Source organism: Nocardioides zeicaulis, assembly GCF_042432345.1.
Classification (GTDB): Bacteria; Actinomycetota; Actinomycetes; order Propionibacteriales; family Nocardioidaceae; genus Nocardioides; species Nocardioides zeicaulis.
In genome coordinates, this window is the sequence record NZ_JBHLXH010000002.1 from 849,556 (window position 1) to 905,741 (window position 56,186).

Annotated in this window: 52 protein-coding genes (1 of these 52 running past the window's edge); 16 read left to right on the plus strand and 36 right to left on the minus strand. The window is 73.5% G+C overall.

The annotated features are described in order from the left end of the window. A partial coding sequence (locus tag ACFFJG_RS18660; protein WP_378520282.1) for an MMPL family transporter occupies positions 1-1,627 on the plus strand: 1,627 nt, incomplete at its 5' end. A gap of 19 nt (positions 1,628-1,646) precedes the next feature. On the opposite strand, the gene map is transcribed toward ACFFJG_RS18660, so the two are convergent. From map to ACFFJG_RS18685, 5 genes are all read right to left on the minus strand, one after another. Further along, the gene (map, locus tag ACFFJG_RS18665; RefSeq protein WP_378520283.1) at positions 1,647-2,420 is read right to left on the minus strand and encodes a type I methionyl aminopeptidase; all 774 of its coding nucleotides are present in this window, start codon (positions 2,418-2,420) and stop codon (positions 1,647-1,649) included. Beyond that, positions 2,417-3,088: a type 1 periplasmic-binding domain-containing protein gene (locus ACFFJG_RS18670; RefSeq protein ID WP_378520284.1), complete on the minus strand. Its 672-nt coding sequence runs from the start codon at positions 3,086-3,088 to the stop codon at positions 2,417-2,419. The genes map and ACFFJG_RS18670 overlap by 4 nt, the downstream gene beginning before the upstream one ends. A 25-nt stretch (positions 3,089-3,113) precedes the next feature. Beyond that, on the minus strand, positions 3,114-3,422 hold the full coding sequence (locus ACFFJG_RS18675; RefSeq protein ID WP_378520285.1) for a hypothetical protein: 309 nt from the start codon (positions 3,420-3,422) through the stop codon (positions 3,114-3,116). Between the two features lie 14 nt (positions 3,423-3,436). Continuing rightward, a complete protein-coding gene (locus ACFFJG_RS18680; protein ID WP_378520286.1) occupies positions 3,437-5,152 on the minus strand; it encodes a sodium:solute symporter family protein in 1,716 nt (571 codons plus the stop codon). Between the two features lie 113 nt (positions 5,153-5,265). After that, positions 5,266-5,649 (minus strand): VOC family protein, encoded by a 384-nt coding sequence (locus ACFFJG_RS18685; protein WP_378520287.1) that lies wholly within the window; start codon positions 5,647-5,649, stop codon positions 5,266-5,268. 348 nt (positions 5,650-5,997) lie between these two features. Between ACFFJG_RS18685 and ACFFJG_RS18690 the strand changes: the two genes are divergently transcribed. Together ACFFJG_RS18690 and ACFFJG_RS18695 are read left to right on the plus strand one after the other, a co-directional pair. After that, positions 5,998-7,458 (plus strand): HNH endonuclease signature motif containing protein, encoded by a 1,461-nt coding sequence (locus ACFFJG_RS18690; protein WP_378520288.1) that lies wholly within the window; start codon positions 5,998-6,000, stop codon positions 7,456-7,458. A 208-nt stretch (positions 7,459-7,666) separates the two neighbouring features. Beyond that, entirely contained in the window at positions 7,667-8,026 is a 360-nt protein-coding gene (locus ACFFJG_RS18695) for a hypothetical protein (RefSeq protein ID WP_378520289.1), read from the plus strand. A 21-nt stretch (positions 8,027-8,047) separates the two neighbouring features. Here ACFFJG_RS18695 and guaA read toward each other — a convergent pair whose 3' ends face one another. The 5 genes from guaA to ACFFJG_RS18720 all read right to left on the minus strand — a co-directional run bounded on the left by guaA (position 8,048) and on the right by ACFFJG_RS18720 (position 15,191). After that, positions 8,048-9,625, minus strand: a complete 1,578-nt coding sequence (gene guaA, locus ACFFJG_RS18700; protein WP_378520290.1) for a glutamine-hydrolyzing GMP synthase — start codon at positions 9,623-9,625, stop codon at positions 8,048-8,050. A 220-nt stretch (positions 9,626-9,845) separates the two neighbouring features. Continuing rightward, positions 9,846-11,555: a GMC oxidoreductase gene (locus ACFFJG_RS18705; protein WP_378520291.1), complete on the minus strand. Its 1,710-nt coding sequence runs from the start codon at positions 11,553-11,555 to the stop codon at positions 9,846-9,848. Beyond that, positions 11,555-13,183: a succinic semialdehyde dehydrogenase gene (locus ACFFJG_RS18710; RefSeq protein WP_378520292.1), complete on the minus strand. Its 1,629-nt coding sequence runs from the start codon at positions 13,181-13,183 to the stop codon at positions 11,555-11,557. Before ACFFJG_RS18710 ends, ACFFJG_RS18705 begins: the two co-directional genes overlap by 1 nt. Before the next feature lie 101 nt (positions 13,184-13,284). Beyond that, positions 13,285-14,394 carry a GuaB3 family IMP dehydrogenase-related protein gene (locus ACFFJG_RS18715; protein ID WP_378520293.1) on the minus strand — a complete coding sequence of 370 codons (1,110 nt, stop codon included), beginning with the start codon at positions 14,392-14,394 and terminating at the stop codon, positions 13,285-13,287. Between the two features lie 122 nt (positions 14,395-14,516). Beyond that, positions 14,517-15,191: a TetR/AcrR family transcriptional regulator gene (locus ACFFJG_RS18720; RefSeq protein ID WP_378520294.1), complete on the minus strand. Its 675-nt coding sequence runs from the start codon at positions 15,189-15,191 to the stop codon at positions 14,517-14,519. A gap of 152 nt (positions 15,192-15,343) precedes the next feature. Here ACFFJG_RS18720 and ACFFJG_RS18725 point away from each other — a divergent pair, with 152 nt between their 5' ends. Then, entirely contained in the window at positions 15,344-17,107 is a 1,764-nt protein-coding gene (locus tag ACFFJG_RS18725; RefSeq protein WP_378520295.1) for a CHAP domain-containing protein, read from the plus strand. 16 nt (positions 17,108-17,123) lie between these two features. Here ACFFJG_RS18725 and ACFFJG_RS18730 read toward each other — a convergent pair whose 3' ends face one another. The 3 genes from ACFFJG_RS18730 to ACFFJG_RS18740 all read right to left on the minus strand — a co-directional run bounded on the left by ACFFJG_RS18730 (position 17,124) and on the right by ACFFJG_RS18740 (position 21,607). Next, complete coding sequence (locus tag ACFFJG_RS18730; protein ID WP_378520296.1) at positions 17,124-19,124, minus strand: pre-peptidase C-terminal domain-containing protein; 2,001 nt, start codon at positions 19,122-19,124, stop codon at positions 17,124-17,126. 135 nt (positions 19,125-19,259) lie between these two features. Next, entirely contained in the window at positions 19,260-20,762 is a 1,503-nt protein-coding gene (gene guaB / locus ACFFJG_RS18735) for an IMP dehydrogenase (protein WP_378520297.1), read from the minus strand. Positions 20,763-20,785: 23 nt separating this feature from the next. Beyond that, positions 20,786-21,607: a patatin-like phospholipase family protein gene (locus ACFFJG_RS18740; protein WP_378520298.1), complete on the minus strand. Its 822-nt coding sequence runs from the start codon at positions 21,605-21,607 to the stop codon at positions 20,786-20,788. A 79-nt stretch (positions 21,608-21,686) separates the two neighbouring features. Between ACFFJG_RS18740 and ACFFJG_RS18745 the strand changes: the two genes are divergently transcribed. Genes ACFFJG_RS18745 through ACFFJG_RS18755 form a run of 3 tightly spaced genes read left to right on the plus strand, consistent with a single transcriptional unit; the run spans position 21,687 to position 25,162 of the window. Next, a complete protein-coding gene (locus ACFFJG_RS18745) occupies positions 21,687-23,219 on the plus strand; it encodes a hypothetical protein (RefSeq protein WP_378520299.1) in 1,533 nt (510 codons plus the stop codon). 60 nt (positions 23,220-23,279) lie between these two features. Continuing rightward, on the plus strand, positions 23,280-23,804 hold the full coding sequence (locus tag ACFFJG_RS18750; RefSeq protein ID WP_378520300.1) for a SigE family RNA polymerase sigma factor: 525 nt from the start codon (positions 23,280-23,282) through the stop codon (positions 23,802-23,804). Further along, positions 23,798-25,162, plus strand: coding sequence for a hypothetical protein (locus tag ACFFJG_RS18755; RefSeq protein ID WP_378520301.1), 1,365 nt, complete (start codon positions 23,798-23,800; stop codon positions 25,160-25,162). Before ACFFJG_RS18750 ends, ACFFJG_RS18755 begins: the two co-directional genes overlap by 7 nt. A 12-nt stretch (positions 25,163-25,174) precedes the next feature. Here ACFFJG_RS18755 and ACFFJG_RS18760 read toward each other — a convergent pair whose 3' ends face one another. From ACFFJG_RS18760 to groES, 3 genes are all read right to left on the minus strand, one after another. Beyond that, positions 25,175-26,089, minus strand: coding sequence for a GNAT family N-acetyltransferase (locus ACFFJG_RS18760; RefSeq protein ID WP_378520302.1), 915 nt, complete (start codon positions 26,087-26,089; stop codon positions 25,175-25,177). Between the two features lie 127 nt (positions 26,090-26,216). Continuing rightward, positions 26,217-27,836 carry a chaperonin GroEL gene (groL, locus tag ACFFJG_RS18765; RefSeq protein WP_378520303.1) on the minus strand — a complete coding sequence of 540 codons (1,620 nt, stop codon included), beginning with the start codon at positions 27,834-27,836 and terminating at the stop codon, positions 26,217-26,219. 84 nt (positions 27,837-27,920) lie between these two features. Next, the gene (gene groES / locus ACFFJG_RS18770; RefSeq protein WP_121139970.1) at positions 27,921-28,214 is read right to left on the minus strand and encodes a co-chaperone GroES; all 294 of its coding nucleotides are present in this window, start codon (positions 28,212-28,214) and stop codon (positions 27,921-27,923) included. Between the two features lie 216 nt (positions 28,215-28,430). On the opposite strand from groES, the gene ACFFJG_RS18775 reads away from it, so the two are divergent. Beyond that, entirely contained in the window at positions 28,431-29,621 is a 1,191-nt protein-coding gene (locus ACFFJG_RS18775) for a class I SAM-dependent methyltransferase (RefSeq protein WP_378520304.1), read from the plus strand. A gap of 16 nt (positions 29,622-29,637) precedes the next feature. Here ACFFJG_RS18775 and ACFFJG_RS18780 read toward each other — a convergent pair whose 3' ends face one another. Beyond that, entirely contained in the window at positions 29,638-31,491 is a 1,854-nt protein-coding gene (locus tag ACFFJG_RS18780; RefSeq protein ID WP_378520305.1) for a glycoside hydrolase family 3 protein, read from the minus strand. A gap of 25 nt (positions 31,492-31,516) precedes the next feature. Beyond that, entirely contained in the window at positions 31,517-31,972 is a 456-nt protein-coding gene (locus tag ACFFJG_RS18785; RefSeq protein ID WP_378520306.1) for a GNAT family N-acetyltransferase, read from the minus strand. A 321-nt stretch (positions 31,973-32,293) separates the two neighbouring features. Between ACFFJG_RS18785 and ACFFJG_RS18790 the strand changes: the two genes are divergently transcribed. Further along, positions 32,294-32,920: a helix-turn-helix domain-containing protein gene (locus ACFFJG_RS18790; protein ID WP_378520307.1), complete on the plus strand. Its 627-nt coding sequence runs from the start codon at positions 32,294-32,296 to the stop codon at positions 32,918-32,920. Positions 32,921-32,977: 57 nt separating this feature from the next. Here the strand turns inward: ACFFJG_RS18790 and ACFFJG_RS18795 are convergent, their stop codons facing one another. Together ACFFJG_RS18795 and ACFFJG_RS18800 are read right to left on the minus strand one after the other, a co-directional pair. Continuing rightward, positions 32,978-33,616: an MBL fold metallo-hydrolase gene (locus tag ACFFJG_RS18795; protein WP_378520308.1), complete on the minus strand. Its 639-nt coding sequence runs from the start codon at positions 33,614-33,616 to the stop codon at positions 32,978-32,980. Then, entirely contained in the window at positions 33,613-34,743 is a 1,131-nt protein-coding gene (locus ACFFJG_RS18800) for an S-(hydroxymethyl)mycothiol dehydrogenase (RefSeq protein ID WP_378520309.1), read from the minus strand. Before ACFFJG_RS18800 ends, ACFFJG_RS18795 begins: the two co-directional genes overlap by 4 nt. 149 nt (positions 34,744-34,892) lie before the next feature. Between ACFFJG_RS18800 and ACFFJG_RS18805 the strand changes: the two genes are divergently transcribed. Then, a complete protein-coding gene (locus ACFFJG_RS18805; protein WP_378520310.1) occupies positions 34,893-35,426 on the plus strand; it encodes a SigE family RNA polymerase sigma factor in 534 nt (177 codons plus the stop codon). After that, positions 35,423-36,610 (plus strand): TolB-like translocation protein, encoded by a 1,188-nt coding sequence (locus ACFFJG_RS18810; RefSeq protein WP_378520311.1) that lies wholly within the window; start codon positions 35,423-35,425, stop codon positions 36,608-36,610. Before ACFFJG_RS18805 ends, ACFFJG_RS18810 begins: the two co-directional genes overlap by 4 nt. A gap of 8 nt (positions 36,611-36,618) precedes the next feature. On the opposite strand, the gene ACFFJG_RS18815 is transcribed toward ACFFJG_RS18810, so the two are convergent. Next, positions 36,619-37,269 (minus strand): hypothetical protein, encoded by a 651-nt coding sequence (locus tag ACFFJG_RS18815; RefSeq protein ID WP_378520312.1) that lies wholly within the window; start codon positions 37,267-37,269, stop codon positions 36,619-36,621. 104 nt (positions 37,270-37,373) lie between these two features. On the opposite strand from ACFFJG_RS18815, the gene ACFFJG_RS18820 reads away from it, so the two are divergent. Further along, entirely contained in the window at positions 37,374-37,787 is a 414-nt protein-coding gene (locus ACFFJG_RS18820; protein WP_378520313.1) for a hypothetical protein, read from the plus strand. A gap of 3 nt (positions 37,788-37,790) precedes the next feature. Beyond that, a complete protein-coding gene (locus ACFFJG_RS18825; protein WP_378520314.1) occupies positions 37,791-39,227 on the plus strand; it encodes a hypothetical protein in 1,437 nt (478 codons plus the stop codon). 93 nt (positions 39,228-39,320) lie between these two features. Here ACFFJG_RS18825 and tsaD read toward each other — a convergent pair whose 3' ends face one another. The 9 genes from tsaD to glmS are packed head-to-tail and all read right to left on the minus strand — an operon-like array spanning position 39,321 to position 48,230. Further along, a complete protein-coding gene (gene tsaD, locus ACFFJG_RS18830; protein WP_378520315.1) occupies positions 39,321-40,367 on the minus strand; it encodes a tRNA (adenosine(37)-N6)-threonylcarbamoyltransferase complex transferase subunit TsaD in 1,047 nt (348 codons plus the stop codon). Next, a complete protein-coding gene (locus ACFFJG_RS18835; protein ID WP_378520316.1) occupies positions 40,360-40,815 on the minus strand; it encodes a GNAT family N-acetyltransferase in 456 nt (151 codons plus the stop codon). Before ACFFJG_RS18835 ends, tsaD begins: the two co-directional genes overlap by 8 nt. Next, complete coding sequence (gene tsaB, locus ACFFJG_RS18840) at positions 40,812-41,489, minus strand: tRNA (adenosine(37)-N6)-threonylcarbamoyltransferase complex dimerization subunit type 1 TsaB (protein ID WP_378520317.1); 678 nt, start codon at positions 41,487-41,489, stop codon at positions 40,812-40,814. The genes ACFFJG_RS18835 and tsaB overlap by 4 nt, the downstream gene beginning before the upstream one ends. A gap of 19 nt (positions 41,490-41,508) precedes the next feature. Then, positions 41,509-42,390 carry a tRNA (adenosine(37)-N6)-threonylcarbamoyltransferase complex ATPase subunit type 1 TsaE gene (gene tsaE, locus ACFFJG_RS18845; protein ID WP_378520319.1) on the minus strand — a complete coding sequence of 294 codons (882 nt, stop codon included), beginning with the start codon at positions 42,388-42,390 and terminating at the stop codon, positions 41,509-41,511. Then, positions 42,390-43,454: an alpha/beta fold hydrolase gene (locus ACFFJG_RS18850; RefSeq protein ID WP_378520320.1), complete on the minus strand. Its 1,065-nt coding sequence runs from the start codon at positions 43,452-43,454 to the stop codon at positions 42,390-42,392. Before ACFFJG_RS18850 ends, tsaE begins: the two co-directional genes overlap by 1 nt. Then, positions 43,451-44,614: an alanine racemase gene (alr, locus tag ACFFJG_RS18855; protein WP_378520321.1), complete on the minus strand. Its 1,164-nt coding sequence runs from the start codon at positions 44,612-44,614 to the stop codon at positions 43,451-43,453. The genes ACFFJG_RS18850 and alr overlap by 4 nt, the downstream gene beginning before the upstream one ends. A gap of 8 nt (positions 44,615-44,622) precedes the next feature. Then, complete coding sequence (locus ACFFJG_RS18860; RefSeq protein ID WP_378520322.1) at positions 44,623-46,014, minus strand: NAD(P)H-hydrate dehydratase; 1,392 nt, start codon at positions 46,012-46,014, stop codon at positions 44,623-44,625. A 10-nt stretch (positions 46,015-46,024) separates the two neighbouring features. After that, positions 46,025-46,378 (minus strand): holo-ACP synthase, encoded by a 354-nt coding sequence (locus ACFFJG_RS18865; RefSeq protein ID WP_378520323.1) that lies wholly within the window; start codon positions 46,376-46,378, stop codon positions 46,025-46,027. Positions 46,379-46,385: 7 nt separating this feature from the next. After that, positions 46,386-48,230: a glutamine--fructose-6-phosphate transaminase (isomerizing) gene (gene glmS, locus ACFFJG_RS18870; protein WP_378520324.1), complete on the minus strand. Its 1,845-nt coding sequence runs from the start codon at positions 48,228-48,230 to the stop codon at positions 46,386-46,388. 65 nt (positions 48,231-48,295) lie between these two features. Between glmS and coaA the strand changes: the two genes are divergently transcribed. Beyond that, the gene (gene coaA / locus ACFFJG_RS18875) at positions 48,296-49,276 is read left to right on the plus strand and encodes a type I pantothenate kinase (protein WP_378520325.1); all 981 of its coding nucleotides are present in this window, start codon (positions 48,296-48,298) and stop codon (positions 49,274-49,276) included. Between the two features lie 142 nt (positions 49,277-49,418). Here coaA and ACFFJG_RS18880 read toward each other — a convergent pair whose 3' ends face one another. Both ACFFJG_RS18880 and ACFFJG_RS18885 read right to left on the minus strand, forming a co-directional pair. Then, complete coding sequence (locus tag ACFFJG_RS18880; protein ID WP_378520326.1) at positions 49,419-50,282, minus strand: putative endonuclease domain-containing protein; 864 nt, start codon at positions 50,280-50,282, stop codon at positions 49,419-49,421. A gap of 346 nt (positions 50,283-50,628) precedes the next feature. Next, on the minus strand, positions 50,629-51,213 hold the full coding sequence (locus ACFFJG_RS18885) for an NAD(P)-dependent oxidoreductase (RefSeq protein WP_378520327.1): 585 nt from the start codon (positions 51,211-51,213) through the stop codon (positions 50,629-50,631). 99 nt (positions 51,214-51,312) lie between these two features. Between ACFFJG_RS18885 and ACFFJG_RS18890 the strand changes: the two genes are divergently transcribed. Further along, positions 51,313-51,681: a winged helix-turn-helix transcriptional regulator gene (locus ACFFJG_RS18890; RefSeq protein ID WP_378520357.1), complete on the plus strand. Its 369-nt coding sequence runs from the start codon at positions 51,313-51,315 to the stop codon at positions 51,679-51,681. A gap of 7 nt (positions 51,682-51,688) precedes the next feature. Here the strand turns inward: ACFFJG_RS18890 and ACFFJG_RS18895 are convergent, their stop codons facing one another. The 4 genes from ACFFJG_RS18895 to rplM all read right to left on the minus strand — a co-directional run bounded on the left by ACFFJG_RS18895 (position 51,689) and on the right by rplM (position 55,170). Beyond that, a complete protein-coding gene (locus ACFFJG_RS18895) occupies positions 51,689-52,687 on the minus strand; it encodes a GNAT family N-acetyltransferase (protein WP_378520328.1) in 999 nt (332 codons plus the stop codon). 59 nt (positions 52,688-52,746) lie between these two features. Beyond that, positions 52,747-54,093, minus strand: coding sequence for a phosphoglucosamine mutase (glmM, locus tag ACFFJG_RS18900; protein ID WP_378520329.1), 1,347 nt, complete (start codon positions 54,091-54,093; stop codon positions 52,747-52,749). Between the two features lie 115 nt (positions 54,094-54,208). Further along, complete coding sequence (gene rpsI / locus ACFFJG_RS18905) at positions 54,209-54,709, minus strand: 30S ribosomal protein S9 (RefSeq protein ID WP_378520330.1); 501 nt, start codon at positions 54,707-54,709, stop codon at positions 54,209-54,211. A gap of 17 nt (positions 54,710-54,726) precedes the next feature. Next, positions 54,727-55,170, minus strand: a complete 444-nt coding sequence (gene rplM, locus ACFFJG_RS18910; RefSeq protein WP_121139921.1) for a 50S ribosomal protein L13 — start codon at positions 55,168-55,170, stop codon at positions 54,727-54,729. 246 nt (positions 55,171-55,416) lie between these two features. On the opposite strand from rplM, the gene ACFFJG_RS18915 reads away from it, so the two are divergent. Next, positions 55,417-56,186, plus strand: partial view of an NAD(P)/FAD-dependent oxidoreductase gene (locus ACFFJG_RS18915; protein WP_378520331.1) — the 5' portion only. 556 nt of this gene lie beyond the right edge of the window; the window shows 770 of its 1,326 coding nt (coding positions 1-770); it begins with the start codon at positions 55,417-55,419; the stop codon falls past the right edge of the window.

Sequence of the window (56,186 nt, forward strand, 5' to 3'; positions counted from 1 at the left end):
CGGCCAGGCCGCCGACTCCGCGGAGGCGTTCGAGGGCATCGACACCAACCTGATCTTCGCCACGCTCGGCGTCGTGATCGTCATCCTGCTCTTCACCTACCGCAGCCCCGTGCTGTGGCTGCTCCCGATCCTGTGCGCGGTCTCGGCCAACTTCATCGCCACCGGTCTGGTCTACCTGCTCGCGAAGTACGCCGGGCTCACCGTCAACGGGCAGAGCCAGGCCATCCTCAGCATCCTGGTCATCGGCGCCGGCACCGACTACGCGTTGTTGCTGGTCGCGCGCTACCGCGAGGAGCTGCGCCGCCACGAGGACCGCCACGAGGCGATGGCGTTCGCGCTGCACCGGGCGGCGCCGGCGATCCTGGCCAGCGCCGCGACCGTCGCCATCGGCATGCTGTGCCTGTCGTTCGCCGAGCTCAACTCGACGGCGGGGCTGGGCCCGGTCCTCGCCATCGGCGTCGCGGTGACGGTGCTCGTGATGGTCACCCTGCTCCCCGCGCTCCTGGTGATCTGCGGCCGGTGGGTCTTCTGGCCCAAGCGGCCCGCGTTCGGCAGCGCCGAGCCGACGGCCGCAGGCCTGTGGGCCCGCGTCGGCCGCGCCATCAGCCCGCGTCCGCGCCGCGTGTGGGTGGTGACCACCGGGCTGCTGCTGCTGGCCTGCCTCGGCCTCTTCCGCCTCGACACCTCCGGGCTGTCGACCGAGGAGAGCTACACCAAGGAGTTCGACTCGATCAAGGGCCAGAAGCTGCTCACCGAGCACGGCCTCTCCGACAACTCCAACACCGTGCAGGTGACCACCGCGACCGACGAGGCCGCGGACGTGGAGTCGGCGTTGTCCGGCATCGACGGCCTCGGCGCCCCGGGCGAGGTGCGCGAGCTGTCCGGCGGGCGCTCGTGGTTCGAGGCGACGATCAACGCCGACGTCTCCTCCTCCGCGGCAGCCGACATCGTCGAGGCCTCCCGCGAGGCCGCCCACGCCGTCGACGGCGCGGACGCCCTGGTCGGGGGCGGGTCGGCGTTCTACCTCGACACCAAGATCGCGAGCGAGCGCGACAGCAAGGTGATCATGCCGCTGGTGCTCGGGGTGGTGCTGCTCATCCTCATCGGCCTGCTCCGGGCCCTCGTCGCGCCGCTCATCCTGATCGCGACGGTCGTGCTGTCCTTCGGGGCGGCGCTGGGCATCTCCGCGCTGCTCTTCGAGTACGTCTTCGGCTTCGCCGGCTCCGACCCCGGGTTCCCGCTCTTCGCCTTCGTGTTCCTCGTGGCGCTGGGCATCGACTACAACATCTTCCTGATGACGCGCGTCCGGGAGGAGACGATGGCCTACGGCACCCGCAAGGGCTCGCTGATCGGTCTCGCCTCGACCGGCGGCGTAATCACGTCGGCCGGCATCGTGCTGGCGGCGACGTTCCTCGTCCTGGGGTCGCTGCCGCTGGTGTTCCTCGCCGAGCTCGGCGTCGCCGTGGCGCTGGGCGTCATGCTCGACACGATGATCGTCCGGTCGGTGCTGGTCACCGCGCTCAACCTCGACCTCGGCGGGAAGATCTGGTGGCCGAGCAAGCTCGACGCCGAGGACCGCAGGCTCGACGCCGCCGAGGCGGAGCAGCCGCTCGAGACGGTGCACTGACCTCGCGGTCGGCGACCGGTCAGGACGTCGGGCGGGTGAGGACCTCGGCCCCGTCCTCGGTGATCGCGACCGTGTGCTCGCTGTGCGCGGTGCGGCAGCCGGTGACGCTGCGCAGCGTCCACCCGTCGTCGTCGGTGACGAGCACCGGGGTGTCGCTCATCACCCAGGGCTCGAGGGCGAGCAGCAGGCCCGGCCGGAGCTGGTAGCCGCGCCCGGCCCGCCCGTCGTTCGACACGTGCGGGTCCTGGTGCATCGTCGTGCCGATGCCGTGGCCGCCGAACTGCATGTTGATCGGGTAGCCGGCCTCGGTCAGCACGGCACCGATGGCGCTGGAGATGTCGCCGATCCGGGCGCCCGGGCCGGCGGCCGCGATCGCGGCGTCGAGGGCCCGCTCGGTGGTCTCGATCAGCCGCACGCTCTCCTCCGGGCGGCTCTCGCCGACGATGAAGCTCACCGCGGAGTCGGCGGCGATGCCGTCGAGACGCACGGCCAGGTCGAGGGTGACCAGGTCGCCGTCGGCCAGGCGCTGGTCGCGGGGTCGCCCGTGCAGCACCGCGTCGTTGACCGACGTGCAGACGTAGTGCCCGAACGGCCCCCGGCCGAACGACGGCGCGTAGTCGACGTAGCACGACTCCGCGCCCGCCTCGCGGATCATCTCCCCGGTCCAGCGGTCGAGGTCGAGCAGGTTGGTGCCGACCTCGCTGCGCTCGCGCAGCGTCTGGAGGATGTCGCCGACCAGCGCGCCGGTGCGGCGCGCCCGGTCGACCTGGACGGGCGTCAGGATCTCGATCATCTCAGTCCGAACCTCTCACAGCGCTTCTCGGTCTCGCCCGAGCACAGCTCGGCGAGGGTGACGACGCCCTGGGCGACCAGCACCGACGTCAGGGTGTCGACGGTGACCTGCTCGTCGGCGAAGAGCCAGGACGGCACCCCGTCGACGTCCTCTCCGTCGGTGCGGGGGGCGCCGGCCAGGAGGCCGACGGCGACGTCGGCGGCCTGGTCGCTCATCTCCCGCGTCGGCACGTAGGTCATCGACCTCTCCTCGCCGAGCAGGACCGCCCGGGCCTCGTCGAGGGTCGAGCCCGAGCCGGCCGGCGCCTGCCCCTCCTCCAGCCCGACGTGGGCGTCCGCACCGTCGACGTCGCCGCCGACGGAGACGAGCGGCAGGTCGTTGGTCGCGTCCGGCGTGCCGGCCACCGGCTCCACGACCAGGACGTCGGCGGAGTCGGCCTGCGCCTGCCGCACCTGGCTGCGCTGGGTGTCGGCGTCGCCGCCGGCGTCGTAGACCCGCACCCGGCACTCGTCGCACGTGGCGTCGACGCGTGCGGTGAACAGGTCGGCATCGACGGACTGCGACGAGCCATCGGCGACCAGCAGGGCGATGGTCGGCTCGTCGCCCAGGCACGCCGACAGGGCCGGCGTCGCGGCGAGCAGGACTACGGGCAGCAGGCGGCGGAGCATCCCGAGGAGGGTACCGGGCGCGCGCTCAGCCGGCGGAGGGGCGGCGACGCGTCGGCGCGGGGCGGGTCGGGTCGTCGTCGGGACGCTCGACGTCGGCCGGCACGACGATCGGCTTGAGCCGCGCCCATCCGATGAAGAACACCGCAACGGCGACCAGGGCCAGCCCGGTCCACAGGTTCGCGTTGACGTCGCCGGTCTTCTCCGGCGCGGTGTCGCCGAACAGGCCGGCCAGCGCCAGGATCACGCCGTACACGCCCATGAGGGCGCCGATGATGTTGCGGATGTCGAAGGCGCCGGCCTTGTGCGGGGCGTCGGTCTGCTTCTCGTCGGACATGGGAGGCCCCTCTCTCAGAAGGCGATGTTGAGGACGACGACCATGGCGAGCGCGACACCGGCCAGGGGCACGGTGCGCCGGTACCACGGGAGGGCGGCCTCGTCCGGGTCGACCAGGTCCTCCTTGGGCGTCTCGGAGTAGACCAGGCCCTTGAGCTCGGAGGCGGGCTTGGGCTTCGTCACGAGCGAGACGACCACGCTCAGCACGATGTCGACGACGAACGCGGTGGAGGCGGCGAGGAAGGCCGCGCCCTGCCCGGGCAGGTCGATCACCCCTGCGGCCGCGAGCCGGTCGACCGCGATCGCCGAGAGCGTGCCGGCGACCAGGCCGACCCATCCGGCGGTCGGGGTCATCCGCTTCCAGAACATGCCGAGGATGAACGTGGCGAACAGCGGCGCGTTGAAGAACCCGAACAGCGTCTGGAGGTAGTCCATGACGTTCGTGTAGCCCATGGCGATGCGGGCGGTGAAGATCGCGATCACGGTCGCGGCGACGGTCGCGAGCCGGCCGATGCGCAGGTAGTAGTCGTCCGTGTGGTCCTTGCGGATGTAGCGCTGCCACAGGTCGTAGGAGAAGACGGTGTTGAACGCCGAGATGTTGGCCGCCATGCCGGCCATGAAGGCGGCGAGCAGGCCCGCGATGGCCAGGCCGAGCAGGCCGTTGGGCAGCACGTCGCGCATGAGCAGCAGCAGGGCGTCGTTGTAGGCCACGCCGTCACCGGAGGCGCCGCCCGCGGGCGACCCGCCGTTCTTGAGGTCGACCATCTCCTTGACCAGGACCGCGGAGACCATGCCCGGGATGATCACGATGAAGGGGACGAACATCTTGGGGAAGGCGCCGATGATCGGCGTCTTGCGGGCCGCGGAGATGGAGTTCGAGGCCATCGCGCGCTGCACCTCGACGAAGTTGGTGGTCCAGTAGCCGAAGGACAGCACGAAGCCGAGGCCGAAGACGATGCCGATGACCGAGAGCAGCGAGGAGTCGAAGCCCGACAGGGCCTGGCCCGGCCAGGACTCGAGCTGCTGCGAGGCGGGAGCGACGCCGGCGTCGGCCGGGGCGCTGCTGGCGGCGGCGGTGATCTTGTCGGTGAGGCCGTCCCAGCCGCCCACGCGGTGCAGGCCGATGAGGGTCAGCGGCAGCAGCGAGGCGACGATCACGAAGAACTGCAGCACCTCGTTGTAGATCGCGGCGCTGAGCCCGCCGAGGGTGATGTAGGACAGCACGATCGCACCGGCGACGACCAGCGCCACCCAGATCGGCCAGCCGAGCAGGGCGTGCACGATGCCGGCGAGGAGCGCGAGGTTGACGCCCGCGATCAGCAGCTGGGCGACCGCGAAGCTGATCGCGTTGACCAGGTGGGCGCCGGTGCCGAAGCGGCGGTACATGAACTCGGGGACCGAGCGCACCTTCGAGCCGTAGTAGAACGGCATCATCACGACGCCGAGGAACAGCATCGCCGGGACCGCGCCGACCCAGAAGTAGTGCACCGTCGGCAGGCCGATCTCCGCGCCGTTGGCCGACATGCCCATGATCTCGACGGCACCGAGGTTGGCCGAGATGAACGCCAGGCCCGTGACCCAGGCCGGCAGCGAGCGGCCGGAGAGGAAGAAGTCGATCGAGTCCGACACCGAGCGCCGCGCCATCACGCCGATGCCGAGGACGAAGGCGAAGTAGATCGCCACCATCGCGTAGTCGAGCCAGGATGCGTCGATCAGGGTGTCGGACGACACGTGCCACCTCCGTTGTGCGGTTGGACCACCCGCCAACCTAGACCCGTCGACCGGGTAGGTGGCCTCACCCCTGCGGGCACATGATGATCCTCACCCCGCCAGCGCGCCACGGCTCACGGCTCGACGACGACCTCGACCTCGAACCCCTCCGAGCTCTCGAGGTAGAGCGCGAGGTGCGCCTCACCGCCCGCGTGCGGGTACCGGTCGGCGTACAGCTCGTGCCACCCGTGCTCGGTCGACTCCGCCCGTACGCGGTCGAGCCGGGCGCGGTCCTCCACGGTCAGCGCGAGGTGGTTGACGCCCGGACGCAGCCGGTCGTGGGTGCCGTGCTGGTCGGGCGAGTGCTCCATGAACACGTACGTCCCGTCGGGGTGCAGCCACGACCGCACCCCCTCTTCGCGCTGCCACCCGCACGCCGCGAGCAGCCACCCCCACTCCCCCTCCGCCCTCGCGACGTCGTCGACCCACAGGTCCAGGTGGTGCAGCGCGCGTGCCATCCCCCGACCCTAGGGCTCGCGCGGGCACGTGGGTCGCGCTCCTTGGTCGGCCTCGGTGCTTGCCTCCGCTGGTCGAGGAGGTCGCGCAGCGACCGTCTCGAGGCCTGGGCTCACTGACCGTCGACCGAGCAGGTCACGCCGAAACGGTCACGGTGCTCGCCCCGCCCACGCTGCCGTCGGTCGACGAGCTTGCGCACTGACCGTGACGAGTCCCCGTCCGCGCTGCCCGTTGGTCGACGAGGTTGGCCACCGACACTTATCGGACACCGTCGACACGACTTCCCGACTGTTCACAGCGAGGCCTCGGGCGGTCGACGACTGTCGGACCCTTCGCCTAGAATCGAACACATGATCGACACGCGAAGTGGATTCGGAGCGAGCGAGGTCACCGCCGACCTCACCGCCGCTGACCTGCTTGCGTCCCTCCGTTGCGAGCGCCGGGCAGAGGATGCCGCTGCTGCACGTCAGCTCGACCTCGCTGCCCGCTGGGCCGACCTGCACCCGCCCGAGTCGATCCACCACGCCGCCGCGTTCACCGTGCCGGGCTTGGACCACGAGGAGCCCATCGCCGGCGAGGGGTGTCCGCTGGTGACGGAGTTCTGCATCCCCGAGCTCGGCACCGTCCTCGGGATCTCGACCACCGCGGCAAAGAAGCTCATCGGCCACGCCCTCGAGCTGCGGCACCGCCTGCCTCGCCTGTGGGCGCAGGTGCACGCCGGCCGGGTCCCTGCGTGGCGGGCACGACTGGTCGCCGAGACCACCATTCACGCGGTGCCCGCGCTCACCCCCGAAGCAGCGGGGTGGATCGACACCCAGGTCGCAGCCGTCGCGGGGAAGGTCGGGACTGCGCAGCTCGACCGGCTCGTCGCGGAGGCGATCAAGCGGTACGACCTCAGCCTCGAGCCCCGGCCCGACTTCGCCGCGGGTGAGGACCACGAGGACTTCGAAGCCGACCAGTACCTCAACACCGACCGCCGTCACGTCACCTTCGACACCCGACACATCCACTACGACGGCCTCATGCGCATGGAGGCCGAGCTCGACCTCGCCGACGCCTACGACCTCGACGCCGCCATCCAGCACGGTGCCGCGACCTTGAAAGCGCTGGGCTCGACGGCCCCGCTCGGCGCCCGACGTGCCGCCGCGCTCGGTGACCTCGCCCGCACCCAGACCGCGCTCGACCTCCACACCCAGGGCACGCCCGCCCCGGCCTCGGCCGGTGACCACCTGCCGGCAGCGCGGGAGGTCGTGCTCCACGTCCACCTCGACGCCGCCGCCGCCGGTGAAGACACGGTCTTCGGGCCCACCGCACGGCTCGACAACGGCCAGCGCCTCGCGCTCCTCGACCAGGTCAAGGGCTGGTGCCGAGCGTCCCGCACCCAGGTCACCATCCGACCCGTCCTCGACCTCAACGCCGAGCTCACCACCGACACCTACGCGATCCCCGACCGGACCCGCGAACAGGTCGTCCTCCGTGACCGAACCTGCGTCTTCCCGTGGTGCACCCGCCCCGCCCGGGTCTGCGACCTCGACCACATCACGCCGTTCGACCACGACGCAGCAGCCGCCGGGCAGCCGCAGCCAGGCCCGACCGCGACCTCGAACCTCGCCCCGCTGTGCCGGTCTCACCACCGACTGAAGACCCACACCGCCTGGCGCTACGTCCATCTCCGGCCCGGCGTCTTCGAGTGGACCTCACCCCACGGCCACCACTACCTCCGCGACCGCGACGGCACCACCGCCCTCGACCCACCCGCACCACCCCAGACCACAGCGCCGCCCCGGGTCCCGCAGCCCCGCCGACCATGACCCCGCCCCACACCCCGCCACCCACCCGGTAGCGGGGCCACCGGCACGTCCTGGACAGCGAGCGGTCTCGCCGCACGAGCCGCATCGCCCTGCGCTGCCCACACCCCTGCTCGGGCACGCCGACGCGAGCGTCGACCGGAGCGGGGGTGCACAACATGCAGAGCCGGAAGCTCGTCGGCCCCCGAGAGCCGCATGGCAGGGTGGGCGGATGCCACGCACCTCCTCGGGCCGTGCGGTCGCGCTCCTCGTCGTCCTCGGGGTCGTCCTCGCGGCGGCGCCGACCCTGGCAGCCGGCTTCACGCTGTGCGGGGTCTCGGGCTGCACCGGCGGAGGGTTCGGCGTCTCGACCGATCCCGGCACGACCCGGGCATTACTGGTCGTCGCCGGCGTGGTCGCCGCGCTGCCGCTGGCGACGTACGCATGGCTCCGCCGCAGTGGGAAGCTCGCGGCGTGCGCAGGAGCGCTCGCCGTCGTCGTCATGCTGCTCGCCGGTGCCCTCATCGGCTCCGACGTCCGCGGCTGCCCGAGCAGCGTGGACGACGCCACCTGCCGCGGCAACGCCCGCTGACCGGCGGTCAGCGGAGCGCGTTCACTCCCACTCGATGGTGCCCGGGGGCTTGGAGGTGATGTCGACGGTGACGCGGTTGACCTCGGCGACCTCGTTGGTGATGCGCGTGGAGATCCGCTCCATGACGTCGTAGGGCAGGCGAGCCCAGTCGGCGGTCATCGCGTCCTCGGAGGTGACCGGGCGGATCACGACCGGGTGGCCGTAGGTGCGGCCGTCGCCCTGCACGCCGACCGAGCGCACGTCGGCGAGCAGCACGACGGGCATCTGCCAGATGTCGCGGTCGAGGCCGGCGCGGGTGAGCTCCTGCCGGGCGATGGCGTCGGCCCGGCGCAGGATGTCGAGGCGGTCGGCGGTGACCTCGCCGATGATGCGGATGCCGAGGCCCGGGCCCGGGAACGGCTGGCGCCACACCATCTCGGCCGGCAGCCCGAGCTGCTCGCCGACGAGGCGCACCTCGTCCTTGAACAGCGTGCGCAGCGGCTCGACGAGCGCGAACTCGAGGTCCTCGGGCAGGCCGCCGACGTTGTGGTGCGACTTGATGTTGGAGGTGCCGGCACCGCCGCCCGACTCGACGACGTCGGGGTAGAGCGTGCCCTGCACCAGGAAGCCGACCTTCTCGCCCTGCTCGGCGGCCTCGCCGAGCACCTCGACCTCGGCGGCCTCGAAGGCGCGGATGAACTCGCGGCCGATGATCTTGCGCTTCTCCTCCGGGTCGGTGACCCCGGCGAGCGCGGCGAGGAAGGTCTCGCGGGCGTCGTAGACGTGGAGGTTCACGCCCGTGGCGGCGACGAAGTCGCGCTCCACCTGCTCGGCCTCGCCCTCGCGGAGCAGGCCGTGGTCGACGAACACGCAGTGCAGCCGGTCGCCGATCGCGCGCTGCACGATGGCTGCTGCCACCGCGGAGTCGACGCCGCCGGACAGGCCGCAGATCGCGATGCCGCTGTCGCCGATCTGCTCGCGCACCCGCTCGATCTGCTCCTCGGCGATGTTGAGCATCGTCCAGGTCTGCCGGCAGCCGGCGATGTGGTGCAGGAAGTGCTCGAGCACCTTCTGGCCGTGCTCGGAGTGCAGCACCTCGGGGTGCCACTGCACGCCCGCGAGGCCGCGGCCGACGTCCTCGAAGGCCGCGACCGGGGTGTCGTTGGTGGAGGCGAGGACGGTGAAGCCCTCGGGCGCCTGCGCGACGGAGTCGCCGTGGGACATCCAGACCTTGTGCTCGACCGGGATGCCCTCGAGCAGGGTGCCCGGCTCGCTGACGACGACGGGCGTGCGGCCGTACTCCCGCGCGCCGGTGTGGGCGACCTCGCCGCCGAGTCCCTTGGCCATCAGCTGGAAGCCGTAGCACATGCCGAAGACCGGCACCCCGGAGGTGAACACGTCGGTGTCGATGCCGGGCGCACCCTCGGCGTACACGCTCGACGGTCCGCCGGACAGGATGATCGCCTTCGGCTGGCGCGCGAGCATCTCGGCCACCGGCATGGTGTGCGGGACGATCTCGGAGTAGACCCGCGCCTCGCGCACGCGCCGCGCGATCAGCTGGGCGTACTGCGCACCGAAGTCGACGACGAGGACCAGGTCGTGCTCTGCAGGCTGCGTCACGGGCGGAGTCTATCGAGGTGAGCGCACCAGGGCCCGGTCGGGGAGGGAGGATTGACCGGGCCCTGGTCCTTGCCTCCCGGCGACTGCAGGACAGCGCCGGGACGAGGAGCCCGACCCTTGGGAGGGAGCATCGCTGCCGGGCCCCTCACCCGGCCCAACGACTCCTCCCGGACACGGTTACGGCCCCGGAGGGGGAAAACGAGGAGGGTGCGCGCAGGCCTCAGCTGACGCCGACGATCGGCAGCCGCAGCGCCCCCGGCGCAGCCTCGGGGACCACCGGGTTCTTGGGCTCGACCGGCGCGAGGCGGGTGTACGCCGAGCCCAGCGCCGGACGCGGGTCGGCCTCGCCCTTGTTGGGCCAGAACGCCATCGCCCGCTCGGCCTGCGCGGTGATGGTCAGCGACGGGTTGACCCCGAGGTTCGCCGAGACCGCGGAGCCGTCGACGACGTGCAGCCCCTCGTGGCCGTAGAGCCGCTGCCACGGGTCGACCACCCCGGTCTGCGGCGAGTCGCCGATGGTGCAGCCACCGATGAAGTGGGCGGTCAGCGGCCGGCTGAACGGCTCGCCGACGTTGCCGCCCGCCGTGCCTCCCATGACCTCGGCCATCCGCCGCACGGCGTCGTAGGCCACCGGGATGTAGGTGGGGTTGGGCAGGCCGTGGCCCTGCTCGCTGGTCATCCGCCACCCGAAGCGGCCCTTGACCCCCTTGGTGGTGATGGAGTTGTCGAGCGTCTGCATCACCAGCGCCACGACCGAGCGCTCCGACCAGTGGCGGAAGTCGTAGAGGTCGAGTGCGGCCCGGCGCTGCGCCCACAGCTCGCGCAGCCAGGTGCGCACCCGCGACCTGCCGGGCACCTCGTCGGCCAGGACGGTCTGCATGAGCGCCATCGCGTTGGACCCGCGGCCGTAGCGGCAGGGCTCGACGTGGGTCACGTCGTCGGGGTGCCACGACGAGGTGATGGCCACGCCCTCGGTGTAGTCCACGCCGCTGTCGGCCGGGGCGATCGCGCCGAGGATCGCCTCGGAGTTGGTGCGGGTCAGCACGCCGAGGCGGTCGCTGATCCGCGGCAGGTCGCCCTCGCCCTTGAGCTGGTGGAGCAGCTTCTGGGTGCCGAGCGCGGCGGCGGAGAACACCACCTGGTCGGCGGTGAACGTCCTCGTGGCCGTGCGGCGCGACAGCTTGGCCTTGGTCCAGCGGGCGGTCACCTCGTAGCCGCCGCCGTCGCGGGGCCGCACGCGCGTCACCGTGGTGAGCGGGTGCACGACCGCGCCGGCCTGCTCGGCGAGGTGGAGGTAGTTCTTCACCAGCGTGTTCTTGGCGTTGTGGCGACAGCCCGTCATGCACTCGCCGCAGTTGAGGCAGGCGTTGCGGGCCGGTCCGGCACCGCCGAAGAACGGGTCGGCGACCTCGTCGCCGGCCCGGGCGTCCGGGCCGCCGAAGAACACCCCGACCGGGGTGGGGTGGAAGGTCTCGCCGACCCCCATGTCGTCGGCGACCCGCTTCATCACCTCGTCGGCCGGCGTGTGGCGCGGGTTCTGCACCACGCCGAGCATCCGCTTGGCCTGGTCGTAGTAGGGCGCCAGCTCGCTCTTCCAGTCAGTGATGTGCGCCCACGACGGGTCGCGGAAGAACGCGTCGAGCGGCTCGTAGAGGGTGTTGGCGTAGACCAGCGACCCGCCACCGACGCCCGCGCCGGCCAGGATCATGCAGTCCTTGACCATGTCGATGCGCTGGATGCCGTACATCCCCAGCGACGGCGCGAAGAGGAACCGCTTCGCGTCGAACGACGTCGCCGGGAAGTCGTCGTCCGTGAACCTGGCGCCGGCCTCGAGCACGCCGACGGAGTAGCCCTTCTCGGTCAGGCGCAGCGCGGTGACCGAGCCGCCGAACCCGGAGCCGACGACCAGGACGTCGTAGTGGGTCGCCATCAGGCGCGGCCCAGCCTGTTGAGCAGGCGCAGCGCCTGCGTCATCACCTTCGCGTGGGTCTGCTCCGACATGCCGAACATCGGCGCGATCGGCACCAGCCGCTGCGTGGCCACCGACTGCGTCTCGGTGTAGCGCAGCACGCCCTCGGCGCCCTGGCGGCGTCCCGTCCCGGACTCCCGCATCCCGCCCATCGGGGCGCCGAGCGAGCCGAACGTGGCGCCGTAGGCCTCGTTGACGTTGACCGTCCCGCACCTGATCCGTCGTGCGACGGCGCGACCGCGCGCGGTGTCGCGCGTCCAGACCGAGGCGTTGAGGCCGTAGTGCCCGTCGTTGGCGCGGGCGATCGCCTCGTCCTCGCTGTGGAAGCGGTAGAGCGAGACCACCGGGCCGAAGGTCTCGCGGGCGAAGCACTCCATGTCGACCGAGACGCCCTCGAGGATGGTCGGCTCGAACACGAAGGGCCCGAGGTCGGGCCGCGCGCGACCGCCGGCCAGCACCGTTGCGCCCTTGGCGACGGCGTCCTCGACGTGCGCGGTGACCGTGTCGAGCTGGGCCTGCGAGATCAGCGAGCCCATGTCGACGTTCCAGTCCTGGCTGGCCCCCAGCGTCATCGCCTGCGTGCGCGCGACGAACGCGTCGACGAACCGGTCGTAGACCTGGTCGGCCACGTAGAGGCGCTCCATCGACACGCACAGCTGGCCGGCGTTGGAGAAGACCGCGCGCACGGCGCCCTCCGCGGCGCGGTGCACGTCGGCGTCGCGGAGCACCATCATCGGGTTCTTGCCGCCGAGCTCCAGCGAGCACCCGACCAGCCGGTCGGCGCACTGCCGCGCGATCAGCCGGCCGGTGGCGGTGGACCCGGTGAAGCAGACGTAGTCGGCCGCCGCGACGACGGCACCGCCGACCTCGGGGCCGGTGCCGGAGACGACCTGCCACAGCTCGGGCGGGAACCCGGCCTCGTCGAGCAGCCGGGCGGCCAGGAGCGCGGTGAGCATGGTCTGCAGGTCGGGCTTGGCGACCACGGCGTTGCCGGCCAGCAGCGCCGGGATGCCGTCGCACAGCGCCATCGTCAGCGGGTAGTTCCAGGGCGAGATGATCCCGACGACGCCCTTTGGCACCCGGTGCACCTCGGCGCGGGTCAGCAGCGGGAACATGCCCCCGACGCGACGGCTGTCGAGGTGCTCGTGGGCGGTGCGCGCGTAGTAGCGGGCGGTGAGCGCGAGGTGCGCGACCTCGAGGTACGCGTCCTTGCGGGCCTTGCCGGACTCCCACACGACGAGGTCGATCAGCTCCTCCTGCCGCTCGAGCAGCAGGTCGTGCAGGCGCAGCAGCGCGGCGGCGCGCTCGTCGAGCGAGGTGCCGGCCCAGGCCGCCTGCGCGCGCCGGGCACGCCCGAACGCCTCGGCCACGTCGTCGGGCCCCGACTGCGGCAGGTGCGCGAGCGGGGCACCGCCGATCGGGGAGGACACCGGGTGGGTGGTCCCGGTCGTGCTGACCACGCGCGCGGTCAGGCCGGCGACGTAGGTGCGGTCGAGGGCGTACGCCGCGGTGGCGTCGTGCTCGGGGTCGGCCGGGCCGTCGACCACGGGACCGGTGTGCTCGCTGCCCGCAGGGCTCTGCTCACTCATCCTCGCAGCGTAGGACGACCCCGGGCGCGTTGCTACCGGTCGGTCACCTCCGTCCCAGCATTCGACATGTCAGGCGATTTTGTCCAACGATGCCGGAGGGCTCAGTGCTGGACGACGACCTCGATGCGCTGGAACTCCTTGACCTCGGTGTAGCCCGTCGTGGCCATCGCCCGGCGCAGCGCGCCGATGAGGTTCATCGTGCCGTCGGCCGTGCGGGACGGCCCGAACATGATCTCCTCCAGCGTGCCGACGGGGGCGAACTCCACCCGCTGGCCGCGCGGCAGGTCGGCGTGGGTGGCCTCGCTCCCCCAGTGGAACCCGCGGCCCGGGGCCTCGGTGGCGCGCGCGAGCGGCGAGCCGATCATGACCGCGTCGGCGCCGCAGGCGATCGCCTTGGCGATGTCGCCCGAGCTGCCGATCGACCCGTCGGCGATGACGTGGACGTAGCGTCCGCCCGACTCGTCGAGGTAGTCGCGCCGCGCGGCGGCGACGTCGGCCACCGCGCTCGCCATCGGCACCGCGACGCCGAGGACGGTGCGCGTGGTGTGCGCGGCACCGCCGCCGAAGCCGACGAGCACGCCCGCGGCGCCGGTGCGCATCAGGTGGAGGGCGGCCTGGTAGGTCGCGCAGCCACCGACGATGACCGGGACGTCGAGCTCGTAGATGAACTCCTTGAGGTTGAGCGGCTCGGCCTGGCTGCTCACGTGCTCCGCGCTGACCGTGGTGCCGCGGATGACGAACATGTCGACGCCCGCGTCGACGACGGCCTTGACGTGCTCCTTGGTGCGCTGCGGCGACAGCGAGCCCGCGACCGTCACGCCGGCCGCGCGCACCTCCTCGAGCCGGGCGGTGATCAGCTCGGGCTTGATCGGCTCGGTGTAGATCTCCTGCAGCCGCCGGGTCGCCTCGGCGCCCTGCAGCCCGGCCACCTCCTGGAGGAGGCTCGTCGGGTCGTCGTAGCGGGTCCACAGGCCCTCGAGGTCGAGCACCCCGAGGCCGCCCATCTGACCGAGGGCGATCGCGGTCGACGGTGACATCACCGAGTCCATCGGGGCCGCCACCACGGGGATGTCGAAGCGGTAGGCGTCGATCTGCCAGGCCGTGCTGACCTCCTCGGGGTCGCGGGTGCGCCGCGAGGGCACGATCGCGATGTCGTCGAAGGAGTACGCACGGCGGCCGCGCTTGGCGCGGCCGATCTCGATGTCGCTCACGCCCGCAGCCTATCGGCGGCCCGGCGTCGGCGGCGCCCCGGCAGGTCCGGCCGGGCCCCCGCCCGACCGGACCTTCTGGGCCGGAGACCCAACCCCCACGATTGGATCCGGTGCCATGGTACTCAAAGCCCGGTGGGCGCCGGGGGGTTTTCCGCAACCCGGTACCCGGGAGGGTGCCCGAGGGCGGCGAGGATCGACCGGCGCAGCCACACCGCGTAGCGCTCGGCCGTCCAGCCGCGGTGCTGGGCGAGGGTGGCGTAGGTCTCCGACAGGGTCAGGAGGTAGACCTCGTCGACCGCGTCGGGGGGCGGCTCGCCGGCCGAGAGCAGGCGCACCAGGTCCGCGCACAGCACCGCGTGCCCCTGCTGGGCGGCCCGCACCAGCTGGGCCAGCGCCGGGTCCTGCTCGGCGCCGTTGACCAGCACGCCCACCAGCGGACCCATCGGCTCGACGATGCTGCAGGCGAACTCGACGAAGCGGTCGAGCCGCACGTCGAGGTCGGGCTCCTCGTCAAGGCGCAGCTGGGAGTACGCCTCCTGGAGCCCGCCCCGGCTCCCGAAGCCGGCGGCGCGGAAGGCGGCCATGAAGACACCCGCCTTGCTGCCGAACGTCTTGGTCACCAGCTCGACCGAGACCCCCGACTCGGCGGCCACCATCGCCAGCGTCGTGCCGTGCCACCCGTGCTCGGCGAACAGGGCGCCGGCCACCTCGGCCACGCGTTCGCGGCGGCGCTCGGCCGCCGCGCGGCGGCCGCTGGCGTCGTACGGCCGGCGCGCCGGCGCGGCGTCGTGCTCCACGTCGTCGAGCCTAGGACACGCCGACCGCATGGCCCGTCCGGGCCAGGCGGGTGGCCCGATCGGACCAGCTCGCCGTCGCGGTGTGACGCACGTCCGACCCGAGGTTCGCCAAAGCACCTCCGGGGCCGCTCCGGCGTCCCTACCGTTCCGGCGTGGGGATCTTCAAGGGGACGCGCCGACAGGGACGCCGAGGAGTGGCGCACGCGCTCGTGACCGCCGCCGCGGCAGGCGGGCTGCTCGTCGTGGCCGCGCCCGCCGCCCAGGCGTCCGACGACTACCCGTGGGCGTGGCAGGGCCAGTGCCCCATCGTGCCCCAGGAGCCGATCGAGGAGCCGACCCCGACCGCTCCCCCGACGCCGACCCCCGGACCCGCGACCCCTGGACCGGCCACGCCCGGACCCGGCCCCGGCACGCCGGGTGCGCCGGCGACGCCCGCCGTCGAGCCGCCCCCGCCCCCGCCGCCCGTCCTCGACCCGGTCACCGGCCACCTCTACGACCCGCGCGGCCCGAAGCCGACGTGCGCGCGCCGCGTGTGGTCCATCGGCGGCTCGATCGGCGACCCGTGGGGCTTCGTGCTGCGCAACTGCACGAGCTTCGTGGCCTGGCGCCTGCACGAGCGCAACCACCTCACCGGGTTCTCCAACTCCTTCCGCGGCCGCCACTGGGGCAACGCCGCGAACTGGGACGACGTCGCCCGCTCCCTGGGCTACCGCGTCGACTCCGTCCCGGCGATCGGCGCGGTCGCCCAGACCGACTCCGGCCGCGTGGGCCACGTCGCGTGGGTGAGCGCGATCGGCCCCGGCACGGTGACGGTCGAGGAGTACAACCACGCCCTGCCCGGCGGCTACGGCACGCGCACGGTGCCGGTCTCCGACTTCCGCTACCTCCACCTCGACGACGTCGCGCCCTCTCCCTACGTCGGCTCCGACCGCCCGCTGGTCGCGGTGCCCGACGGCCTCGGCGAGTCGTGGACCGCCCGGGTCGACGACGCCGGCACCCTGCGGGTCGCCCGCCCCGGCCGCGAGGCGCGCGTGGTGGGCCGTCCCGGAGGCTTCTCCCGCCTCGCCGCGCCCGCACTGGCGGTCGACGCCCACCGGCGCCCGTGGCTCGCCGCGACGACCGCCGACGGGCGCGTGCTGGCCGGCACGCTGCGCGGCACCCGCTTCGTGCTGCGCCCCGTCGCCGGTGCCGCCGCGACGTCCAGCCCGGCGGTCGCGCTGTCGCGCACCGGCCGGCCGGTGGTGGCGGCCACCTCTGCCGACGGCACCCTGACCACCCGCCGCCTGACCCGCGCAGGACGGTGGAGCCGCCCCGAGCGGGTCGGTCGCCCCGGCTCGTGGTCGACCCACGCCGCCCCGGTGCTGGGCCACGACGTCGCGGGCCGGACCTGGCTCGTCGCCGTCACCGTCGGCGGCACCACGTGGGCCCGCGGCCTCGAGCGCGGCCGGCTGGTCCGGCTCCCCGGCGCCACCGCGTCGGCCACGTCCACGCCCGCGCTGAGCCTCGCCCAGGACGGGACGGCCTACCTGCACCAGGTGGGCGCCGACGGGCGCCTCCTCGTGCGCACGCTGCACGCCGGTCGCTGGGGGCGCCCCGAGGCCCTGCCCGGTCGCTGGTCGGTCTACGGCTCGCCCGCGGTGAGGGTCGTCGGCGGCCAGCTGGTCGTCGCCGCCACCGACGCCGGCGGTGCCGTCCAGGTGCGCTCGGCCGTGCCGGGACGACGTACGCACTTCACCGCCCGGGTCCGCTCCACCGGCGACCCGACCGCCTCGCCCGCCGTCGTGACCCGCGCCCGCTCCGGCGTGTTCGTGGTCGTCGGCGAGGGTCCACGGACCGGCCGGGCCAGGTTGCTGACCCGACCGGCCGCGGCGCTGGTGCGCGACTCCTCGCCGACGCGGGCCGGCTTCACGTCCTGACCCGCGCCGGCAGCCGTCAGCGGCCGGAGTAGGCCCAGGCGCTGACGTTGAGCGTGTCCTCCAGGCCGGTGAAGCCCTCCACCGGCGCGTAGGTGTCGGTGACGAACCGGACGTTGTCGTCGTCGGCGGTGCCGCCGATGCCGTCCGGACCGACGCCGTAGAGGTTGGTGGCGAAGTTCGAGCCACCGCTGTCCATCATGTTGCCGACCTCGTCGGCGTTGTCGGTGTGGTAGTTGCCGATCGTGTGGCCGACCTCGTGGGCGACCACGTTGCCCACGGCCTCGGAGACGAACTTCACGCGGTCGCTCGAGGCGTTCATGAACGTGTTGAGCGACGACGCCGGGCCGGCCGCCGCGCTGAGCACGTCGAGCAGCACGATCGCCTCGTCCTGGTGGCCGTAGTTGCCCGGGTCGATGTACTGGGCGATGCCGATCGTGGAGATGCCGGTCTCGGCGATGGTGCCCGCGACGTAGATCCGCGACACGTTCTCCTGCCCGATGAGCTCGGGGCTGGTGCGGGCGTTGAGCACCTCGACGTTCACGTCGGGGTTGAGCCCACCCGCCTGCAGCTCGGCCTGGAGGTTGCGGCGCACGACGTTGACCACGCGGTTCTCGACCTTGCGCCCGTCGGCGCGGGCGATGCCCCACTGCGGGACGAACGCCGAGAACGGCGACACGGTGCGCACCCCGGGTCCGCCCCAGGTGCCGGCGTTGACGCGACCGGGCGCGAAGTCCAGCAGCACGGTCTGGGTGCGGCCGCGGTCGCCCTGGGCGCCGGGCCGGTAGCCCTCGAGGGTGACGTCGTACGCCCCGGTGCCACCGCTGACCTGCAGCGAGTACCAGCCCGCCTCCTCGGCGACGTAGGCGATGGTGGTGTTGCCGCCACCGGGCAGCGGGGAGGTCGGCGGGTAGAGCGAGGAGGCGTCGGTGCCGATGCCGCCCACGCGCTGCTCGCCCGACGGCGTGCGGACAGTCAGGCCCGTCGCGGAGCCCTCGGACGTCGACCCGATGACGTCGCCCGGGCGCAGCCGCACGGAGTAGTAGTCGGCGTCGAGGCGCTGGCTGGCGACGGTGAGCTTGTAGTCGCCCGTGTCGGCGCCGCCGGCCCCGCTGCCGGAGTCGGTCGGGTCGGCCGGCAGCGGGTCGAGGGCGTAGCCGCCGACCATCACGTAGTAGGTGCCGGCCTCCGGGGGCGCGTAGCTGAGGCTGCTGAGCGTGCCGGTGCCGCTGTCGTCGTCGGCGACCAGCGGCGTCCCGTCGGCGGCGTAGACGACCAGGATCGTGTCGGTGGTCGTCGGGCTGCCCTCGGTGTCGGCGGTGAGGGTCTGGCCCGCCGCGACGTCGACGGCGTAGAAGTCGAAGTCGTTGGTGCCGTCACCGGTCGTGCCGTGCGGGCCGTCGCCGAGCACCGAGGTCACGCTCGCGCTGCCGGAGCCGGTGATCCCGGTGGGGGTGGCGAGCGGGATCGAGCCCTGGTCCTCCGTCGTGGTCACGGCGCGCGGCGTGCTGGCGGCCGGGGCGGCCAGGTCGCCGAGGATCCGCACCGCCGGCAGCCGGGTCGCGGCGGTGCCGAACTCCGCGATCGGCTCCGCGTTGGCGTGGGTGTCGTTGGAGCCGGCCGTGCCGGCGGGCTCCTCCTCGTCGTGGACGAAGGGCGTGAGCGCCTTCTTCCGCGGCAGGGCCCCCTTCTCGGTCACGCCGAGCTCGGCGCGGCGGTTGGCCGCCAGCTTCGCCGAGCCGGCCCGCTGCTCGGCCTGCTCGTGCATGAGCTTGTTCCACGCGAAGTAGTTCGCGTCGTCGAGCGACGGCAGGTTGGCGAGGTAGGGGTTGGGGTTGGCCTGTGCCGTCAGCGCGGCGGCGTCGGTCTCCTTGGGTGCGACCTGGAGGCCCAGGTCGAGCGCTTCCTGCTGCTGCGGCGTGACGGTGTCCTGCCCCGTCGGTGCCGCGAAGGACAGTGCCGGTATGGCGATGGCGACGAGGCCGGCGGTGCCGGTCGCTGCCCAGATGCGTGCGCGCACGTGCGCTCCTCCCGAGATGATTCCCGGGACCGAGACCCGCGTGCTGCTGCCCTGGTCGTGCGACGGCCAGGGTCCCGATCCCCTGACCCAGCCAACCTAGGCGCGCTCCCGACGGCGCGGAAGCCGTCCTTTGGTCTACATCCCGGAGTAGTTGGGCGCCTCGACGGTCATCTGCACGCCGTGCGGGTGGCTCTCCTTGAGCGAGGCGCTGGTGATCCGCACGAAGCGGCCCTTCTCCTGCAGCTCTGCGATGGTGCGGGCGCCGACGTAGAACATCGACTGGTTGAGGCCGCCGACCAGCTGGTGGGCCACGGCCGACAGCGGGCCGCGGTAGGCGACCTGGCCCTCGATGCCCTCGGGGACGATCTTGTCGTCGCTGGCGACCTCGGCCTGGAAGTAGCGGTCCTTGGAGTACGACTTCTTGCCGCGGCTGCTCATCGCCGCGAGCGAGCCCATGCCGCGGTAGGACTTGAACTGCTTGCCGTTGACGAAGACGACGTCGCCGGGCGACTCCTCGCAGCCGGCGAGCATCGAGCCCACCATCACCGCGTCGGCGCCGGCCACGAGGGCCTTGGCGATCTCGCCGGAGTGCTTCATGCCGCCGTCGGCGATCAGCGGGACACCGGCCGGCTTCGTGGCCAGCGACGCCTCGTAGACCGCCGTCACCTGCGGCACGCCGACCCCGGTCACGACGCGGGTGGTGCAGATCGAGCCGGGTCCGACGCCGACCTTGACCGCGTCGGCTCCCGCGTCGACGAACGCCTGCGCGCCCTCGCGGGTGGCGACGTTGCCGCCGATGACCTGCACGTGGCGGGTCGCGGGGTCGGTCTTGAGCCGCTTGACCATGTCGAGCAGCAGGTGCACGTGGCCGTGGGCGGTGTCGGCGACCAGCACGTCGACACCCGCCTCGACGAGGGTGGTGGCGCGCTCCCACGCGTCGCCGAAGTAGCCGATGGCGGCGCCGACCAGCAGCCGCCCGTCGGCGTCGTAGGACGCGTGCGGGAACTGCTCGCCCTTGACGAAGTCCTTGACCGTGATCAGGCCGCTGAGGCGGCCCTCGTCGTCGACGAGCGGCAGCCGCTCGCGCTTGTGCGCCCGCAGCAGCGCGGTGGCCTCGTCGCGGCTGATGCCGGGACGGCCGGTGATGAGGCCCTCGCTGGTCATCACCTCGGTCACCTTGGTGGTGGCCCACTCGGCGACGGGCGTGAAGCGCAGGTCGCGGTTGGTGATGATGCCGAGCAGCCGGTTGTCGAGGTCGACGACCGGGAGGCCGGAGACGCGGTACTCGCCGCAGAGGCGGTCGAGGTCCTCGAGCGTCGCGTCGGGACCGATGGTGACCGGGTTGGAGATGATGCCGGTCTGGGTGCGCTTGACCAGGTCGACCTGGCGCGCCTGGTCCTCGATGGAGAGGTTGCGGTGCAGGACGCCGATGCCGCCCTCGCGGGCCATCGCGATCGCCATCCGCGCCTCGGTGACCGTGTCCATCGCGGCGCTGACCAGCGGCACGCGGATCGAGATCTCACGGGTCAGGCGCGTGGTGGTGTCGATGTCGCTGGGAGCCAGGTCCGACTCCCCCGGCAGCAGCAGCACGTCGTCGTAGGTGAGGCCCAGGGCGGCGAACTTCTCGGGGATCTCCACACCCCGATCCTACGGCGGTCGGCTCAGGCACTCACGTCCGCGTCGAGGAGCGCGCCGACGGCCGCGGCCTCACCCAGCCGGAACAGCGTCCCGGTGTGGGTGAAGTCGAGCATCGTGCCGCAGTGGAAGCTGCGGTCGAGCACGCAGCCGATGACCTGCACCCCGGGGTCGAACGCGCCGCTGGTGCGGTGGTGGATCGAGATGGCGAGCGACCCGATGAGCACGTCCAGCGGCGAGCGCAGCGACCGCGCGGCGGGCGGCTTGGTGACGTCGAGGGCGAAGACGCGGTCGCCCGGGCGGGCGATCGCGGCGGCGGCCGACAGCGGCAGGTTCTCCGAGATGCCGGCGTCGACGTGCGGGGCCGGACCGTCGCCGTCGTCGAGCACGACCGGCGGGAAGACCGCCGGGATCGCGGCGGACGCGGCCAGGAGGTCCCCGATCGCGCCCTGCACGTGGTGGTGGGCGCGGCCGGTGACCAGATTGGTCGTCGCGACGACGGCGGGGACGGCGAGGTCCTCGAGCCGCTGCTCCGGGATCCACGACGCGACCAGGTGGCGGAGCCGGTCGGAGGAGAACAGGTAGGGACGCAGCCGCACCAGGTTGCCCGGGACCGACGCGCGCGACCCGGTGAGGTCCCGCGCGCGCATCGACATCCAGCGGTCCGCGAGCTGCTCGACGCGCTCGGGGGTCGGGTCGTGGGCGAGCGAGCAGGCGTTGATGGCGCCCACCGACGCGCCGACCACGACGTCCGGGCGGATGCCGGCGCCGAGGAGGGCCCGCAGCATCCCGACCTGCGCGGCTCCGCGCGAGCCGCCGCCGGAGAGGACGAAGATGTTCCTGGTCATGCCTTGACTTCGGCACGCCGGCCCGCCACGTGAGGCAAACCGGGCGGATCCGCGGGGGCCCGGGTGAGAGGGTGTCGCCATGGTGCGGGGGCGGACGGTCTGGCTCGCCGCCCTCGCGGCGTTCGTCCTGCGCTTCCCCGGCCTGCTGTGGCCGCTGCGCCCCGACGAGGCGGGCTTCCTCCTCGTCGCCGAGAGCTGGCAGCCCGAGCCCGGCTCGCTCTACGGCCACTACTGGGTCGACCGGCCGCCCCCGGTGATCTGGCTGATGCAGGCCTGCGACGCGATCGGCGGTCCGTACCTCCACCGTCTGGTCGGGGCGGTCGGCTGCGCGCTCCTGGTGCTCGCCGCGGCCGCGGCGACGCGCGAGCTGGCCCGCCGCGCCGGGGTCGTCGACCCGCGTGCCGTACGACGCCTGTCCGGCTGGGTCGCGATCGGCACCGCCGCGATGGTCGGCAACGCCGAGATCGACCCCGTCGCCGCCAAGGGCGAGCTGTTCGGCATCCCGCTCGTGCTCGCCTCGTGCTGGCTCTCCCTGCGCGCGGTGCGGCGCTCGTCGGCCGTCGACGCGGCCTGGGCGGGCGCCCTCGCCGTCTGCGCGATCGGCTTCAAGCAGAGCATCCTCGGCGGTGTCGTGTTCGGCGGCGTGCTCCTCGTGGGCTCCGCGCTCGCACGCCACCTCCCGCCCCGCGCGGCCCTGCGCTGCGCCGCCGCTGCCGTCGCCGGCGGGCTCGTGCCGGTGGGGGTCGTGGTCGGCTGGGCGCTCGCCGAGGGCGTGCGGCTGCGCACCCTCTGGTACGCCACGGTCACCTTCCGCTCCGACGCGAGCCGGGTGATCGCCACCCAGGACAGCTCGGGGGCGCAGGCCCGGGTGTGGGCCCTGGTCGGGGTGTTCGTGGGCGCCGGGATGCTCTTCGTGGTGGTGGCCCTGCTCGCCCGGCTGCCCTCGCTGCTGCGCCACGACGCCGTCGTCGCGGTGGCCGTGACGGTGAGCGTCGGGGTCGACCTGGTGGGGGTCGCGGTGAGCGGGAGCTACTGGACGCCGTACCTCTTCGTCCCGGTGCCCTCCCTGGCCCTCGCGCTGGCGCTGGTGGTGACCGAGGAGCACCTGCACCGGCGGCGGGTCCCGCTGGCGCTGCCGACGCTGGCCTTCGCGGTGGGCTCCTGCCTGCTCGCCATCAGCACGTGGACCGTGACCTGGGTGCACGGGCGGGTGCCGACGGAGCTGCGCACGGGCGAGGCGATCGCCGCCGCCGCCCGGCCCGGCGACCGCGTGCTGGTCTACGGCGGTCGCGCCGACATCCAGTGGGCCAGCCGCGCGTCGTCGCCGTACCCCTACCTCTGGTCGCTGCCGATGCGCACCCTCGACCCCGGCCTGGCGGACCTCAGCGACGTGCTGACCGGCACCGACCCGCCGACGTGGTTCGTCGAGGCCAGCTACATCAACACCTGGAGCGAGCTCGGCACGATGCCGGTCGAGCAGTCGCTCATCAAGAAGTACGAGTTCGTCCGCACCGCGTGCGACCGCTACCGCGTCTACCACCTCAACTCCGTCGACGACATCGACATCGACGTGGACTGCTCGACCCCCTTCCGCACCATCTGGGGCAAGTGATCGGCCTCGGCGTGCAACCCGGCGGTGGGCTCACCCCGTTCAGGAGGTCATGGAGCAGAAGTGAGGCGTGACGAGGCGGCGTTCGTCGAGTTCGCCACGTCCGCGCGCGACCGGCTGCGCCGCACGGCGTACCTGCTGTGCGGCGACTGGGACCGCGCCTCCGACCTGGTGCAGGAGGGGCTGGTCCGGGTCTACGTCCGCTGGCCCCGGCTGGTGCGCCACGGCGGCGAGATGTCCTACGCCCGCAAGGCCGTGGTCAGCGCCTACCTCGACCACGTGCGGCGGCGCTCGAGCACCGAGCGCCCGCAGGAGGCCGACCACACCGTGGCGAGCGGCGAGGACGTGGCCACGACGGTCGCCACCCGGCGGGCGCTGATGGCAGCGCTCGAGCAGCTGCCACCACGCCAGCGCGCGTGCGTGGTGCTGCGCTACTTCGAGGACCTGTCGGTCGAGCAGACCGCCGCGCTCCTCGGGTGCACCGAGGGCACGGTCAAGAGCCAGACCTCGCGCGGCCTCTTCGCGCTGCGGTCCATGTTCGAGGACTCGCCGTTCGGCGAGCTGGTCGAGGGAGCGGTGTCATGGTGAACGAGCTGCGCGCACTGATGCGGGACGCGACCGACCGGCCGCCCCACGACCCGGGCGACCTCCGCGCCGTCCTGGGCGCCGGGCGACGCCGCGTACGGGTCCGCCGGGCGGTGACGGCCGGCGCCACCGCGCTCGCGGTCGGCGCGATCGGCCTCGGGGCGGACGCCTGGGTCAGTCCCTCCCCCGCCGACCTCGCGGCCGCCGGGGTGCCGCGGGCGGAGGGCCCCGTGGTCCGGCTCGGCGACGCGCGTCCCGCGGTCGAGGGGCAGGACTACCGCGAGGTCACGTCGGTGACCAACGAGGACCTCGACTCCGACAACGGTCACTACGTCGACGGCGTGACCGACGACGGGCTGGTCCTGTTCCGCGACGGCCCCCGGTCCGACCAGCTCTACCCCCGCTACGCGCTCATGGACCCCGCGACCGGCGCGAAGGACTGGCTGCCCGGGACCCGCGGGCTCGGCCAGTCCCAGGTGGTCGCGGTCGAGCTGGGCGTGCAGCGCCTCGTGCTGGTCGGCCCCGACGAGCAGTCGGGCGACGGCTCGTCGATGTCGCTGGTCGCGCGGGTCTACGACCGCGCGAGCGGCGCCTGGCGCACCGTGCGGTGGCCCGGCCTGCCCGCGGCGGACGGGCCGTGGGGCTCACGCGTCGGACCCGACGGGCGGCTCTACGTCCGCGTCCCCGCGACCCGCGGCGAGGTGCCGGAGGGCGGGTGGCCGCAGGGCCCGGACGGCGAGGCCGAGGACGCCGACGCCCAGGGCGACACCTTCGAGCTGTGGTCGGCCTCGCTCGCCGACCCCTCCGACGTGCGCGACGAGGGCCTGCGCGTCGGCCTGTTCGGCTTCACCGACGACGCGCTGGTCTGGTCGGACTCGAGCAACGGCGACGCCGGCCAGCTCCACGTCCGCGACCTCGCGACCGGTGAGGAGACGTCGTTCGACCCACGGCTGGGCGCGCGGTGCAACCTGCTCGGGCTCGACGTCGCCGGCGACCGGATCGCCATGTCGCAGTACTGCGGGACCTACACGGGCGGGGTGCGCGACGACCGCGTGCAGGTCGTGACGACCGACGGCGAGCCGGTCGTCACGGTGCAGGACAGCGGCGTGGACGGCGGCGACCTGGTCGGCGGCGGCGACTACCTCACGGTGGTGGCGTACACCCGCGCGACCGGAGGCACCTACCTCTACGACATCGCCGCCGGCACCCTGGAGCAGCTGAGCGACTCCCCCTCGTCGTGGAACGTCGGCCAGGGCCCGACCCCGGGCGACCAGTTCCTGTGGAGCGAGGGCGCGGGTACCCTCAGCGGGCTGTTCGGCCGCTCGGGCGCCACCGCCCACCTCAGCGAGGTGCTGCGCTAGCGCACCGCGGGGTCAGACGCGCTCGGGCGCAGGCTGGCGGACCGGGATCCTGACGGTCAGGTCGTCCGCACCCATCCGGATCCGGCCGCGCAGGCCGCTGCCGAGCACCAGCGGCAGGACCGCGGGGTTGTCGGCGGAGGTCCGCACGACCAGCTCGGTGGCACCGCCCGACCGGGCGGCTCGGGTCGCCTCGAGCAGCAGCCGCGAGCCGAGGCCGCGCCGGCGCCAGGCGGGCTCGACGGCGAGCTCGAGGTGCCAGGCCCCCTCCTCGCCGACCAGCCAGGTCGCGGTGCCGACGACGGCGCTCGCGACCAGCGCCCGCACCGACGAGCCGCTCGTCTCGAACCGGGGCCCCTCGTCCGGGGCCGCGTCCGGGGCCGGGGCCTGGTGGGTGGCCTGGTGCGCGGCCGCGGCGAGGACGTCGGTGACGAGCTCGGCCAGGGCGGTGCCACGGGCGTGCTCGGCCGCGGTGAAGGGCGCCGAGCGCCGCAGCTGCACCTGGACGTCGCCGATCTCGAGGTCCATCCCGTGGCCGATGGCCAGGGTGTCGGTGCCGGCGTCGGTGCCGGTGTCGGTGCCGGCGTCGGCCTCGGCGTCGAAGAGACGGGCCACCACGTCGGGGAAGCCGGCCGGGTGGGCCAGGATCGCGCGGGCGGCGAGGACGTACCGGGTGGGCTGGTCGCCCAGCGCGGCGTCGGTGCACGGCAGCACGCTCACCCGGCTGCCGCCCGCGCCCTCGACCAGCGCGGCGAGGTCGGCCAGGTCCCAGTCGTCGGGCGTGCGGAGCACCAGCTCGTCGGTCACCCGGTCCACGCCCGGGAACACCTGCAGCCCCAGGATGTTGACGCCCGCCTCACCGCAGCGCGTGGCCAGCCCGGCCAGCGCCCCGGGGCGGTCCTCCAGCGTCGTGCGCACTCTCCACAGCATGGGTCCGATCCTCGCGCAGCGATGTTTCGTCCGGCGTCGGCTCACGTAACACCGGTGTCACGACGACGGCCCGCCCCTCCCCACCGTGGAGGTGGGGCGGGACGGGCCGTGCGCGTGGGACGAGGGATCAGTGGCCGTGGCCGTGACCGTGGCCGGCGGCGGCCGGCTCCTCCTCCTCGGGCTTGTCGACGACCAGGGTCTCGGTCGTCAGCAGCATCGCGGCGATGGAGGTCGCGTTGACCAGCGCCGAGCGGGTGACCTTGACCGGGTCCAGGACACCCTGGGCGACCAGGTCGCCGTACTCGCCGGTGGCGGCGTTGTAGCCGTTGCCGACGCCGAGCTCGCGCACCTTGGCGGTCACGACGTAGCCGTTCTCGCCACCGTTCTCGGCGATCCAGCGCAGCGGCTCGTCGGCGGCCTTGCGGACCACGCGGACGCCGGCGGCCTCGTCACCGGTGAGGCCGAGGTTGTCGTCCAGCACCGAGACGGCGTGGATGATCGCCGAGCCACCGCCGGGGACGATGCCCTCCTCGATCGCGGCGCGCGTCGCGGAGACGGCGTCCTCGATGCGGTGCTTCTTCTCCTTCAGCTCCACCTCGGTGGCGGCGCCGACCTTGATCACGCACACGCCGCCGGCGAGCTTGGCGAGACGCTCCTGGAGCTTCTCGCGGTCCCAGTCGGAGTCGGTGTTCTCGATCTCGGCCTTGATCTGGTTGACGCGACCCTCGACGGCGTCGCGGTCGCCCGCGCCGTCGACGATGGTGGTGTTGTCCTTGGTGATGACCACGCGACGGGCCTGGCCCAGCACCTCGAGGCCCACCTGGTCGAGCTTGAGGCCGACCTCGGGGGCGACGACCTGGCCGCCGGTGAGGACGGCGATGTCCTGCATCATCGCCTTGCGGCGGTCACCGAAGGCGGGGCTCTTGACCGCGGCGACGTTGAAGGTGCCGCGGATCTTGTTGACCACCAGGGTCGAGAGCGCCTCGCCCTCGACGTCCTCGGCGAGGATGAAGAGCGGCTTGCCGGTGGCGATGACCTTCTCCAGCACCGGGAGGAGCTCCTGGATCGAGGAGATCTTGCCCTGGTGGAGCAGGATGTAGGGGTCGTCGAGGACGGCCTCCATCGACTCCGGGTCGTTGACGAAGTAGGCCGAGATGTAGCCCTTGTCGAACTGCATGCCCTCGGTGAACTCGAGCTCGGTGCCCATGGTGTTGGACTCCTCGACCGTGATCACGCCGTCCTTGCCGACCTTGTCGAAGGCCTCGGCGAGCAGGTCGCCGATGTGGCTGTCGCGGCTCGAGATCGTGGCGACGGAGGCCATGTCCTCGCGGGACTCGACCTCGCGGGCCGCCTCTCGCAGCGCGTCGCCGACGGCCTCGGCCGCCGCGTCCATGCCGCGCTTGAGACCCATCGGGTTGGCGCCGGCGGCCACGGCACGCAGGCCCTCGTGGACCATCGCCTGGGCCAGCACGGTGGCGGTGGTGGTGCCGTCACCCGCGACGTCGTTGGTCTTGGTGGCCACCTCCTTGGTGAGCTGGGCACCGAGGTTCTCGAACGGGTCGTCGAGCTCGATCTCACGCGCGACGGTCACACCGTCGTTGGTGATCGTGGGGGCTCCCCACTTCTTGTCGAGGACGACGTAGCGGCCCTTGGGGCCGAGCGTGACCTTGACGGCGTTGGCGAGGGCGTCGACGCCGCGCTCGAGCGCGCGTCGGGCGTTCTCGTCGAACTCCAGGATCTTGGGCATCTGTGTGCTCCTAGGACGAAATGATCAGGGCCTGACGTGCAACGGGTCCCGGCCGGCACGGGGCCGGCCGGGACACCGGGTGCGTCAGGAGACGACGGCGAGGACGTCGCGGGCGGAGAGGATCAGGTACTCCTCGCCGGCGTACTTGACCTCGGTGCCGCCGTACTTGCTGTAGATGACCTTGTCACCCACCGCGACGTCGACCGGGACGCGGTTGCCGTTGTCGTCGACACGGCCGGGGCCGATCGCGAGGACCTCGCCCTCCTGGGGCTTCTCCTTCGCGGTGTCCGGGATGACCAGGCCGGAGGCGGTGGTCTGCTCGGCGTCGAGCGGGCGGACGACGATGCGGTCCTCGAGGGGCTTGATGTTGACCGACACTTCGGATCAACCTCCACTTTCTCTGGCGCGTGTTTCTTCAGGACGTGGTCCCGTGGAGGCCTCGGCACGCCGTCGCGGGGATCGAGCCGGGGACACGGGGATTGGCATTCTCGGGGCGAGAGTGCCAAGGCTGACGCTAGCACTCTCCCCAACCGAGTGCTAGCAGAGGTTCTTCCCGGCCTGTGGTCGGCGGCGCACGGCTGGCAGGATGCGGCCGTGGAGCTCGAGACCCTGGCCTGGCTGCAGACCCCCGAGGGCGCCGGCCTGCTGGAGGTCGCGAGCGGCGCGTGGGCCGAGCACCCGGGCGATCCCGTGCGGGTCGCGGGCGTCGTACGCCGTGCCGACCCGGACCCCGAGCGCGCGGCGGCTGCCACCACGCAGGCGCAGCTGCGCGAGCGCGGCGTGGCCAAGCTGGGCGAGGCCGCACGCCTGATGTTCTTCACCCCCGACGCCCTCGAGCAGTCGACCCGTGCCCGCGTCGCGGCGCACCGCGCCGCCCGGCTGGCCGCCGCGATCCCCGGTGGCAGCGTCATCGACCTCGGCTGCGGCATCGGCGGCGACCTGCTGGCGTTCGCGCGCGCCGCGCTGGTCGACGCCGGCGTCGAGCTCGACCCGCTCCGGGCCGCGATCGCCCAGGCGAACCTGCGCGCCCTCGGCCTGCCGGGCGCGGTCCACGCGGGTGACGCGACGGCGCTCGACCCGCGCGGCTTCGACGCCGCCTTCGCCGACCCCGCCCGCCGCACGGGGCGGGGCCGGGTCTTCGACGTGAAGGGGTGGACGCCTCCGTGGCCGTGGGTCCTCGACCTGCTCGCCCGTCGCGCGCTGGTCAAGGTCGCCCCGGGCATCGGTCACGACCTGCTCCCGGCCGGCGTCGAGGCGGAGTGGGTGAGCGACGGCGGCGAGGTCAAGGAGGCCGTGCTGTGGTCGCCCGACCTGGCGACCACCGGCCGGCGTGCCACGGTGATCGGCGCCGGCGGCCTGGCCACCCTCACCGACGAGGACGCCCCCGCCCCGGGCGAGGACGGCACCCAGGTGCGCGAGGTGGGCGCGTTCCTCTACGAGCCCGACGGCGCCGTCATCCGCGCCGGGCTCGTCACCGCGGTCGCGGCGGGCGTCTCCGGGGGCCTGGTCGACGAGCACATCGCCTACGTGACCGGCGACGAGGCGTTCCGCACGCCGTTCGCCCGCAGCTACCGGGTCCTCGAGGAGCTCCCCTACCGCGAGAAACAGCTCCGCGCGGCGCTCCAGGCGCGCGGGATCGGCCGTCTGGCGATCAAGAAGCGCGGCGTCCAGGTCGTGCCGGAGGAGCTGCGCAAGCGGCTCGCGCTCGCCGGCGACCAGGAGGGGACGCTGGTGCTGACGCGTGTCGCGGGCCAGGGGACGGCGCTGCTCGTCGAGCCGTTCTGAGCCCGACCGGACGCCGTCAGCAGCCGCGGCGCTGGACGCCGGCGACCCTGACCGGGAGCCGCCCGGGCGCGGGTGCCTCGCCCCGCAGCACCTCGACCAGCACGTCCATGGCAGCAGGGGTGTCGCCGTAGGTCGCGACCCGGGTCGGGGCGCCGACCCGGCCCAGCACCCACGGGCTGTCGGTGGCGACGGCGACGTCCCCGTCGACCGGGACGTCGTGGTAGCCGGTGAAGCCGACGGACGTGCCGGCCGCGAGCCGAGCGTCCTCGCGGGCGCTCCACCGGGCGAGCCGCTGCTCGCGACGGGCCTCGACCCGTTTCCAGTCGCGGACCCGTTGCCTGAAGTGCCGCCGCCCCTCGTGCCGACGTCGCTCGGGCCGCGGCCGGGACTCGGTCAGCCCCGACGGCGCGGCCCGGCGCTGCAGGACCACCAGGCCGGCCCGGGCAGCAGCTGCGTCGAAGGTCGCGACAGCAGCCGGGTCGCCGTGCGGGTAGACGCTCGCCCCGACCAGCGGGCCCGAGCACGGGCCGTCGGTCACGGTGATCGCCGCTGCGGACAGGGCACGCGAGGCCGCGGCAGGTGAGGCAGCGTCCACAGCACCGCCTGCAGGCTGTCCGGCGGAGCTGGTGTCGCGCAGGTGCGTGAGGAGGGCGACCTGGCGCGCGGCCGCCTGCTCGAGCCGGCGTCGCGGCAGGTCGCCGCTGCGGACGGCCCGGACGAGCGCGGCCCGCGCCGCCGCCGGCGACGGCGGCATCAGCAGGACGTCGGCCCCGGCGCGCACGGCCTGGACCGCGTTGCGGCCCGGGTCGCGACCGCGCGTGACGCCGGCCATGTCGAGGGCGTCGGTGACCACGAGGCCGCCGAACCCGAGCTCGTCGCGCAACAGCCCCGTCACCACCCGCCGCGACAGCGACGCCGGCACCCGAGGGTCGACCGCCCGCACGTCGAGGTGGCCGACCATCACCGCCGGCAGCCCGGCCTCCACGGCCGTGCGGAACGGCACGAGGTCGGTGGCCTCGAGCTGCTCGAGCGACTTCGTCTGCACCGGCAGGGTGAGGTGGCTGTCGGCCGGCACGGAACCGTGGCCGGGGAAGTGCTTGATGACGGGCAGGACGCGCGACCCCTCGAAGCCCCGCGCGGCGGCTACCACCTGCTCCCCCACCCGGGCGGGGTCGGAGGAGGCCGAGCGCGAGCCGATGGTCGGGTCGTCCGGACCGGAGGTCACGTCGGCGTCGGGCGCGAAGTCGACGGTGAAGCCCAGTCGGCGCAGCTCGCGCCCGCTGGCGGCGTACGTCCGCTCCGTGAGGTCGGTGTCCCGGGCGGCGCCGGCGCTCATGAACGCCGGGAACCGGGTCGCCGCCCGGCGCAACCGTTCGACCACCCCGCCCTCCTGGTCCACGCCGAGGAACAGGGGCCACCCCCGGCGGCCGGCCTGCCGGGTCAGCGCCCGGTTGACGGCGCTGATCTGGGCCGCGGACGTGACGTTGGGGTCGAAGGCGATCACCCCGCCGAGGTGGAGGTCGCGCACCATCGGCACCGGGGCCTGCGTGCCGTCCCAGGACGCGACGATCACTTGTCCGGCCAGATCCGGCAGCCGGAGCCTGCCCACCTGTCTCGCCGCCCGGTCGAGCTCGGCGCGGTCGGGCCCCCAGCCCTCGTCGAGGCCGAGCCGCTCCGACGGGCTGCGCGGGACGTCGGCGGCACCCGCGCCGGCGCCCGTCCCCGGGGCGGGACGCGCCTCCTGCCCGCCACCCCCACTGTCACCGCCGCCGTCGCAGGCAGCGGTCGAGCCGAGGAGGGCCACCGCGGTCAGCAGGGCCGCGCCACGCGCGCGCCTCGACCTCGACCTGCTCGGACCGCCCCACACCATCGGGTCATCGTGGCACGGACCGTGGTCAGCGACCGTGCCGGTCCGGGTGCGACCACGGCCACGCCTCGTCGAGCCAGCGCGCGACGGCGTCGGCCAGCGGCCCGTCGAGCGACGCCCGGTCGGCGCGTACCCACGACTGCACCTGCACGTCGTGCTCCGGCTCGCGCGTCGGGTAGACGTACACGCACCCGATCACCTCCCGCGACTCCGGGTCGAGCACCGTGAACGTGAAGCCCCTGCCCGCCTCGAAGTCCGCCGCGTGCCGGGTGAGGTCGGCGAGGTTCTCCTCCGCCGACATCCCGCCCTCCGGCGGCCACCGCCCGTCGGGGTACCCGGGCGTGGCGCGGATGTGGTCGATGCTCGAGCTCCACGCCACCAGGTCGGACTCGTTGTGCTGCGGTCCCAGCGGCTCCAGCACGAAGTCCTCGGTCACCAGCGAGCGCGGCGCCACGTACCCGGCCGGGACGAAGTCGGACGTCATCAGCCGACCGTAGGCCCCGCCCTCCGCCCCGCGCCTCCCCCTCTCCCCTCCGCCCGCCCCGCATCCGGGCAGCGCCCTCGCGACCCTCGGACCTGAGTCGCTGACCGACTCAGTGCCGAAGGCGCGCGCCCGCGCGACCGTCCGCCCTGCTCCCGACTGAGTCGATGAGCGACTCAGGTGCCAGTACGCCCGGCGTGGTGCGCGGCTGCAAGCGGGTGCAGGGCTGTGGAGAGCCGGGGGCTGTGGAGGACGCGCTGCGGGCTGTCGGTGACCGTCGGTGGGATGGGTCCACGGCACACCCCGACGACACGGAGGCGGAAGATGGGGCAGACGAGCAGGACGATCGGGACGAGGACGGACGACGAGTGGGACCCGGCGGTCGGCTGGAGCCCCGAGGAGGTCGAGCACTACCTCAGCGGGCCGTTCGCGGGCGGGGTGCCGGGGTTCGTACGCCGCATCAGGCGGATACTCGACGTGTCACAGCGGGGGCTCGCGGCGCTCGTCGGGGTGTCGCAGTCCGCCGTCGCACGGTGGGAGACCGGGCGTACGAGCCCGCGGGTCAGCATGGTGCAGCAGCTGATGCGGCTCGCCGGGCTCCGCGCCACGGTGCAGGACGCCGAGACCGGCGAGGAGGTCGAGCCGATGCGCGACGACGGTCACCGTGACCGGGCCGGCCGGCGATTCCCGGCCCACGTGGACCTCGAGGTCACCGGGTGGTGGGCCCCGCGCGGGCTCGACTGCACGCTCGACCTCGAGAGGTGGCGGCGCCGCTCCCGCGAGCAGCAGGAGCCGAGGGTCCTGCACCACACCTCTCCGCACCTCCGCCACCGGCTGCGCCGGGCCTGGGGCACGCCCGCCGACCACCCGGCCTGGCGGCAGCTCGTCGCGGAGGCCGTGCACCTCGACGAGCGTCGCGAGGAGCGGATGCGCCGGCACCGGGTCGCGTAGCGCACACGCGACCCAGTGCCGTGCACCCCGTGGGCTGGCAGGGCCGGAGAGGCTGGTTCAGCCCTCGCCGGCAGCGTCGAGGTTGGCCTTCTCCGCACCGATCGTGGTGTCCGGGCCGTGGCCCGTGTGCACCACCGTGTCGTCCGGGAGGTCGAAGAGCCGGCCGCGGATGGACGCCTCGATCACGTCGGCGTCGGAGTACGAGCGGCCGGTCGCGCCCGGGCCACCCTGGAAGAGCGTGTCGCCGGTGAAGACGCAGCCCAGGTCGTGGACGTAGAGGCACACCGCCCCGGGCGCGTGGCCGGGCGTGTGGATCACCTGCACCGCGGCACCACCGACCGTCAGCGTCATCCCGTCGGACAGGTCGACGTCCCACAGCTCGGCGCCCGGCTCGTCACCGCCGTGGGTCAGCTCCCACAGCGGGCGGTCGTCGGGGTGGAGCAGGATCGGCGCGCCCGTCGCGACCCGCAGCGCCGGGGCGACGCGGACGTGGTCGTCGTGGGCGTGGGTGCACACGATCGCCTTGACCGAGCGGCCGCCGACGACCCGCAGGATCGCGTCGACGTCGTGGGGGGCGTCGATGACCAGGCACTGCTCGTCGTCACCGATGACCCACACGTTGTTGTCGACCTGGTGGGTCTCGCCGTCGAGGCTGAAGGTGCCGGACACGACCGCGTGGTCGACCCGCGCGGTCACAGGACCACCACCGAGCGGAGGACGCTCGGCCCATCGCCGCCACCGTGCATCTTGTCGAACGCCGCCTCGACGTCCTCGATGCCGATCTCCTCGGTCACGAACGCGTCGAGGTCGAGCCGGCCCTGCTGGTAGAGGTCGACGAGCATCGGAAAGTCGCGCGAGGGCAGGCAGTCGCCGTACCACGACGACTTCAGCGACCCGCCGCGCCCGAAGACGTCGATCAACGGGATCTCGGGGACCTTCATGTCCGGCGTGGGGACGCCGACGAGGACCACCGTGCCGGCGAGGTCACGGGCGTAGAACGCCTGCTTCCAGGTCTCCGGGCGTCCGACGGCGTCGATCACGACGTCCGCGCCACCCTCGTGGCCCGTGCCGTCCGGCGGCGGCGTCAGCGACCGGATCGCCTCGACCGCATCGGTCTCCTTCGAGTTCACCGTGTGCGTCGCGCCCAGCTTCTTCGCCGTCTCCAGCTTCCGGTCGTCGATGTCGACGGCGATGATCTTCGCGGCACCGGCGAGCGCGGCGCCAGCGATCGCGGCGGCACCCACGCCGCCGCACCCGATCACGGCGACGGTCGAGCCGCGCCCGACGTTGCCGGTGTTGATCGCGGCACCCAGCCCGGCCATCACGCCGCAGCCGAGCAGGCCGACCGCTGCGGCACGCGCCGACGGGTCGACCTTCGTGCACTGACCGGCCGCGACCAGCGTCTTCTCCGCTAAGGCACCGATCCCCAGCGCCGGCGACAGCTCGGTCCCGGCGAGCTCACCCTCGGCGAGCGTCATCTTCTGCGTGGCGTTGTGGGTGGCGAAGCAGTACCACGGCTCGCCGCGGTCGCAGGCGCGGCAGTTGCCGCAGACCGCGCGCCAGTTGAGGACCACGAAGTCACCGGGCGCCACCGAGGTGACGTCCGGGCCGACCGCCTCGACCACGCCCGCAGCCTCGTGGCCGAGCAGGAACGGGAAGTCGTCGTTGATCCCTCCCTCGCGGTAGTGCAGGTCGGTGTGGCAGACCCCGCAGGCCTGCACCTTCACGACCGCCTCGCCCGGACCCGGGTCGGGGACGTTGATCGTGGTGAGCTGGACCGGTTCGCCCTTGGCCAGCGCGACCACGGCCTTGACCTGCTGCATCTGTGTGCCTCCTCGCACGTCGGTGTCTGCGCAGAGCCTCGCAACGTGGTCCAAGCCGATGCAACCCTCCGGCGGGCTGTTGCGTCCTCACCCCGACACGCCACACGAACGACGAACGGGGGTGCGTGGTGAGCACGACACTCGTGGACATGGGTGTGCAGGACCCACGCGGGACGAAGGACGCCGAGTTCTCGGCGTACATGGCCGCGCGCCAGGCCGCGCTCTACCGCACCGCCTACCTCCTGGCCGGCGACCACGCCACCGCCGAGGACCTGCTGCAGAACGCCTTCGCCAAGCTCTACCTGTCCTGGGACCGCGTCCGCGACCGCGAGGCGCTCGACGGCTACGTGCGGCGGGTGATGGTCAACGACCACAGCTCGCTGTGGCGCCGCGCGTGGAAGCGCCGCGAGCGCTCGACCGACCGGATGCCCGAGTCCGGCGTCGCCGACACCTACGACGACGGAGTCGGCGGGGCGCTGTGGGACTTCGTCCAGACCCTGCCGCCGAAGCAGCGCGCGGTGGTCGTGCTCCGCTACTACGAGCAGCTCAGCGAGGCCGAGATCGCCGACGTGCTCGGCATCTCCCCCGGCACCGTCAAGTCGCAGGCGAGCCGGGCGCTCGCCGCCCTGCGCGCACGCGCACCCCAGTCACTCAACCCCCACGAGTCCGGAGACGACCGATGAACACTCCCCTCGAGGACCAGGTCCACGACGCGCTCGCCCGCCGGGTCGAGCCGCTGCACCACTCCCCGCTCGGCCTGGACGGCGTACGCACCCGCGCCCGCCGCATCCAGCGCCGCCGCCGCGCCGTCGCGGGGGCCGCCGTCGCCGCCGTGCTGGCCGTGGCGATCCCCTTCGGCCTGTCGGCCACCGGACCCGCCCAGCGCAGCGACGTCGGCCCGGTCACGGACCCGTCGCCGACGGTCGTCCAGGACACGGTGCTGGTCGACCCCGACACGGCCGACACCCTCGACTCCCCTCCGGTCCCCCTCCTCGACGTCGACGGCCCGAGCCTGGTCACCGCCGCGGGCGCCGTCCCGCTGCCCGACGTCCTCGACGTGATGACTCCCTATGCCGACGGGTGGGTCGCCGCCGCGGTCTACGAGGGCGCGAAGACGCTGGAGTTCCTCGACGCCGACCTGCGGGTCACCGGTGACCCTGTCCCGACCGGCGGTCTCGTCACGAGCCCCGACGGCACGCGTGTCGCCTGGACGGAGTACACCGACGGCCACTGGCAGGCCGTGAGCGCCGAGGTCTCCGGTGACGCCGAGTGGACCTACGCGACACTCCCCGACGGGCCGCAGCCCCCCTCGGTGGAGCCCGTCGGCTTCGTCGCCGACGGCGTCGTCGTGCGCCAGAACGACGGCGCCGGCAACATCACCACCTGGGTGGCCTCCCCCGAGGGCCGCGTGCGGGTGCCGGGCCTGACGCGGGCCGAGTCGGCGTCGCCGGTCACCGGGGCCGTCGCCGGCCTCGCCACGTCGGGCGACGGGACCTGCTCGGCGATGGTCGACGCCACCTCCGGCAGCACGTTGTGGAGCACCTGCGACTACCGCCTGGCCGACCTCAGCCCCGACGGCGCGTACGTCGTCGGCGAGGCCCCGGTGGGCGAGTACGGCTCCCCCACCCTCGCCGTCCTCGACGCCCGCACCGGCACGCGCATCGTCGACTTCGAGGTGGTCCTGCCGCGCCGCACGGTCGGCGGCTTCGAGTCCCGCATGGTCTGGGAGGACGACCACACCCTCGTCACGCGCGTCGCGCGCGGTGAGGACTACCCGATCGTCCGGCTCGGGATCGACGGCACGGTGCAGCGCGTCGACGTCGACAGCGCCGGGATCTCGGGCCTGACCGTCGCCGAGGTGCGCTGAGCCCGTCCTCAGTCCAGGTCGGTCTTGAAGCTCGCGAGCAGCCGGCCGATGACCTCCTGCTGCTCCTCCTCCGTCAGCGGCTCCGGGAAGCCCTCGTCGTAGGTCTTGATCGAGATCAGCCACGCGGACTCGAGGAAGAGGATGCCGAAGGTGTGGACCTGCTCGTCGGGGTCGCTGGTGGAGTCGAGGACGTGCCAGGCGCGGTACTTCCCGCCGGCGACCCCGTCCTCCTGCTTGACCTGGACGTCGTAGCCGCCGTGGCGCCTGACCCAGTTGCGCTCCATCGCCTCGAGCGACTTCGCCCGGTTGACCTCCGGCACGAACGTCACCGAGCTCTGGCCGTCGCCCCAGCCCTGGACGATGCCGAAGTCGCTGATGTGGTGGTAGCTCCGCAGCGCGTGCATGCTCGCGCCCGGGACCTTGATCAGCGGGCCGTCGGCGGCCGGGTAGGTCGTCGGCAGGCCGGGCACGGGGGTGGGTGAGTCCGACCCCGACGAGGACTCGGACGAGGACTCGGACGAGGGCCCCGACGCCGACGTCGAGGAGCCCGACCCACCCTCCGCGGATTCCGCGTCGGAGGAGCCGCAGCCCGAGACCAGGACGGACACGACGACGGCTGCCGCGGCGAGCGCGCGCGGGCGGGATCCCCGAGTGAGCATGCCGCGACCCTATCCTCGGGCGCCTCCCGGCCATGATGCTGCGGGCACGGAATCCGCGACCTAGAGTGTGTTTCGGCTGTGCGAACCGGGGGAAAGGACAGACCATGCTGCCGCTCGAGGACAGGGAACTGCTCAACCAGACGATGGTGGGGCTCAACATCGACCCTGACACCATCGCGTCCCTGATGACGTCGTTCGACAACGCCGCCACCGGCGTGGAGTCCGACAAGGTCACCCCGGTGCAGAGCGCCGCGTTCGGCGACTCCTTCACCGGCGGCTACCGCCTCGGCACCAACGTCGAGATGGCCCACCAGGCCGTCGCGGAGGAGCTCAAGAAGATGGCCGCCGGCCTGCGCGGCATGAGCGCCTCGGTCGAGGAGTTCAGCAAGGACATGGAGAAGACGACCGAGCAGACGGCCTCCACGATGAACCTCCTCAACGCCTCGACGGAGTGCGTCGCCTCCCCGACGTTCAGCCCGAGCAACGTGTGCACCCTGCCGACCGGGAACGAGGACTGAGACGTGACCAAGGGACCCCACCGCCTCGTCCTCGACCAGTACCTCGACTCCGCCGCCGAGGGCGCGATCAAGAACGCCGGTCAGGACTGGAAGAACAAGGCCGACGACCTCCAGACGCTCGCCGACGCCCTCAAGAAGGCGGCCGGCCAGGCCGAGCTCCGCATCGGTGAGCAGACCCTCACCGGCCCGGCGCTGCGCGCGGGCATGGAGAAGACGTCGGAGTCGATGGTCCACAAGTCCGAGCAGCTGCGCGCCGCCGGCGAGGCCCTCCACCAGGTCGGCGTCCACATCGCCGACACGCGCGACAAGCGCGACGCGATGGCCGACCTCGGCACCAAGCCCGCGGCCTACCAGCCGCCCGCCGGCACGCCGGGCGTCGAGCCCACGCCGGAGGAGCTGAAGGCGCAGGCCGACGCCTCCCAGGCGCGCGCCAACGAGCGCAGCGCGTGGCAGAGCCAGTACGACAAGCAGGAGGCCAAGGCCCTGGCGATGACCAAGGAGATGGACGCGGCCTTCCTCGGCGCGATCCCGCCGATGAAGGCGATCCACGGTCAGCAGGACCCCACCGAGCCTCCGTCCGACGTGCCCTCCGGCCCGAAGGGCCCGTACCTCCCCGGCACCCAGGCCCCGCCCGTCACCGGCGGTGGCGGCACCGCCACGGGTCACCCCGTCTACGCGATCGGCGGGCCGGTCGAGACGCACATCCAGACCCCGAACCACCACCACCACCACGACACGACCACCACGAACCCCGACCCGAACCCCAACCCCAACCCCGACCCGAACCCCAACCCGAACCCCAGCCCGAACCCCAACCCGAACCCGACGCCGGTGCCTCACCCGCACCCCCACCCGACCACCCACGCGCCGAGCACGTCGGTGACCGGGTCGGCGCAGGACGGCATCGCCTACCAGCCCACGGCCGACAGCGCCGGATCCGTCGCGGGCTCGGCCGGGCTCGCCGGTGGGGCCGGCGGGTCCGGTGCCTCGGCGGCTGCCTTCGGTGCCGCCGGTGGCGCGGGCGGCATGACCGCCGGCGGGGTGCGACCGGGTGCGATCCCGACGGCCCCGGCCGGCAGTGCGCCCGCCCGCCCGATCGGTGCGACCGGTCGCGCCGGCAGCACGGGGGCGCTCTCCCGCCCGACGACGGCGTCCGCGGGCAGCGCGTCCGCCCGTACGTCCGGTGCCGGCTCGGCCGGTGGGCGCGGGGCGTCGACCGGCAGCACCGCGGGCCGCGGCTCGTCGGGTGGTCGCGGTGCGGGCTCGTCGGGGTCGAGGTCCGGTGGACGCGGGAGCAGCGGCGCCCGGGGCACGGGCTCGTCGGCCGGCAGCCGCAACGGCCGCCGCAGCAAGGACGAGCAGTCCGCCGAGCGCGACAGCCTGGTCTACGACCAGGACTGGCTCGGCGACGACGACGTCGCCCCCGGGGTCCTCGACTGAGGTCCCCCGCGCGGGCCTCGTCCGCGCCGAGGTGATCGTGACGCAGGTCCCCGCTCCCGGGCGGGGACCTTCGTCATCGCGGCGGTGGCGTCCTCAGGCGACGACGGTGGTGATCGGCTGCGAGGAGTCGGCCGGCAGGTCCAGCAGCGAGGGCGTCCGGCCGCGCTGCACCAGCTCGGCGCCGAGCGCGGCGACCATCGCGCCGTTGTCGGTGCACAGGCCCGGTCGCGGCACGCGCACCCGGATCCCCTTCGCGGTCGCCCGCTCCTCGGCCATCGCGCGCAGCCGGCTGTTGGCCGCCACGCCGCCGCCGATCAGGATGTCCTCGATGCCGCGGCTGGTGGCGGCGTCGATGGCCTTGCGGGTCAGCACGTCGCAGACCGCCTCCTGGAACGACGCCGCGACGTCGTGGACGTCGATCGTCACGCCCGCGCGCTGCTGGGTCTCCACCCACCGCGCCACCGCGGTCTTGAGGCCGGAGAAGGAGAAGTCGAAGCGGTGCCGCTCGAGGTCGCGCCGGCTGGTGAGGCCGCGCGGGAAGTCGATGGCCACGCTGTTGCCGCTGCGGGCCGCCCTGTCGATGTGTGGACCGCCAGGGAAGGGCAGGCCGAGCAGGCGGGCGACCTTGTCGAAGGCCTCCCCCGCCGCGTCGTCGATGGTGGAGCCCATCGGCTCGACGCCGACGGTCACGTCGGTGACCTCCAGCAGACTGGAGTGGCCGCCGGAGACCAGCATCGCCAGGCACGGCTCGGGCAGCGGCCCGTGCTCGAGCTGGTCGACCGCGACGTGGGCGGCGAGGTGGTTGACGCCGTAGATCGGCTTGCCGAGCCCGAGGGCCAGCGCCTTGGCGCTCGCCACGCCCACCAGCAGGGCGCCGGCGAGGCCGGGACCGCTGGTGACGGCGACCGCGTCGATGTCGCTGAGCGCGATGCCGGCGGTCTGCGCGGCGCGCTCGATGGTCGGCACCATCGCCTCGAGGTGCGCGCGGCTGGCGACCTCGGGCACGACGCCGCCGAACCGGGCGTGCTCCTCGACGCTGCTGGCCACCGTGTCGGCCAGCAGGGTGTGGCCTCGGACGATGCCGACCCCCGTCTCGTCGCAGGAGGTCTCGATGCCGAGGACGAGCGGCTCGTCAGTCATGGGGGGTCGCCGTCCCGGTCCGCGCGGCGCCCGGCAGCCAGCGGCACATCACCAGCGCCTCGGAGCCGTCGCGGTAGTAGTGGGGACGGACGTCGATCACGCTGAACTGGCGCGCGACGTAGAACCCCAGCGCCTCGGCGTTGCTCACGCTCACCTCGAGCAGCATCCGGGAGGCGTCGTCGGTGCCGACGAGCACCTCGTCGAGCAGCTGGGAGGCCAGGCCGCGACGCCGCGCGTCGGGGCGTACGGCGATGCGCAGCAGGTCGACGATGTCGCCGGCCGACATGGTCACCGCGTAGCCGGCGAGGTCGTCGGTCACCACGAAGCGCCGACCCGGGCCCTCGATCTCCTGGCGCAGCAGCACCTCGTTCCAGGCATCGGGACCGAAGAGCTCGGCCTCCAGGGCAGTGAGGGCGGGAAGGTCGGCCAGGGTGGCGGGACGGATCACGACATGGTTCCTGAGGAGTCGAGGGACGAGACGTCTCGAAGGGCGGGCTTCCTGGGTGCACCGGCGACAGCGTCCGGCCGGCGGAGGTACAGGGGTTCGGGGTCGAGCAGCTCGACGTCCTCGGCAGCCACCCCGGCCGCGAGCCAACCCGCGCTGGGTCGGGTCACGGCGAGGGCGGTCGGGAAGGCGTCGGGGTAGAGGTCCGGGCCAGCGCCCGCGACCGGGGCGGTCGTGGCGACCTCGGCGGGCCGGGTGACGACGGGGCCCTCGAGGCGGCGGCCGTCGGCGTCGTAGGAGGCCAGGTAGACCTCCTTGCGGCGGGCGTCGGTCGCGACGAGGAACGGGCCGTCGGCCGCCCCGGTGCCGACCACCTCGAGCGCGACGACGTCGAGCGAGCAGACGCCGTAGACCGGCAGCTCGAGGACGAACCCGAGCGTGCGGGCGGTCACCAGCCCGACGCGGAGGCCGGTGAACGGCCCGGGCCCGACGCCGACGGCGATCGCGGTGAGGTCCTGCCGGACGATGCCGGCGTCGTCGAGGCAGCGCGCGATGAGCGGCGCGAGGTGCTCCCCGTGCTTCATCGGCTGCTCCGAGGTGTGCTCGACCACGACGCGGTCACCGTCGTGGAGCGCGACGGTCACCAGCGGGGTGGCGGTGTCGAGGGCGAGGAGCACGGCGTCGAGGTTACTGGCCCTAGACCCAGCGGAGGGAAACGCGCCGCGGGTCGAGCTCGTCCTCAGGGGTGGTCCCGCCCACGGTGCGCTCGATCAGCACCTCCAGCCGCGCGTCGGCGAGCGCCTCGGCGAGACCCGCGCCCCACTCCACGACCGTCACCGACGACTCCAGCGGGGTGTCCAGGTCGAGGTCGTCGAGCTCGGCGAGGCCGCCGAGCCGGTAGGCGTCGACGTGGACCAGGTCGGGGCCACCGACCAGGGAGGGATGGACGCGCGAGATCACGAACGTCGGCGACGTGACGCCGCCACGCACCTGCAGGCCCTCGCCGAGGCCCTGGGTGAACGTCGTCTTGCCCGCGCCGAGCTCGCCGGTCAGCACGACCAGGTCGCCGGGCACGAGGGTCGCCCCGAGCCGCTCGCCCAGGGCGCGCATCGTCTCGGCGTCGGGTGCGTCGAAGGAGGTGCCGAGCCAGTGGGCCAGCTCGATGTACGGCGTGCTCCGGCCCGTCTCGACGAAGCCGGCCGCCTCCCAGAAGCCGACCGTGTCGGGCAGCTCCTGGCGCGCGACGACCCGGACGGCGTCGTGGCCCAGCGAGGCGTCGAGCGCGGCCCTCACGAGCGCCGTCGCGACACCGCGACCCCGCGCGGCCGGCAGCACCCCGAAGCGGCGCAGCACCATGCCGTCGGGTCCGGGGTCGAGGACGACGCAGCCGACGGGCGCGCCGTCGAGGCTTGCCAGCAGTCCGCCGCGTCGGCGCAGCAGCCGGGTGATCGAGGCGAGGTCCTCGCCGAGCGCGTCGGCGGGCGGGTCGAGCGCCGGTCGCGCACCGAACGCCTCCCGGACCACGGCGAGCACCTCGGCGGCTGCCTCGGGTCCCACGCGGCGTACGTCGACGGCCATCAGCGCTCCTCTCCCTGGGCGAGGTCGATGAGGTCGTCGAGCTCGGCGGTGACGACCTTGTGCTGCTCCAGCAGCACCATGTGGCCCGCGCCCTCGCACTCGAGGAGGGTCGAGCCGGGGATCCGGCTGTGCAGCTTGCGGCTGTGGCCGACCGAGGTGATCCTGTCCTCGGTGCCGCAGATGATCGCCGTCGGCACGTGCCCGAGGGCCTCCAGCGTCTCGAACTTGTCGAGCGTCGCGAAGGCCGGGTAGAAGTCGGCCACCACCGCGAACGGCGTCGCGTTGAGCATCGAGTAGACGAACTCGACGTGGCTGGCCGGCACGGGGTCGGAGCCGAAGGCGTAGCGGTCGGTGAAGACGTCGGCCACCGCGTGCCCCCACGCGCGGGCGACGTCGACGACCTTGTGGCCGCGGTCGAGGGTGCGCACGGCACGGCCCACGAACCGGCCACCGAGCCCCAGCGGGAGCATGGGGAACAGGATGCGACCGGGGTCGAGGCCGCCGGCGGTCGTGGAGACGAGCGCGGCGCCGAGGACCGTGTCGCCGAACAGCTCGGGGTGCTGCTCGGCGAGGGAGATCACCGTCATCCCGCCCATCGAGTGGCCCACGACGACGCAGCGTCCCGGCACCGTGTCCTCGATGACACGGCGCAGGTCGGCGCCGAGCTGCTCGATGGTGCAGTGGTCCTCCGGCGAGCGGGCCGAGCGGCCGTGGCTGCGCTGGTCGTAGAACACGGTGCGCACCTGGCCGCGGTAGGCGGCGCGCTGGAAGTGCCAGCTGTCGAGGTTGAGGGAGTAGCCGTGCACGAACACGACGGTGAGGTCGTCGTCGGTCGAGGCCGGACCCCCGAAGTCGGCGGGCTCGTCGATCTCGACGTGCAGGTCGACGGCGTCGTCGGTGACCACGACCCGCGGCGCGCTGCGGAGCTCGCCGAACGCGACCTCCTCGCCGGCGTGCCGGTTGCCGATGACCCGGCTCTGCCGGGCGATGCCGACGGCGCCGGCGGCGGCCGCGAGGCCGGCGGCGCCGACGACGGTGCCGAAGATGCGGCCCTTGATGCTCAACGCGTGGTCCCTCCGGGGTCGGTCGTGCCGTCCGCCTCGCTGTCGACGTGGCGGCGGACCAGCCGGCCCCCGACGCGGGTGACGATCTCGTAGCTGATGGTGCCGACCGCGTCGGCCCAGTCCTGCGCGGTGGGCTCGCCGCGGTCGCCGGGCCCGAAGAGCACGACCTCGGTGCCGGGCGGGGGCAGCTCGCCGTGCAGGTCGACCACGACCTGGTCCATGCAGACCCGGCCGCGGATCGGTCGCCGGTCGTCGCCCACCCACACCGACGCGGCGTTGCCTGCGGCCCGCGGGACGCCCTCGGCGTACCCCACCGGCACGACGCCGACCGTGGTGTCCTCCGCGGCGTGCCAGGTGTGACCGTAGGAGACGCCCTCGCCGGCCGCGATCGGCTTGCTCATCACCAGCCGGGCGCGCACCGTCATCGCCGGGCGCAGCCCGAGCCGCGGGCTGGTGCCGGGCGCGGGGTCGAGCCCGTAGGTCGCGATCCCGCAGCGGACGAGGTCGAAGTGCGACGAGGGCCGCAGCAGGGCGGCGGCCGAGTTCGCGAGGTGGGTGACCTCGGGGTCGAGCCCGGCGGCCTCGGCCATCGCGAGCGCCTCGCGGAAGGCGGCCTCCTGCGCGTCGTTGGCCGGGTGGGCGGGCTCGTCGCTGGCGGCGAAGTGCGACCACAGCCCGGTGACCCTGACCCGGCCCGCCGCCTCGTGGGCCGCGGCCGCCTCGAACAGCGCGGCCCAGTCCCGGCGCGGCGCCCCGCCGCGCGAGAGGCCGGTGTCGACCTTGAGCTGGACGTGCGCACCGCCGACGGCGGCGATCTCGTCGAGCTCCTCGACGGTGTACGCCGTCACCTCGACGCCGGCCGCGACCGCGGCGGCGAAGTCCTCGCCAGGCGCGGACAGCCAGCACAGCAGCGGGCCGCGGTCGCCGGCGGCGCGCAGCGCGAGCGCCTCGTCGATCGTCGCGACGCCGAGCCAGTCGGCGCCCGCCTCGCGTGAAGCATCGGCGACCTCGACCATGCCGTGGCCGTAGCCGTCGGCCTTGACCACCGCCATGAGCCGGACCGGCCCGTCGGCGGAGACGAGGTCCTTCAGCAGCCGGACGTTGTGGCGCACGGCTGCGAGGTCGACCACGATCTCGGCACGATGCGCGGGACCGGTCATGCCATCGATCATCCCAGCCCCGACAGCGTCTCGCGCACGACCTGCGGGATCTGGACCGCGACGCGGCTCGCGGTGAGCGGCCCGCCCGCGGCCGCCTCCGTCGCCGCGGCGCCGTGGACCCACGACCCGACCGACGCCGCGTCGAAGGGCGACAGGCCGGCCGCGAGCAGCGCCCCGACGAGGCCGGACAGCACGTCGCCTGCACCGGCGGTGGCCAGCCACGGCACGCCGGTGGTGGTCGCCCGGACCCGTCCGGTGGGGTCGGCGACGAGGGTGTGGTGGCCCTTGAGCAGCACCACGCAGTCCCACCGACGGGCGGCGTCGCGCACGTGCGCGAGCGGGCTGGCCTCGACGTCGGAGCGCTCGGCGCCGGTCATCGCCGCGAGCTCGCCGGCGTGCGGCGTCAGCACGCACCCGGGCATCGGGCCGTCGACGTGGCGCAGCGCGTCGGCGTCGACCACCACGGGCACGTCGTCGGCGCGCGCGGCACGCAGCATCGCCTCCGCGTCGTCGCCGCCCCCGGGGCCGACGACCCACGCCTGCACCCGGCCGTCGCCGACCACCTCGGGGTGGTGCGCCCGTACCCGGTCGGCGGTCTCGGGCGGCCCGACGTAGCGGACCATCCCGACGAGCCCGGCGTTGGCGCCCCCGACGGCGAGCAGCGCGGCCCCGGGGTAGGTCGCGGACCCGGCACGCACCCCGACGACGCCGCGGGTGTACTTCTGCGCGTCCGGCCCCGGGCGGGGCAGCAGCGCGCGCACGTCGCCGGGCTGGAGCGCCTCGACGGCGGCAGGACCGAGGTCGAGCCCGAGGTCGACGAGGTGGAGCGCGCCGCAGGTGAGCGAGGAGGGGTCGACGAGGTGGGCGACTTTGTGGGTGCCGAAGGTGACGGTGAGGTCGGCGGTGACGTGGGGTCCGTCGACCCGGCCGGTGTCGACGTCGAGGCCCGACGGCACGTCGACCGCCACCACCGGGACACCCGCCAGCCGCTCGACCGCGCGGGCGGCGTCGTCGCGGAGCCCGGGGCGCCCACCGATGCCCACGATGCCGTCGACGACGACGTCGGGGCGGGCGGGCAGGTCGTCGAGGTCGCGGGTGGCCCGTCCCCCGGCCCGCCGTAGCGCGTCGAGGCCCGCCTCGTGGACCCGGTCGGCGAGCAGCAGCGCGCGCACGGAGGCACCCCGGCCCGCGAGCCGCGCCCCGGCCCACAGGGCGTCTCCCCCGTTGTCGCCGGGCCCGACGAGCAGCACCACCCGTCGTCCGTACGCACCCCCGAGCAGGTCGGCCACCGCCACGGCCAGCCCGGCGGCGGCACGCTGCATCAGCGCGCCGTCGGGCAGGTGGGCCATCGCGGCCTGCTCGGCGCGACGTACGTCCTCGACGGTGTGGGCACGCAGCACGAGGTGCTCCTCAGCTCTCCAGGACGACGACCGCCGAGGCGATCCCGGCGTCGTGCGACAGCGACACGTGCACGTGGGCGACGCCGAGCTCCGCGGCGCGGGCGGCGACGGTGCCGCGGATCTCGAACCGGGGGCGGCCGGTGTCCTCGGAGACGATCTCGGCGTCGAGCCAGGCCATGCCGACCGGCGCACCGAGCGCCTTGGCCATCGCCTCCTTGGCCGCGAACCGCGCGGCCAGCGACGCCGGCGGCCGGCTCGCCTCGGCCTCGGTGAACAGCCGCCCCCTCAGCGCGGGCGTGCGCTCGAGCGACTGCACGAAGCGGTCGATGTCGACCACGTCGATGCCCACCCCGATGACCGGCACCGGAGCCCTACTCGACCGTGACGGACTTGGCGAGGTTGCGCGGCTGGTCCACGTCGTGGCCCAGCTGCGAGGCCAGCTCGCAGGCGAAGAGCTGCAGCGGCACGACGGCCACGAGCGGCTGGAGCAGCACCGGCACCTGCGGCAGCGTGAAGAGCACGTCGGCGTAGGGCTCGATCGTGGTGTCGCCCTCCTCGGCCAGGCACAGCGTGCGGGCGCCGCGGGCGCGCACCTCCTGGATGCCGCTGATCATCTTGTCGTGGAGCTGGTCGCGCCCGCGCGGGGGCACGACGCACAGGATCGGCAGCCCCTCCTCGACCAGCGCGATCGGGCCGTGCTTGAGCTCGCCGGCCGCGAAGCCCTCGGCGTGGAGGTAGGCGATCTCCTTGAGCTTGAGCGCACCCTCGAGCGCCACGGGGTAGCCGGCGTGACGGCCCAGGAAGAGCACCGAGCGGCTGTCGACGTGGTCGCGGGCGAGGGCGTAGACCTCGTCGGCCTTGTCGAGCACCGTCTGGACGTGGCCCGGCATCTGCTCGAGCTGGTCCATGACCTGGGAGATCTCGTCGCCGAAGCGGGTGCCCTTGACCTGGGCGAGGTAGAGGGCGAGGAGGTAGCAGGCGACGAGCTGGGTCAGGAAGCCCTTGGTCGAGGCCACCCCGATCTCGGGGCCGGCGTGGGTGTAGATGACGCCGTCGGACTCGCGCGGGATCGTGGAGCCGTTGGTGTTGCAGATCGCCAGCACCTTCGAGCGCTGCACGCGCGCGTGGCGGATCGCCTGCAGCGTGTCGGCGGTCTCGCCGGACTGGCTGATCGCCACGACGAGGGTGTCGCTGGTGAGGATCGGGTCGCGGTAGCGGAACTCGCTGGCGAGCTCGACCTCGACCGGGATCCGGCACCAGTGCTCGATGGCGTACTTGGCGACCATGCCGGCGTAGAACGAGGTGCCGGCCGCGATGATGATGATCTTGTCGATGTCGCGCAGGTCCTGGTCGGACAGGCGCATCTCGTCGAGCTGCAGCAGGCCGTCCTCGCCGCGGCGGCCGAGGAGCGAGTCGGCCACGGCGCGCGGCTGCTCGAAGATCTCCTTGCGCATGAACCAGTCGTGGCCGTCCTTCTCCGCGGCGGAGAGGTCCCAGTCGACGTGGTAGCGGGTGCCCTCGGCGGGGGTGCCGTCGAAGCCGGAGACGCTGACGCCCTCGCGGGTGATGGTGACGACCTGGTCCTGGCCGAGCTCCATCGCCTCGCGGGTGTGCTCGATGAAGGCGGCGACGTCGGAGCCCAGGAAGTTCTCCCCCTCGCCGATGCCGACGACCAGCGGGCTGTTGCGCCGGGCGGCGACGACCCGGTCGGGGTCCTGGGCGTCGACGGCGACCAGGGTGAACGCGCCCTCGAGGCCGCTGCACACGGTCTGCATCGCCACGGTCAGGTCGGCGCCGGTCTCGAGCTGCTCCTCGAGCAGGTGGGCGGCGACCTCGGTGTCGGTGTCGGAGGCCATCTCGACGCCCTGCGACTCCAGGCGGTGCCGCAGCGCGGCGAAGTTCTCGATGATGCCGTTGTGCACCACCGCGACGCGGCGCTGGCGGCCGACGTGCGGGTGGGCGTTGCGGTCGGTGGGGGCGCCGTGCGTGGCCCAGCGGGTGTGGCCGATGCCGGTCGTGACGGGCGGGAGCGGGCTCTCGGCGATGGCCTTCTCGAGGTTCGCGAGCTTGCCCGCGCGCTTGTCGCTGACGATCGAACCGCCGTCGACGAGGGCGATGCCGGCGGAGTCGTAGCCCCGGTACTCCAGCCGTCGCAGACCCTCGATGACCACACCTTCGGCCGGCTTGGGCCCCACGTATCCGACGATTCCGCACATGGGCCGGGAGTCTATCGGCAGGGCGCTGCACCTCTGTGATCCCCGGCGGTGCAAGAATCGCGGCCATGTCCGAGGCCACGGCGTCGCTCCACGGCGCCCCGAACGGCCATGAGGCCTCCCCCTACGTCGAGCTCCAGCGCGCGGCCTGGGCGCAGCTCGCCGGCACCGCCGAGACCACCCTCACGCCCGACGAGGTCGTGCGGCTGCGGGGCCTCGGCGACCAGCTCGACCTGCGCGAGATCGAGCAGGTCTACCTCCCGCTCTCGCGCCTGCTCAGCCTCTACGTCGCCGCCAACTCGCGGCTGCACCGCGAGCAGGAGGAGTTCCTCCACCGGGTCACCCCGCCCCGCACGCCGTTCGTCATCGGCCTCGCCGGCTCGGTCGCGGTCGGCAAGTCGACGACCGCCCGCGTGCTGCAGCAGATGCTCGCGCACTGGCCCGAGCACCCCAACGTCGCGCTCGTCACCACCGACGGCTTCCTGCTCCCCAACGCCGAGCTCGAGCGCCGCGGCATCCTGCACCGCAAGGGCTTCCCCGAGTCCTACGACCGCAAGGCGCTGCTCAAGTTCGTCATCGACATCAAGTCGGGCAAGGACGAGGTCGAGGCGCCGATCTACTCCCACCTCGTCTACGACGTGCTGCCCGACGAGAAGGTCGTGGTCAAGCGGCCCGACATCGTCATCGTCGAGGGCCTCAACGTGCTCCAGCCCGCGCGCGTGCGCGAGGACGGCCGCACCGGCCTGGCGGTGAGCGACTTCTTCGACTTCTCCGTCTACGTCGACGCCGCCCTCACCGACATCAAGCGGTGGTACGTCGACCGCTTCCTGCGCCTGCGCGAGACCGCGTTCCGCGACCCGGCGTCCTACTTCCGCAAGTACGCCGCCCTCTCCCACGACGAGGCCGTCGACCAGGCCACCCGCATCTGGGACTCCATCAACGAGCCCAACCTCGTGCAGAACGTCGCCCCGACCCGCTCGCGCGCGAACCTCGTGCTCCGCAAGGACGCCGACCACTCCGTGCGCTACGTCCGGCTCCGCAAGCTCTGACGCTCACTGCAGGCGTCCCCCTCTGGCGGACGTCATGGCGGCTGGGCGCCCGGGCAGCCAGCAGCCATGACCTCGTCGTACGACGTCATGGCGCGCGGTCGCGGACGTAGCCGGAACCCATGACGTCGTCGCTCCGGACGCGTCAGGCGGCCGCGAGCCAGCCTCCGGCGCGGAGGCCGCGCTCGACCTGGTCGAAGAAGTCGTCGGCGGCGATCCGGAGGCCGAGCAGGGGCAGGCGGAGCACCCGTGCGTCGCGCAGCACCACCTCGTTCTGGCGCAGCGCGTCCGGCACGACGGACGTCGCCCACGAGTGGTGGATGCCGTCCACCTCCACCACCAGTCCGTACGCGTCCCAGCAAATGTCGAGGTAGTAGCGGCCGTCGCGACCACGCCGCACCGCCTGCCGGTCGGGCTCGGGCAGTCCGCGGCGGCGGCACTCGCGAGCCACGTCCAGCTCGCCGAGCGATCCGACCCCACCCAGCAGGTCGACGACGACCGCGTGCATCAGCTCGCGCCGGCGATCGCGCCGCACCGCCAGCAGCGCCCGGCCGATCAGCTCCGCCGTGGTCATCCGCTGCTGCACCGGCATCGTCAGGAGCAGCGCGGCCTGCCGGTCGCTCACCGCCCACATCGCGGCCCGCACCGCGGCCACCGGGACTCGTGTGCGGGGCACCCCCGACGCCGCCAGGTCGGCGCTCGACCAGCGCCGGGTGCGCCGGACGTCGAGTCCCGGACCGCGCAGCGGCACCACCCCGCGCGGGACCGACACCCGATGCGTGGCCGGCTCGAAGCCCTTCATCCCGGAGGCGACGAGTGACGACGCGCCGTCGAGCATCGCCCGGTCACCGCCCTCGAACACCGCCGCCCAGTGCTGGCCCTCCATCGGGACCGCGCCGGTGTGCAAGCACAGCGACCGCGTCCACACGCGCTGCCACCGGCCCGCCCTCAGCTGCGCGCGCACCTCGCCGCGGGTCAGACCGGCGGCGTACGCCTGCGACCGGGACACAACGCTGCCCTGGCGCGCAGCGGTGGCGCGAAGGCTCGCGAGGATCCGAGCCCGTTCCCCTGGCGTGTGCGTCCGACGCTGGTCCATGCTCCGAGGCTGCACCGCCGGACGGAGTCCGCCCACCGCGCGGCGGCGTCCCTGTGGACGACCGGGCCGCCAGGTGCCCTGTGGACACTTCGCGGCCCCCGGAGCGTTCGCGGGACGTCATGACGCCCGGTCGCGTGGGCGACCTCCGGCCATGACGCTGTCGTACGACGTCATGGCCAGCGGTCGCCGGGACGACCACCCGTCATGACGTCCTCGGCCTCCCGGCGGCGGACGCACGCCAGCCGGCGAGGCCCCGGCCTCAGGAGGTCGCGACGGTGAAGCGCGCGCGCCGGTGCTGGGGCTGCTCGATCTCGTCGACGAGGGCGACGGCGTAGTCCTCGGCGGAGACGAAGTCGCCGGCGGGGGTGTCGAGGGAGGAGGTGTAGGACCCCGTCCGCTCGCCCGGGGCGATGACCGGGGCGGGGCTGAGGAAGGTCCAGTCGACCGACTCGGGCGCGGCCCGGAACAGCTCGAGGGCCTTCGCGCCGGAGGTCGCCTCGGCCTTGTACTCCTCGGGGAAGCCCTCGCTGTCGAGCAGGCGGGTGCCGTCGGGGGTGAGCAGCGAGCCGGCTCCGCCGACGAACAGCACACGGGCGTCGCCCGCGTTGTCGATGAGGGTCGACACCGACGCGAGCCACGGCTCGTGCGACTCGCCGGTGCGGCTGGGGCCGGTCGCGGAGACGATCACGTCGTGGCCGGCGGCGGCCTCGCGCACCGCATCGGCCGAGGCCATGTCGGCGCCGGTCGAGCGGCTCAGGGAGGTGACCTCGTGGCCACGCGAGGTGGCCTCGTCGGCGATGCGGGAGCCGACCATGCCGGTGGCGCCGAAGAGGGCGATCTTCATGTGGGTGTCCTTCGGGTGAGGTGGGATCGAGCTGGTGCGGGCGACAGTAACCTTTGGTAACCAAGCACTTCAACGTGATATGAGTACCTCGTGGTAACCATGCAGCGCGGCGACGCCTTCGACCCCGAGTGCCCCACGCGGGTCGTCCTCGACCGGATCGGCGACAAGTGGACCGTCCTGGTCATCGGCGCGCTCGAGGACGGCAGCCTCCGCTTCACCGAGCTGCGCGCCCGCATCGGCGGCGTCGCGCCCAAGGTGCTCACCCAGACGCTGCGCGCGATGGAGCGCGACGGCCTGCTGACCCGCACCGTCCACGCGCAGGTGCCGCCGCGCGTCGACTACGAGCTCACGCCCCTCGGCGCCTCGCTCACCGCACCGATCCAGGCCCTCACGGACTGGGCCGAGACCCACCTGACGCAGATCCTCGCCGCCCGCACGGGCTACGACGAGGCCGTCGAGGCACGCTGATCGCGGCTCACAGCACCTTCTGCAGCTCCAGCAGCGTCTCGATCGTGCGGTAGCCCAGCGCGTCGTTGACCGCGTTCATGTGCGCGTTGACCTCGGCGTTGGAGGTCTCGACGGTCCGCAGCCCGGGGTACGTCGCCAGCGCGAGGTCGTGGGTCGCCACCTTGAGCGCGAGGCCGAGCCGGTGCCCGCGGTGTGCCGGGTCGACGAGCGTGATGCCGACCTGGCCGTGGGCGGTGTCGGTCTCGTTGACCCGCACGTCCGAGCTGCCGGCGACCGACCCGTCCGGGGCGATCGCGAGGGCGGTCAGCACGTGCCGGCCGATGCCCACCTGGCGCTGCTCGGCCGCGCGGACCCGCTCGGGCGACCACGCCGACGCCTGCAGGTCGAGGTCGCCCAGCGGGATCTCGTCGAGCAGCGTGCCGAGCAGCCGGCCGAAGGACTCCACGTGCACGTCGGGGCACACGGTGTCGAAGGTGACCACGTCGTACGCCGCGGCCGGCGCCGCCTCCTCGACCAACCGGTCGTGGCGCGAGCGGTAGTCGTCGACCGCGAGCTCCCGGATCGACTCGCGGCTCGCGACCCCGTAGCCCGTCGCCGCGGCGAAGGCCTCGGGGCCGGTGCCCGTCGCTCCCGGGGCGAGGAACACCTCCGCGTGGAGCGTACGACGACCGTCCCCCGCCGCGACGACCTCGAGCTCCTCCACGAGCCTCCGCCCGATGCCCTCCCGGGTGCGGTCGGGACGCACGTAGGCATCGACCGTCGCGGTGTGCAGGTTGTCGCGCAGCGGCCTCACCAGCAGGCCCGCACCGACCATCTCCCGCCCGTCGATCGCCGCGAGCACCGTGACGGCGCCCTCGGGGTCGTCGGCCGGCAGCGTCACCCGGGTCTGCTCCCACGCCGGCCACGGGTTGCCCGGCCGGTGTGCGGTGGCCGCACGACCGACCTCCCACCACGCGCGCAGTGCCGCCTGGTTGCGCGGGTTGATCTGCTCGAGGTCGACGCCCACCCGGCGACGGTAGCGGCGCGCGGGGCGCACGCGCACGCCGGTTTCACGCGGCGGGGACGTCAGAGGGCGAGCTGGCGCCCGACGACGTCGGCGAGCCGGCTCGCGACGCCCTGGGCCTCGTCCTGGGTGGGCGCCTCGACCATGACGCGCACGATCGGCTCGGTGCCCGAGGGGCGGAGCAGGATCCGGCCGCGGTCGCCGAGGGCGGCCTCCTCCTCGGCGATGGCGGCGGCCAGGACGGCGTCGTCGTCGGCACGCGACTTGTCGACGCCGCCGACGTTGAGCAGCACCTGGGGCAGGCGGGTCATCACCGAGGCCAGCTCGGCCAGCGACTTCCCGGTGGTCGCCATCCGCTCCATCACGTGCAGCGTGGTGAGGATGCCGTCGCCGGTGGTCGCGTGGTCGCTGAGGATCACGTGGCCCGACTGCTCGCCGCCGAGGTTGTAGCCGGAGACCTTCATCGCCTCCAGGACGTAGCGGTCGCCGACCTTGGTCTGGCGCACCCCGACGCCCTCGGCGCGCAGCGCCTGCACGAAGCCGAGGTTGCTCATCACGGTCGCCACCACCGTGTCCTTGGCCAGCCGGCCCTGGTCGCGCAGCGACAGCGCGAGGATCGCCAGGATCTGGTCCCCGTCGACCACGTTGCCGTCGGCGTCGACGGCGAGGCAGCGGTCGGCGTCGCCGTCGAGGCCGAAGCCCGCGTGGGCGCCGTGCTCCAGGACCGCGGCCTGCAGCGACTCCAGGTGGGTCGAGCCGCAGGCGTCGTTGATGTTGAGGCCGTCGGGGTCGGCGTGGATCGCGATGACCGTCGCGCCCGCGTCCTCCAGCGCCCGCGGACCGGCCGCGTGCGCGGCACCCTCGGCGCAGTCGAGGACGACCTTGAGACCCACGAGCGGGTGCGTGATCGTGCTCTCGAGGTGGGCGGCGTACTCCTCGACAGCGGTGTCGTAGACGGTGACCCGCCCGACGTCGCCGCCGGTGGGGCGCTGCCACGGCTCACCCATCCGCTTCTCGATGGCGATCTCGATGGCGTCGTCGAGCTTGTGGCCGCCGCGCGCGAGGAACTTGATGCCGTTGTCGGGCATGGGGTTGTGCGAGGCGGACAGCATCACGCCGAGGTCGGCGCCGAGCCGGTCGGTCATGTACGCCACACCGGGGGTCGGCAGCACGCCGAGCAGCAGCACGTCGACGCCCGCGGAGGCGAGCCCGGCGACGACGGCGGCCTCGAGGAACTGGCCGGAGATGCGGGTGTCGCGCCCGACGACGGCGAGCGGGCGGTGCCCCTCGAACTCGCCCCGGTCGGCCAGCACGTGGGCGGCGCAGACCGACAGGTCCAGGGCCAGCTCGGCCGTGAGGTCGGCGTTGGCCAGGCCTCGTACACCGTCGGTGCCGAAGAGTCTCGTCATGGCGCGGGAGCCTACGTGGCCGCGGGCCGGCGCAGAGAACCGAGACGCGACCCGGAATGCAGCGAGGCCCGCACCGTCTCGCGACGGTGCGGGCCTCGTGCGGTGGTGCTGCGGGTCAGCGCTTGCTGAACTGCGAGGCCTTGCGGGCCTTCTTGAGACCGGCCTTCTTGCGCTCCACGACGCGGGCGTCGCGGGTCAGCAGACCGGCCTTCTTCAGCGCCGGGCGGTTGGCCTCGACGTCGACGGCGTTGAGCGCGCGGGCCACGCCGAGGCGCAGGGCGCCGGCCTGGCCGGCGATGCCGCCGCCGTGGATGCGGGCGATCACGTCGAAGCGGCCCTCGAGCTGAAGCTCGACGAACGGCTCGTTCGCGATCTGCTGGTGCAGCTTGTTGGGGAAGTAGTTGTCCATCGTGCGACCGTTGATGGTCCACTCGCCGGTGCCCGGGACGATCCGGACGCGGGCGACGGCCTCCTTGCGGCGGCCGGTCGCGCCGGCGGGCGCGATGGTGGCCGGGCGGGCCGGGGTGTCGGCCGACGGGGAGCTCTCGGAGGTGTAGGCCACACCCTCGGAGTCGGTCTCGAAGGTCTCCTCGACCTCGGTGGTGTTCTCAGTCATCTGTGCGTCCTCAGTCGTCACTGGGAGATCTGCGAGATCTCGAAGGGAGTGGCCTGCTGGGCCAGGTGCGGGTGGTCGGGGCCTCCGTAGACCTTCAGCTTCTTCAGCATCTGGCGACCGAGCTTGTTCTTGGGGAGCATGCCCCACACCGCGTTCTCGATGGCCTTGCGCGGGTCCTTCTCGAGGAGCTCGCCGAACGGGGTGGCCGAGAGGCCGCCCGGGTAGCCGGAGTGGCGGTAGGCCATCTTGGTGGTCTTCTTCGACCCCGACAGCGACACCTTGGAGGCGTTCACGATGATCACGAAGTCGCCCATGTCCATGTGAGGAGCGAAGGTCGGCTTGTGCTTGCCGCGGAGGAGGTTGGCGGTCTGGACGGCGAGGCGGCCCAGGACCACGTCGGTGGCGTCGATGACGAGCCACTCGCGCTGGATGTCAGCGGGCTTGGGGCTGTACGTGCGCACGGCGGTATCCCGTTCTGGTTCGTTGGATCCGGATCCCCGGACGGGGACCGGCTGGTGCTGCTGCGGCTTCTGACGAACACGGCCCGGATCGCTCCCCCGCTCCAGCCCCGTGGGGCCCGGGAGACGAGGGATGACGTCCGGATCTGCGCCCCGCCCCCGAGGGAGCGGACGCGGCAGGAGTCGCGACCAGCAAGAGTACGGCGCGCCGGACGAGGGGGTCAAAACGCCGCGGGCCATGATGGGCCGGTGCGCAACGGCGGCGTCTCCTTCTGGTGGCAGCAGGTCGGGCTGCCCTCCCCCGCCGACCCGCTCGAGGGCGACGTGACCTGCGACGTCGCGATCGTGGGCGGCGGCCTGACCGGCCTGTGGACGGCCTACTACCTCGCGGAGGCCGACCCCTCCCTCGACATCCGGGTGCTCGAGGCACGCTTCGCCGGCTTCGGGGCCTCGGGGCGCAACGGCGGGTGGTTGTCGGCCGAGCTGCCGGGCAGCGCCCGCGCCTACGCGCGTGCGGGCGGTGAGGACGGCGTCGCCCGGCTCTCGGCCGCGGTCCGCGCGACGGTCGACGAGGTCGTCGGCGTGACCCGTCGCGAGGGCATCGAGGCCGACGTCGTGCGCCACGGGGTGCTCCACGTCGCCCGCTCCGCCGCGCAGGCCGAGCGGCTCGGCGGCGAGCTGGACGCGGCGCAGGTGGCCCGGCGGATCCGGGTGGCGGGTGCCGTGTCCGGGCACCTCGACCCCGACTGCGCGCGCGTCCACCCGGCCCGGCTCGTCTCCGGGGTCGCCCGCGCGGTCCGCGGGCGCGGCGTGCGGGTCCACGAGGACACCCGCGTGACAGCGGTCGAGCCGGGAGCGGCGGTCACCGCGCGCGGCACCGTCCGCGCGCCGGTGGTGCTGCGCTGCCTCGAGGGGTTCACCGCCGGCCTGTCCGGCCACCGTCGCGACTGGCTCCCGATGAACTCCGCCCTCGTCGTCACCGAGCCGCTCACCCCCGCCCAGTGGGACACGATCGGCTG

Coding starts and splice junctions, on each gene's coding strand:
- map (WP_378520283.1), bottom strand. CDS start 2,420: ATGATCGAGATCCTGACGCCCGTCCAGGTCGACCGGGCGCGCCGCACC.
- ACFFJG_RS18670 (WP_378520284.1), bottom strand. CDS start 3,088: ATGCTCCGCCGCCTGCTGCCCGTAGTCCTGCTCGCCGCGACGCCGGCC.
- ACFFJG_RS18675 (WP_378520285.1), bottom strand. CDS start 3,422: ATGTCCGACGAGAAGCAGACCGACGCCCCGCACAAGGCCGGCGCCTTC.
- ACFFJG_RS18685 (WP_378520287.1), bottom strand. CDS start 5,649: ATGGCACGCGCGCTGCACCACCTGGACCTGTGGGTCGACGACGTCGCG.
- ACFFJG_RS18690 (WP_378520288.1), top strand. CDS start 5,998: ATGATCGACACGCGAAGTGGATTCGGAGCGAGCGAGGTCACCGCCGAC.
- ACFFJG_RS18695 (WP_378520289.1), top strand. CDS start 7,667: ATGCCACGCACCTCCTCGGGCCGTGCGGTCGCGCTCCTCGTCGTCCTC.
- ACFFJG_RS18705 (WP_378520291.1), bottom strand. CDS start 11,555: ATGGCGACCCACTACGACGTCCTGGTCGTCGGCTCCGGGTTCGGCGGC.
- ACFFJG_RS18710 (WP_378520292.1), bottom strand. CDS start 13,183: ATGAGTGAGCAGAGCCCTGCGGGCAGCGAGCACACCGGTCCCGTGGTC.
- ACFFJG_RS18740 (WP_378520298.1), bottom strand. CDS start 21,607: ATGACCAGGAACATCTTCGTCCTCTCCGGCGGCGGCTCGCGCGGAGCC.
- ACFFJG_RS18745 (WP_378520299.1), top strand. CDS start 21,687: ATGGTGCGGGGGCGGACGGTCTGGCTCGCCGCCCTCGCGGCGTTCGTC.
- ACFFJG_RS18755 (WP_378520301.1), top strand. CDS start 23,798: ATGGTGAACGAGCTGCGCGCACTGATGCGGGACGCGACCGACCGGCCG.
- ACFFJG_RS18760 (WP_378520302.1), bottom strand. CDS start 26,089: ATGCTGTGGAGAGTGCGCACGACGCTGGAGGACCGCCCCGGGGCGCTG.
- groL (WP_378520303.1), bottom strand. CDS start 27,836: ATGCCCAAGATCCTGGAGTTCGACGAGAACGCCCGACGCGCGCTCGAG.
- ACFFJG_RS18780 (WP_378520305.1), bottom strand. CDS start 31,491: ATGGTGTGGGGCGGTCCGAGCAGGTCGAGGTCGAGGCGCGCGCGTGGC.
- ACFFJG_RS18785 (WP_378520306.1), bottom strand. CDS start 31,972: ATGACGTCCGACTTCGTCCCGGCCGGGTACGTGGCGCCGCGCTCGCTG.
- ACFFJG_RS18790 (WP_378520307.1), top strand. CDS start 32,294: ATGGGGCAGACGAGCAGGACGATCGGGACGAGGACGGACGACGAGTGG.
- ACFFJG_RS18800 (WP_378520309.1), bottom strand. CDS start 34,743: ATGCAGCAGGTCAAGGCCGTGGTCGCGCTGGCCAAGGGCGAACCGGTC.
- ACFFJG_RS18805 (WP_378520310.1), top strand. CDS start 34,893: ATGGGTGTGCAGGACCCACGCGGGACGAAGGACGCCGAGTTCTCGGCG.
- ACFFJG_RS18810 (WP_378520311.1), top strand. CDS start 35,423: ATGAACACTCCCCTCGAGGACCAGGTCCACGACGCGCTCGCCCGCCGG.
- ACFFJG_RS18815 (WP_378520312.1), bottom strand. CDS start 37,269: ATGCTCACTCGGGGATCCCGCCCGCGCGCGCTCGCCGCGGCAGCCGTC.
- ACFFJG_RS18820 (WP_378520313.1), top strand. CDS start 37,374: ATGCTGCCGCTCGAGGACAGGGAACTGCTCAACCAGACGATGGTGGGG.
- tsaD (WP_378520315.1), bottom strand. CDS start 40,367: ATGACTGACGAGCCGCTCGTCCTCGGCATCGAGACCTCCTGCGACGAG.
- tsaE (WP_378520319.1), bottom strand. CDS start 42,390: ATGGCCGTCGACGTACGCCGCGTGGGACCCGAGGCAGCCGCCGAGGTG.
- alr (WP_378520321.1), bottom strand. CDS start 44,614: ATGACCGGTCCCGCGCATCGTGCCGAGATCGTGGTCGACCTCGCAGCC.
- glmS (WP_378520324.1), bottom strand. CDS start 48,230: ATGTGCGGAATCGTCGGATACGTGGGGCCCAAGCCGGCCGAAGGTGTG.
- coaA (WP_378520325.1), top strand. CDS start 48,296: ATGTCCGAGGCCACGGCGTCGCTCCACGGCGCCCCGAACGGCCATGAG.
- ACFFJG_RS18885 (WP_378520327.1), bottom strand. CDS start 51,213: ATGAAGATCGCCCTCTTCGGCGCCACCGGCATGGTCGGCTCCCGCATC.
- ACFFJG_RS18890 (WP_378520357.1), top strand. CDS start 51,313: ATGCAGCGCGGCGACGCCTTCGACCCCGAGTGCCCCACGCGGGTCGTC.
- glmM (WP_378520329.1), bottom strand. CDS start 54,093: ATGACGAGACTCTTCGGCACCGACGGTGTACGAGGCCTGGCCAACGCC.
- rpsI (WP_378520330.1), bottom strand. CDS start 54,709: ATGACTGAGAACACCACCGAGGTCGAGGAGACCTTCGAGACCGACTCC.